This is a genomic window from Streptomyces sp. NRRL F-5755 (genome assembly GCF_001279365.1).
Classification (GTDB): Bacteria; Actinomycetota; Actinomycetes; order Streptomycetales; family Streptomycetaceae; genus Streptomyces; species Streptomyces rimosus.
The window spans coordinates 1-56,577 of the sequence record NZ_LGCW01000070.1 but is presented as its reverse complement, the minus strand read 5'-3'; the positions used below and the strand labels follow the sequence as shown (position 1 = coordinate 56,577).

Sequence of the window (56,577 nt, the reverse complement as noted above, 5' to 3'; positions counted from 1 at the left end):
CCGGGCGTACTCCGCCGCTGTTTCGGCGCTCTCGGCGATGTTCTGCATGAGCCATGTCGTCATCTTGAATTCCTGCAGGGCTCGCAGGGTGGGGAAGCCCGGCCAGCCGCGCAGGTCCCGGCCATATGCGCCGACGAAAGCACCGTACTGTTCCTTCGTCTGCCAGCCCAGGCTGTGATGCTCAGTGGCGGTGACCATCAGATCCCATTCGGGATGGTCGAAGCTGAATCGTTCGAGATCGATCAGGGTGACCCGGCCATGGCGATCCACCATCAGGTTCTGCACATGTGCGTCTCCGTGCACGGCGCATTTCCGGGATTCGAAGCGTAGGCCCGCGACGCGTTCCCGGAGTTCCCCGGCGCGCTTGCGCAGGAAGGCGCGGTCGTCCTCCGGTATGCCGGCTGCTGCTGCGATGCGCCGGTCGGTCCGGCCCAGGGCCGGGTACGGCGGTAAGGCCAGCGTGTCCGGGACGGTGAGCGAATGAAGGTCCCGTAGGACCGCGCCCAGTTCTCCGTACGTCGGCTTGCGGGGGCCTTCCTCGATCAAATGCCAGAACGTTACGGGGTGGCCGTCCACCACCACGGGCTGTTCCAGGTCGTCGACCACCCGCGTGACGGGGAATCCCGCACGCGACAGCCAGCGGGACACCCGCACCTCGCCTTGGACCGCATCCAGGTACTCCCGCGAGCGGGCGATCCGCACCACCACAGGGTGTGCCGCCAGCCGGAACAGCGCGTTCTCTCCTAAGCGGATCAGACGCGCCCCGTCACTGTCGAGGCCCGCCCGTCGGCAGGCCCCGGCCAGTACCCGGGCGGCGCCGCCCGACGTGAATGCGTGCCTTGTGCTCCGCTCGGCGTCGGACGGCATGCCCGTATCCACTCCTCAGCGCCGTTGGCCGATAGCCACACCGCCCGGATCAGATCCCCGAGTAGGAATGCAGTCCCGAGAAGAAGTAATTCACGACGTAGTAATTGAAGATGTACGTCAGGAACGCGAACAGGCCGAGGTAGGCGGCCTTGCGGCCCTTCCAGCCGACGGTGGCGCGGGCGTGGAGGTAGGCGGCGTAGGCGACCCAGGTGACGAAGGACCAGATTTCCTTGGAGTCCCAGCCCCAGTAGCGGCCCCATGCCTCGCCGGCCCAGATGGCGCCGGCGATGATCGTGAAGGTCCACAGGGGGAAGATCGTGGCGTTCACGCGGTAGGAGAACTTGTCCAGGCTGGCGGCGGCGGGCAGGCGCTCCATCACGGAGGTGGCGAAGGCGCCGGGCTGCTTGCCGTTCGGGTCGGCCAGCTTGCTCTCGTAGCGGTCGCGGAAGAGGTAGAGCAGCGTGGAGACGGCGCCGAGGTAGAGGAACGCGCCGGAGATGATCGCGCAGCTGACGTGGATCCACAGCCAGTACGAGTGGAGGGCCGGGACCAGCTGGGAGCTTTCGGTGTAGAGCCAGGTGACGGCCACGCCGAGGTCCAGCAGGACGGTGGCGGTCAGCAGCAGGCCGATCCAGCGGACGTTCTTCCGCAGGGCGAGGAGGATGAGGTACGCGGCCACCGCGACCATGCCGAAGGTCGTGGAGAACTCGTACATGTTGCCCCAGGGGGCACGCTGCACGGACAGGCCGCGGGTGAGGACGCCGCCGAAGTGGATCAGGAACGCGAGGGTGGTCAGCGAGATGGCGATCCGGCCGTAGAGGTCGCCCTTCTCGGTGCCGCCCGCGGCGCCCGGGCCGTCCGGGACGTCCCGCTTGCCGTTGGCCGCGCGGGTGACGACCTTGGGGCGCTCCAGTACGGCGGTGCCGCCGCCCTGCTCGGCCGTGCGGGCCGCCGCGGCCCTGGCGGGGGCCGGCGCGGTGGCGGTCAGGGCCGCTGCCGTGCGGCCGACCTTGCTGCGGCTGCCGAAGGCCCACTCGGCGAGGTGCGCGAGGAAGGCGAGGGTGTAGACGGCCATGGCCGAGTAGATCAGCATGTTGCTGATACTGGCCAGGCTCTCGTTGGTGGCTGCGGCAGCGATGTTCACGCGCGCGCTCCTTCGGAGGGGTCGGCAGGATCATCGGCGGAGTCGGTGGAATCGGCCGGACCGACGGAATCGGTGGAACCGGTGGACTTCGCCGTGTTTTCGGAGCCGGTGGGGGTGGGTTTCTTCTCGTCGGCGGCCGGGGACGGGGCGGGGACGGGCTTCGCGCTCGCGTCCGTAGCCGTGGCCTTATCGGTGGCCGTATCCGTACCCGCCTGCGCATCGGAGTCGGAGGCCGTCTCCGCCGCCAGCGGCGCGTCCGGTTCCAGGGCCGCGGCCAGGTCGGCCAGCTCCTCCGGAAGGCGTGCGGACTCGCTGCGGCCCAGGCCCGCCATCTCGACGACGGTCACGCCGTCGGCGCCGCGTACGGCCCGCACCCAGACCCGGCGGCGCTGGATGAACAGGGAGCCGGCCAGGCCGAGCAGGATGGCGATCGCGCCGATCAGGGCGAGGCCGTTGCCGGGCTGGTGGGAGACCTGGAAGGTGGCCCACTGCTTGACGCCGACGAACTTGATGCTGCCGTCGCCGCCGGGGAGCTTCATGGTCTCGCCGGGCTTCATCATCTGGGCGACGGCGCGGCCGTCCTGCTTGTACTGCTTGAGGTTCTTCTTCTCCAGCTGGTACACGCTCTGCGGCAGTCCGGAGTCCACGCCGAGGTCGCCGTGGTACGCGGTCAGCGTCAGCCGCGGGTTGTCCAGCGCGGGGAACGTGGAGAACATCGAGCCGGAGCCCTTGCCGCCGTACGTCGGCACGAAGAAGCCCGAGAAGCCGAGCTGATTGCGCTTGCCTGCGGCGGTCTGCGCGTTGGGCACCTTGACCACGCCGGTGGAGGTGTAGTTCTGCATGTCCTGCGGCAGGAACGGCACGGCGCCGCTGTAGACCTGCTTGCCGCGGCCGTCGGTGACCTCGACGACCGGCGCGTAGCCGTGCGAGAGCAGGAAGATCTTGGAGTCCGCGATCTCCAGCGGGTGGTTGACCTCGATCTTGCCCTGGTGCTCCTGGCCGTCCGCGCCCTGGAAGTACGAGATGTTGGCGCGGAACTCGCGCGGGGTGCCCTTCTGGGGGCCGGTGCGCTCGTAGGACGCGTCGAAGCTCTTGAGGGAGAAGCCGAACGGTTCGAGGTCGTCGGTGTCGTAGAAGGCACCGGACTTGAAGTTGTCGTACTGGGTGAGGCTGTTGGCGAAGCCGTCGCCCTCGACGACCAGCTTGCCGCCCTCGGACTTCCACAGGCTGCCGACGGCGACCGCGACCAGGATCACGATCAGCGAGACGTGGAATATCAGGTTGCCCGCCTCGCGCAGGTAACCCTTCTCGGCGGCGACCGCGTCATCGACGGTGTGGGCGCGGAAGCGGCGCTTCTTCAGCAGGCGCTGGGCGGCGCCGAGCACCTCGTCGGGCGCCCGGTCCGTACGCCACGTCGTGTACGCGGGCAGCCGGGTCAGCCGGCGCGGGGCGCGCGGCGGGCGGCCGCGCAGCTGGCCGACGAACTGCCACGAGCGCGGCACGATGCAGCCGATCAGCGAGATGAACAGCAGCAGGTAGATCGCGGAGAACCACACCGAGCTGTAGACGTGGAACAGGCCCAGCTTGTCGTACAGCGGCGCCAGCGTCGGGTGGTCGGTGCGGAACTGCTCGACCTTGGTCGGGTCGATGCTGGTCTGCGGGACCAGCGAGCCGGGGATGGCGCCCAGCGAGAGCAGGAACAGCAGGATCAGCGCGACCCGCATCGATGTCAGCTGCCGCCAGAACCACCGGGCCCAGCCGATCGGCCCGAGGGACGGCAGGGAGACCTCTCCGGCCGCCTCCTCCTCGGGGGCGGTGGACAGCTGCGAGCCCGCGGCGCCGACCTCGGCGTCGTCGGCGTCGCGGGGGGTATCGGTCTTGGAGGCCATCAATCAGATCCCTGGGGTGAAGCTGCTGGTCCAGCTCTGCAGGCCGGACATCATGTCGGCCCATACGCCGGTGAGGAGCAGGACGCCGAGCACGACCATCATGCCGCCGCCGAGCCGCATCACCCACACGTAGTGGCGCTTGACCCAGCCGAAGGCACCCAGCGCCTTGCGGAAGGCGAGGGCGACGAAGACGAAGGGCAGGCCCAGTCCCAGACAGTAGGCCACGGTCAGCAGGGCGCCGCGCCCGGCACTGGCCTGGTTGAGGGCGAGCGAGCTGACCGCGGTGAGCGTCGGCCCCAGGCACGGCGTCCAGCCGACGCCGAAGAGCACACCGAGCACCGGCGCGCCGGCCAGACCCATGGCGGGCTTCTTGTGGAAGCGCAGCTCGCGCTGTCCGAAGTTCTTCAGTACGCCGGCGAAGGCCAGGCCGAGCAGGATCATCAGGACGCCGAGGACCTTGTTGATCGGGTCCTGGTAGTCCTGGAGCTCCTGGCCGAAGTAGCCGAAGAGGGCGCCGCCGGAGACGAAGACGGCGGTGAAGCCGAGGACGAAGAGGGAGGCGCCGGCCAGCATCCGGCCGCGCTTGGCCTCGGCGAGGTCCGTACCGGTCACGCCCGTGACGTAGGACATGTAGCCGGGTACGAGCGGCAGCACGCAGGGCGAGAAGAAGGAGACCAGGCCGCCGAGGAGGGCGACGGGCACGGCGAGCAGCAGCGCGCCCGAGGTGATGGTGGCGGCGGGGCCGGTGGCGGCGGCGAGCGTGATCACGTGATCACTTCTCGTCGATCAGCGGCTTGAGCATCTTGCGCAGCTCGTCCTCGCCGAGCGGCCCGATGGACCGCGCGGCGATCTTCCCCTGCCGGTCGACGGCGATGGTGGAGGGGATGGCCTGCGGGTTGAGGCTGCCCTTGGGGAAGCGCAGCATCAGCTTGCCGGTCGGGTCGAACAGGCTCGGATACGGCACCTTGTGCTGTTCCTCGAAGCTGACCGCCTGGGACTTCTGCGAGTCGCGGGTGTTGATGCCGACGAACTGGACGCCCTTGTCCTTGGTCTCGTTCGCGACCTTGGCGAAGTTGGGGGCCTCGGCGATGCAGGGGGCGCACCACGATCCCCAGACGTTCAGGACGACGACCTTGCCCTTGTAATCCGCGATGTCCAGCTTGGCACCCTGGGTGGTCTCGCCGGAGATCTCGGGTACGGGCTTGCGGTCCGCCTTAGCGACCCGCTCGACGCCGTCCTTGCCCTCGACGAACTGGGTCTGCTCCGAGCCGCCCGAGCGGCCCTCGCCGCAGGCGGCCAGCGTCAGCGCCGCGAGCGCGGCACCCGTGGCGAACAGGGCGGTGCGGCGATGACTGGCGAGTCGTCGGGGGACGCGGCAGGCACTCATGTGAAAAGTTTCGCATGGGGCGGTTACGGATCTTCCGCACCCCCCTCGCCGGGGCCGTGTCCGCCGTGTCCCAGCACGTCAGCGGGTTCTCACGGGGAGGGGCCGGAGCGCCGCGCTCCGGCCCGTACCCGTACACCTCTCAGGCCCCCGACAGGAATGCCTTCCAGCCGCCGGCCGGCTTCTGGCCCACGCCCAGGCCCTGGAGCTTGGCGACGACCTTGGGGTCCTGTGCGTCCAGCCAGTCGGTGAACTGGCGGAAGGAGACCAGCCGCACGTCCTTGCGCTTCTCGTCGGCGATGTGCTTCAGCGCCTCCTCGACGGCGTCCATGTAGATGCCGCCGTTCCACTGCTCGAAGTGGTTGCCGACGAACAGCGGCGCGCGGTTGGTCTCGTAGGCCCGCTCGAAGCCCTTGATGTAGGCGCCGGTGGCCTCCTTGCGCCAGCCCGGGTAGTTGGCGGGCGGGCCCTTGGTGGAGTTCTTCGACTGGTTGGCGAGGATGTTGTAGTCCATCGAGAGGACCTCGAAGCGGTGCCCGGGGAAAGGTATCTGCTGGAGCGGGTAGTCCCACAGGCCCATCTTCTTCTTCGGCCAGCGCTGCACGCCGCCCGGCGAGCTGGCGTCGTAGCGCCAGCCCAGCTTCTTGGCGGTGGGCAGCAGATTGTCCTGGCCGAGCAGGCACGGCGTACGGCCGCCGACCAGCTCCTTCTTGTAGTCGAACGGCAGCGGCTCCAGATCGGTGAAGCCGGTGTTCGTACGCCACTTCGTGACGAAGTCCATCGCCTGGTCGATCTCGGACTGCCACTGGGCCGGGGTCCAGTGCTTGACCGAGGTGCGGGCCTCGCCGCAGAAGTGCCCGTTGAAGTGGGTGCCGATCTCGTGGCCCTCCAGCCACGCCTCCCGCACGTTCTGCAGCGTCGCCTTGATGTGCTCGTCGGAGAGGTAGCCGATGTCGGAGGCGCCGACCTTGTTGTTCGGCGGGCGGTAGAGGTGCTTCTTGGACTCCGGGAGGCAGTACAGCCCGGAGAGGAAGAAGGTCATCGCCGCGTTGTGGTCCTTGGCGAGCTTGCGGAAGCGCGGGAAGAGGCCGTTGCCGACCTCTCCCGCGCCGTCCCACGAGAAGATCACGAACTGCGGCGGGGTCTCCCCCGGCTCCAGCCGGCGCGGCTTGTCCGGCTGGTGGGGCTGCGGTCCGGCGTCGGCCGTCGAGCCGTCACCGATCGGCTTGGCCTTCGCCTGGACGTCGTTCTTGCCGTTGCCGGACCCGGAACCGGAGCCGGAGTCGGAGGAGCAGCCCGCGACGCCGAGCGCCGCGGCCGCACCCACTCCCATGCCCAGCAGGTTCCGCCGACTGATCGCGCGCATACCGTCGTCCCCATCCGTACTCGTCACACTCAATATCCGTATAAACGGACATGGAGTAAGAGGTTCTGGCGAACACGGAGGTTCCGGACTAATAGCGCAATATTATTATTTTACTTTTTGTCGACCCTGCGTCACATAGCCAACACGGCATCACACCGGCCCCTCGCGCCCCTCATGCAACAGGATGCGGGAAACCGGCCGGAGGTTACGCTCCGAACGCCTTGGATTTGCCCGCCTGCGGCTTGGCGCCCGCCCGCAGGTGCGCCGGCACCAGATCGAGCGCCGGTTCGGTGTATCCCACCGAAATAATCTTGTCGCCGCGGAAGGTGAACGACGTCAGCGAGGCGAGCGTGCACTGCCGCTTGCGCGGGTCGTGCCACAGCCGCCGCCGCTCAGCGAAGCTGCGCACCACCCAGATCGGCAGCTGGTGGCTGACCGCCACCGCCTCGTGCCCGCGGGCCGCGTCGCGCGCCGCGCCGAGCGCCGCAATCATCCGTACGACCTGCTCCAGATACGGCTCGCCCCACGACGGCCGGAACGGGTTGGTCAGGTACTTCCAGTTCCCCGGCTTCTTCAGCGCGCCGTCACCGACCCCGAAGGTCTTGCCCTCGAAGACGTTGGCCGCCTCTATCAGACGCTCGTCGGTGGCCAGGTCGAGGCCGTGCGCCTTGGCGATCGGCGTCGCGGTCTCCTGCGCCCGCTCCAGCGGGGACGCCACGACATGCGTGACGTCCCGCCCCGCCAGGTGCTCGGCCACCCGGTCGGCCATCCGCCGGCCCAGCTCGGAGAGGTGGTAGCCGGGCCGCCGCCCGTACAGCACGCCCTCGGGGTTGTGCACCTCGCCGTGCCGCATCAGGTGGACGACGGTGGTCTCATCGCTGTTCATGTCACCCATCTTCCGGTCCGGCCCGCCGTACGCCCCGCTCACGCGGTCGCTTCGGCGGCGGCCCGCGCGGCCGAGGGCAGCGCCGCAGCGATCCGCTCGATGGCCCGCTGGTCGTGCGCGGTCGAGACGAACCACGACTCGAACGCGGACGGCGGCAGGTACACGCCCTGGGAGAGCATCGAGTGGAAGAAGGCGGTGAAGCGGAACGCCTCCTGCGCCTTGGATCCGTCGTAGTCGGTCACGTCCCGGTCGGTGAAGAAGACCGAGAACATGTTGCCCGCGACCTGGAGGCGGTGCGCGACGCCCGCCTTGGTCAGCGCGTCGGTGACCAGCGAGCGCACCTCGGCCGAGACCGCGTCGACCTTGTCGTACGCCGCCTGGTCCAGCAGCTTGAGCTGGGCGACGCCGGCGGCCGTGGCGACCGGGTTACCGGACAGGGTGCCCGCCTGGTAGACCGGGCCGGCCGGGGCGAGGTGGGCCATCACGTCGGCGCGCCCGCCGAAGGCCGCGGCCGGGAAGCCGCCGCCCATGACCTTGCCGAAGGTCATCAGGTCGGGCCGGACGCCGTCGATGCCGTACCAGCCGGTGCGGCTGACCCGGAAGCCGGTCATGACCTCGTCGGAGATGTAGAGCGCGCCGTTCTCGGCGCACAGGTCCTTCAGGCCCTGGTTGAAGCCGGGCAGCGGCGGGACGACACCCATGTTGCCGGGCGACGCCTCGGTGATCACGCAGGCGATCTCGCCGGGGTGGGCTGCGAAGGCGGCCCGTACGGCCTCGATGTCGTTGTACGGCAGCACGATCGTGTCCCCGGCCTGGGCGCCCGTGACGCCGGGGGTGTCCGGCAGCCCGAAGGTCGCGACGCCGGAGCCGGCCGCGGCCAGCAGCGCGTCGACGTGCCCGTGGTAGCAGCCGGCGAACTTCACGACCTTGGCGCGGCCGGTATAGCCGCGCGCCAGGCGGATGGCGGACATGGTGGCCTCGGTGCCGGAGGAGACCAGGCGCACCTGCTCGACCGGGTCGATCCGGTCCACGATCTGCTCGGCCAGCTCGACCTCGCCCTCGCCGGGCGTGCCGAAGGAGGTGCCGCGGGCGACGGCCTCCTGGACGGCGGCGGTGACCTCGGGGTGGGCATGCCCGAGGATCATCGGGCCCCACGAGCACACGAGGTCGACATACTCGCGGCCGTCGGCGTCGGTGAGGTACGGACCGGTACCGGACACCATGAACCGGGGCGAACCGCCCACCGCGCGGAACGCGCGCACGGGGGAGTTCACCCCGCCCGGCGTCACAACGGCCGCGCGGTCGAAGAGCGTCTGCGAAACTGGGGCTTCATAGGGAAAAGGCACTGTGATCCTGACCTGCACAAACGTAGGAAGGGGCGACGGCTTGCGGCGGCACCCGGACTGACAACGAAGCGGGATTCCCCTCGCTCTCGACCAGGTGTCAGACCCCGCGAGTCTGCAAAACTGGGACAACGTACGAGTAAGTCACGCAAGCAATGGTCTCAGAGGCGCACGGGGGCGCGCGGCGGGGCGTTTCACGCGCCGGTGACGGGGGAGGTCTCTGAGACGATGATCGGGTTGCGCGGCTGGGGCTGCGAGTGGTCGGGTGGAGATATGCATCGCGGTGGCGGACTGGGCGAGGGCACCGATGACCGGGGACCTGAGCGCGCCCAGCGGGGCCGCCACCGGCGCGAGGAGACCAAGGGCGGGGGAAGCAGAGGCGGCCGCATGGGGGTGACGTACAAGTACTTCGGCGCGCCGAACGGTGCCACGGCGGCGCGGGTGCCGATCTCGATGCGGCCCGAGGAGCTGGGCGGCGACGAGCTCGGCATGGGCGGCATGTTCACGAAGATCAAACCGGAGACGATGGCCGCGATGGTCCTCACCGGTATAGAAGGCATACCGCTGCACAAGGTCCCCCCGCTGGAACTGGTCGTCCTCCACCCCGACTACGCCGTCGTCAAACTCCCCATGACGGTCGTCGACCCGCTGCGCGGCGTCGGCGAGGAGTCGGTCGGCGCCGCGGCCTTCATCTGGTCCACGGTCCCCGACCGCGGCGGCCCCCGCGACGCCTTCACCGTCTACCAGCTGCTCCACGAGTGGCAGGACTTCTCCCACCGGCTGCACGAGGCGGGGCACCAGGCGTACTGCCTGGTGTGGCCGTGACGGGCGCGAACCACTGACGGAAGCGGCCGGGGCCGCATGGGTCCCGGCCGCGTACGGTGCGCCCATGGCCTTACGACGACGCACCCGCACCGCGGTCCTGACCTCCGCGGCCCCGCCCCGCCTGACCGGCGGACACCGTACGGACGCGTACGTGGAGATCGGCTCGCTGACCAAGGTGCTCACCGGGACGGCGCTGGACCGGCTCGCCGCCGACGGCGTGCTGACGCCCGACGACCCGGTGGACCGCTGGCTCGACGCGCCCCGCGGCACCGGCATCACCCTGCGCCACCTGGCGGAGCACACCTCCGGCCTGCCGCGGCTGCCTCCGCTGCGCGGGCCGCGCCGCGACCCGTACCTCCGCTTCGACGCGGCCGCGCTGCGCTCCCTCGTCGGCCGCCTCGACACGCTGATCACCACGGCTCCCGGCACGGTCGAGGAGTACTCCAACTTCGGATACGCCGTGCTGGGCGCGGCGCTGGCCGCTGCCGCAGGCGAGCCGTACGAGCAGGTCGTACAGCGCTGCGTGCTCGATCCGCTGGGCATCGAGGAGATGACCGCCCGGCCGCCCGCCGACCGGCGGCTGACCGGCACCGGCCGGTGGGGCCGGCCGCGCGCCGCGTGGACGACGGACGGCGCGGTGCTGCCCGCCGGGGGCTACTGGGCCACGCTGCCGGCCGTCGCCGCGCTGGTCCGCGGGCTGCTGGTCGAGCAGGTGCCGGGACCGCCCGCGCTGACCTGGCGTCAGAACGGGCCGCTGACATGGCACAACGGCGGCACTCGTGACGCGCAGGTTTTCACCGGGCTGCACCGTGAGACTCGTACGTGGGTCGTCGTGCACTGCCTCGACGCCGGGCCGGACGAGGCCGACCGCACCGGAGTGCGGCTGCTGAGGGACGGAGGGCGGACGGCGGGCGGGGAGTGAGGGGGCGGCGGGACGGTGGCGACACCACCGTCCCGGGTGATGGGTCCTCACTTCGCGCCGGTAGCAGGGCCGTCGGCCGCGCGGGCCGCCCCGATCGGTCACGCCCGCTGTTCGGGCCACGCGCCCCGCACTACCCTTGAGGGGCAGCCCGAGTCCCCGGCAGCGTGGCAGTCCCGTCCGCACCGAGGAGGCGCGTGGTGATGGCAGACCCCGGAACATCCCTCGACTCCCCGCGCGCCGGCGCGGTGGGTTCGCGGGTGCCGCCACCCCGGTCCCGTGCCCGGTGCGGACCGCAGCGGCCACCCGTGGCGGACGGACAGCCGGAGCGCCTGCCGGAAGCGGCGCCCCCGGCCGGGGGTGCGGACCCGGACTTCGCGGTCCTCATCGTGCGCGGGCGGATGGATCTCGCCACCCTGCCCACCCTGCGCGAGAGACTGCGGCGCCTGCCGCGCGCCCCGGGCAGCCTGCTGATCGTCGACCTGTCCGAGGTCACCGACTGCTGCCCGCTCGCCCTCGGTCCGCTCGTCGCCGCGGCCCGGCGGGCCCGCTCCCAGGGCGGTGATCTTCGTCTGGTCCTGCCGAGTCCCGCCGCCCGCGCGGCGTTGCAGACCAGTGGGCTGAACCGGCTGCTGCCGGTCTTCCCCGGCCTGGACACCGCGACCGGGACCGCCGCCGCCGGCCCGCCGGGACCGCCCGAGGGGGCCGCGGCCTAGGAAGCGTTCCGGGCGGAGCGCTTTCGGCCCGTGCTGTTCAAGGGAGGTGCGCGGTGTTTCCGCTCCTTCTCGTCTCCATAGTGATCACAGCCCTCGCCGGCTGGTTCGCCAACCCGGTGTGGTGGGTGGCCGCCGCCGTGCTGGCCTATCTCGCCGTGCGCTACCGCCAGGGCTATCTGGGCTACGACGCGGAGTACCGCGCCTACCGGGAGCGCCGTATCCGCCAGGACCGCTGGGACAAGCGCTACCGCGCGGAACGCGGGAACCGGGCGTCCAAGAGCAAGTAGGCCGCCGGGGCCGGTGGACGGCGGTCACCAGGTCGGCCGGGCCGACACCCCGCCGTCCACCACCAGGTCGTGGCCGGTCACCCACGCGGCCATCGGCGAGGCGAGGAAGACGCACGCGTCGCCGATGTCCTCGGGGCGGCCCAGCCGTCCGGCCGGGGCGGCCTGCCGGTAGCGGGCCACGCCGTCGGGCCACGCCTCGGCCAGCCCCTCGCGGTCGATCAGGCCCGGCGAGACGCTGTTGACGCGGATGCCGTAGGGCCCGTACTCCAGCGCGGCCGAGCGGGCGTGCATCACGACGGCCGCCTTGGACGCGCAGTAGTGGGCGTGCGCCGGGGCGGGCCGGTGCGCCTGGATGGAGGCGATGTGGGTGATCGAGCCGCCGTCGCCGTCCCGCATCACCCCGGCCGCGGCCTGCGTACAGGCGAAGACGCTCAGCACGTTGGGGTCGTTGACGGCGCGCCAGTCGGCGACGGTCATGCCCGCGAGGCCCTGGTCGGGCTGTACGCCCGCGTTGTTGACCAGGGCGGTGAGCCGGCCGCGCCAGTCCGCCGCCGTACGCACCAGGCGGTGGCACTCCTCCTCCGCGGACAGGTCGGCGCGCACCGCCAGCGCGCTGCCGCCCTGCTCCTCGATGCGGGCCACGAGTGCCTGCGCGGCGGAGGCGTTCGTACGGTAGTGGGCGACGACGGCGGCGCCCGCGGCGGCGAAGCGCAGCGCGATGCCGGTGCCGAGGCCGCCGCCCGCGCCGGTCACCAGGGCGACCTGGCCCGCGAGGGACGGCAGCGCGGCGTTGCCCTGCGGCGCGCTCACGGGCGGCTCAGCGCGGTGATCCGCGCCGCCTCCTGGGGATAGCGCGCGGCCAGTTCGGCGGCGTCCCCGTGTTCGTAGTCCTCGAAGGTGAAGCCGGGCGCCATGGTGCAGCCGAAGAGCGACCAGGCGCCGCCGTCGGCGACCTCGGCGCCCATCCATGTGCCGGCCGGCACCGTGAACTGGACGTGCTGGCCGCCCAGGACGTCCGGGCCGAGGACGACCGTACGGGTGCCGCCGGACGGCTCCAGGAGGAGCAGCGTGAGCGGGTCGCCGAGGTAGAAGTGCCAGACCTCGTCGGTGGGCAGGCGGTGCAGGGCGCTGTAGTCGCCGGGTTCCGCGGTGAGCAGCACGATGATCGCGGAGCCCTCGGGGCGGCCGTCGGGGCGCTCGGGGCCCGCCCATGTGCGCCGGTAGCGCCCGCCTTCCCTGGGCAGCGGCTCAAGCCCGTAGAACTCGGCGAGCGCCTGCGGTGACGGCGGTACGGCGGGCGTGTGCCGGGCCATGCGTCTCCTTCCCGGTCCCCGCGGGAACGGCGGGTACGGCTGTGCGTACGGCTGGTACGGCCACCACCGTAGGCACGCCGGCGCCGCCGCGTCCGGAGATCGCGGAGTCCGGCGCCGCGCCCTACGGGTGCTCGGCGGTCAGATAGCGCTGGAGGGTGGGGGCCAGCCAGGCGACGATCTCCTCGCGGGTGAGGTGGACAGCGGGCGGCAGGAACAGCACGTAGCGCAGCATGCCGATGCCCACCAGCTGGGAGCCGACCAGGGCGGCGCGGGCCGAGACCTCCTCCGGGACCGGGCAGACGGTCGCGAGCATCGGTCTGATCTGCTCCGTGAAGACGCCGCGCAGCCGCTCGGCGCCCGCCTCGTTGGTGACCGCGACGCGCACCATCCCGGTCAGCGTCTCGTCGTTCTCCCAGCGGTCGAGGAAGTGCCGGATCATCCTGGCGCCGAGTTCGTCGCGCGGTACGGCGGTCAGGTCCGGCAGCCGCAGATCGATCTCGGAGGCCGCGGCGAACAGGCCCGCCTTGTTGCCGTAGTAGCGCATCACCATCGACGGGTCGATGCCCGCGTCCTTGGCGATGGCGCGGATGGTGGCGCGTTCGTAGCCGTCGGCGGCGAAGCGGTCGCGGGCGGCGGCCAGGATCGCGGCGCGGGTGGCGTCGGAGCGGCGGGGGCGGTCGGCGCCGGGGCGCTCCGCGGCGGCGCCGGGGGCCGGCGGTGCGGCAGGGGCGCCGGACGGCTCGGCGCCCGCGTCGGTGTCCGGTGCGGAGGGGACGGTATCGGCCATGCCCACGACTGTAGGCCAACGGCTGTTGACCCGCCACCGTGGCGGGTCTACCGTTGCCAACAAGCGTTGACCAACAAGCGTTGGCATTTGGAGGCGGCCATGCAGCACCGCACACCCGACACCACCGGCGACCACACCCCCGCACCCACCGACCGGACCGCCGACGTCATCGTCGTCGGCGCCGGCCCCACCGGACTGCTGCTCGCCGGCGACCTCGCCGTCGCCGGCCTGCGCGTCACCCTCCTGGAGCGCCGCGCCCCCGGGATCAGCAACCTCACCCGTGCGATGGCCGTGCACGCCCGCACCCTCGAACAGCTCGACGCCCGCGACCTCGCCGACGAGCTCGTCGCGACCGGCCACCCGCTGGCGAACCTCCAGCTCTTCGCCGCCGCCGAGATGAAGCCGTCCCGGCTGCCCTCCCGCTTCCCGTTCGTACTGATCACGCCGCAGTACGAAGTGGAACGGCTCCTGGAGCGGCGCGCGCAGAAGGCCGGCGTCACCTTCCGGCACGGGGCCCGCGTGACCGGCCTCGACCAGGACGCCGACGGTGTCGACGTCCACGTACAGGAGGAGGGCGGGACCGCCGTGACGTACCGCGCGGCCTACCTCGTCGGCACGGACGGCGTGCGCAGCACCGTCCGCCGGGCCCTCGGCCTGCCCTTCCCCGGGCGGACCGTGGTGGACTCCGTCGTGCTCGCCGACGTACGGCTCGACGAGCGGCCCACCGTCCCGCTCCTCGCCAACGCCACCGACGACGCCTTCGCGCTCATCGGCGCCTTCGGCGACGGCTGGTACCGCGTCATCGGCTGGGACCAGCACCGCCAGGTCCCCGAGGACACCCCCGTCGAGCCCGACGAGATCCGCGAGTACATGCGCCTCGCGCTCGGCAGCGACTACGGCATGCACGATGTCCGCTGGACATCCCGCTTCCACAGCGACGAGCGCCAGGTCCCCCGGTACCGCGTCGGCCGCGCCTTCGTCGCCGGCGACGCCGCGCACGTCCACTCCCCGGCCGGCGGCCAGGGCATGAACACCGGGCTCCAGGACGCCGCCAACCTCAGCTGGAAGCTCGCCGCCGTACTGCGCGGCGACGCGCCCGACAGCCTGCTGGACAGCTACCACGCCGAACGCCACCCGGTCGGCAAGATGGTGCTGCGCAGCAGCGGCGCCGTCATCCGGCTGGCGCAGCTGCGCAGCAGGCCGCAGCGGATGCTGCGGGCGACGCTCGCCCGGCTGCTGAACTCGGTGCCGCCGCTCGCGGACCGGGCGATGATGACGATCAGCGGCGTGGGCATCGCGTACCCGGCCGGGCGCGGCGCCCACCCGCTCGCGGGCAAGCGCGCCCCCGACCTCCGGCTCGCCGGCGGCACCCGGCTGCACGAGGCACTGCGGGGCGGGGCGTTCGTGCTGGTCACGCCGGAGGACGAGAAGGTGCCGGGGGACGAGGAGGCGCCCGAGGCCGTGGGAGCGGCAGGGGCGGCGGACGTGCCCGCTCCCGGCCCCCGTCTCGTACGCGCCGCCTGGGACAGCGACCGGCGCACCGCGCTGCTCGTCCGCCCCGACGGCTACATCGCCTGGGCCACCGACGCCACCGACCCGGATGTACGCGCCGAGTCCTTGCGCTGCGCCCTCGTCCGCTGGACCGGCGCCGGCCGGGCCGCGGCCCGCACCGCCGCCCGGCCGTGACCACCACGTCCCCGCGCACCCGGTGCGCCGGCCGCGCGGCCCGTCCCCCGGCCATGAACGGGGGACGGGTCCGCGCCGTCCGCCGCGCCCGGCCGTCCCCGGGCCGGGCGCGCCGGACGCCTGCCGGGCCTGGCGGCCGGACCGGATCCCGCAGCTGCCCGGTCGCGCCGCCCGCCACCGAAGTCCGGTGCGGATACCACGTGATGGGAGGTGAAACCGTGCCCCGGGGAACCGCGGGATGCGCCGGTGTTCCGGATACGCCGCGGAATTCGAGGTGGGCCACCTGTTGTGCACCGACCGGCGAAAGCCGCGTTTTCCCGCTGTCCTCGCCGCTCACCGATCGGTGTTGCGCCCCCCGGTAGAAGGGGAATCTAAGGACCCACATGTCGCATGACAAGGGGCCCCGCCAGGGGATGTGACGCACCGTACGGTTTTTGGCCAGTGGTTCGCCCTTCACGCAGCACCGGCCCGCGGAGCATTTCCCTTTCCCGTCAACGCCCGCTTTCGGACATTCACCGGCGGACAGCTTCGGCCATTTCGCAAAGGCCGCGCCCGGGCGGTGGCGCCGGATCAGCCGATGATGTGCCGCAGATAGGCGCGCGGGTCGGTGAGATAGCGGCGCCAGTGGTCGACGAGGCCCAGCTCCTCCCAGGCCACCGAGCGCATGCCGTGCTCACCGACCTCGACTATCTCCGCGCCGGGCAGGGCCGTCAGCACCGGCGAATGCGTGGCACAGATGATCTGGGCGCCGCCGCGGCTCAGCTCCGCCAGCACGCCGACCAGCTCCAGGCAGGAGGTGAACGACAGCGCGGCCTCGGGCTCGTCGAGCACATACAGCCCCGGCTGCCGGAACTTCTCCCGGAAAGCCATCAAAAAGCCCTCGCCGTGGCTCATCAGCTCGGGCGCGCCCGACAGCCGCTCGCGGGCGAGCGCGTCCCATGCAGTCTCCGCACGCAGGAAGAATCCGCGCCGGCGCGTGCGCGGACCGCGCACCATGCGGCGGCCCGCGGCCGTCGGATCGAAGCGGATGGCGCAGCCCAGCTCGGACGGCGTACGGGAACTGGCGTACTTGTAACCGGCCGAGCCGCCGTACGAATCGAGGCCGAAGCCCTCCGCCAGGGCCTCGGCCAGCGTCGATTTGCCGGAGCCGTTCTCGCCCACGAGGAAGGTGACCGGCGCGCCGAATTTCAGCCCGTCCTCGGCCAACCGGCGCACGCACGGAACCGTCCAGGGCCAGCGGTCCCCGGTCCTTGCCACCGCTTCCTCGGACCGATCCACGTATGCACGTTCGATGAGCATGTCTCGAAGCTCTCACACGCCACTGACAACGGCCCCGCACCGGCCGCCCGCCGCAGGGTCCCTTTCCCTGGCCGCCCCCTCCCTACCCTGTGCTCATGCTGATCGCCCGCTCCGCCGCCCTCTTCGTCCTCGCCGCCCTCTTCGAGATCGGCGGCGCCTGGCTCGTGTGGCAGGGCGTGCGCGAACACCGCGGCTGGCTGTGGATCGGCGCGGGCGTGCTCGCCCTCGGCGCGTACGGCTTCGTCGCCACGCTCCAGCCGGACGCCGACTTCGGCCGCATCCTCGCCGCGTACGGGGGCGTCTTCGTCGCCGGTTCGCTGGCCTGGGGCATGGTCGCGGACGGCTACCGCCCGGACCGCTGGGACGTGGCCGGCGCGCTGGTCTGCCTGGCCGGGATGGCCTTGATCATGTACGCGCCGCGGGGGCGCTGACCGGGCCTATTCTGCGTACGTAGCACAAATGCCGCCCGCCGCGCCCGAGGAGCCGCCGCATGACCGCCGCACCCGACGTGCCCGCCGCCCGCACCCGTACCGCCGTCGTCACCGGAGCCAGCAGCGGCATCGGCGCCGCGACCGCCCGCCGGCTGGCCGCGGACGGCTACCGCGTCGTCCTCGCCGCCCGCCGCAAGGACCGCATCGAGGCGCTGGCCGCCGAACTGCCGGACGCCGAGGCGTACCGGCTCGATGTCACCGACCGCGCCGCGGTGGACGCCTTCGCCGCCGAACTCGACGCGCGCCACGACTCGGTGGACGTGCTGGTCAACAACGCCGGCGGGGCGCTGGGCGCGGACCCCGTCGCCACCGGGGACCCGGCCGACTGGCGCACGATGTACGAGGTCAACGTCCTCGGCGTGCTGAACGTGACGCAGGCCCTGCTGCCCGCCCTGACCGCCTCCGGCGACGGCACGGTGGTCGTCGTCTCCTCGACGGCGGGCCACGGCACCTACGAGGGCGGCGGTGGCTATGTCGCCGCCAAGCACGGCGCGCACGTCATCGCCGAGACGCTCCGGCTGGAGCTGTGCGGCGAGCCCGTGCGCGTCATCGAGGTCGCCCCCGGCATGGTGAAGACGGACGAGTTCGCCACCACCCGCTTCCGCGGCGACGCCGCCAAGGCGGCGAAGGTCTATGAGGGCGTGGCCGAACCGCTGACCGCCGACGACGTCGCCGACACCATCGGCTGGGCCGTCACCCGCCCCGCCCACGTGAACATCGACCTCCTCGTCGTACGCCCCCGCGCCCAGGCGGCCAACCACAAGGTGCACCGGGTGACGTGAGGCGTCCGCCGCCCCCGCCCGTACCGTTTCCCACGTCACCGCACGTGCGGGCTCGCGCCGCACGTGACCCCTCACTCGGGCCCCGCCCTGGAAAGCAGTGTCTATGCCCCGGCCGGCGCTGAGCGCGCCTCACCACCGCGCGGACGCATTCCGCCGCTGACGTTCACCGTCTCCGGCCGTCGTCCGCCCTGCCGGCACGGCCCGGCCGCACCCGCCTCCGGGCGGTGCCGCCCGCTGCCCGTACGACCGAGGCCGCTCGGCCTGCTCCCGCTGCCATTCCCAGACACATTCCGGCAAGGAGTCCCCGAGTGCTGTCCAACAGCTCCCACGGTTCCAGCAGTTCCCACCCGTCCCGCGGTTCCCGTCCGCTGCCGCGTACCGACACCTTCACCTGCGTACGGTGCGACCTGACCGTCACCACGCTCGGCCCCGACGGCAACCGCCGCAACCACTGCCCCAGTTGTCTGCACTCCCGGCATGTGCACGACGCCGTCGAAGGCGGCCCGTCCGAGTGCCGGGGCCGGATGTCGCCCATCGCCATCGCGGTGCTGCGCACCGGCGACTGGATGGTCGTCCACCGCTGCACCCGCTGCGACGAGCTGACCTCCAACCCGGTCTCGCCGGACGACAACCAGCTGATTCTGATGCGGATGGCGGTCCGGCCGCTGGCCTCGCCGCCGTTCCCGCTCGAAGCGTTCGGCGACCTGTAGGGCGGGGGCGACGACATGCCACGACGCAGCAATCCCGCACAGCGGCGCCGCGCCCAGCGGCCCAAGGACGTCCTGCACGGCCCCGGCGGCGCACCCGGAGACGCGTTCCGCTGCCTGGACTGCCGCCTGGAAGTGCCCCTGGCCGCACCGGGCACCGCCCACCGCAACCACTGCCCGCACTGCCTCACCAGCCGCCACGTGGACCGCCGCGTCCCGGGCGACCGGGCCGCGGACTGCGGCGGCCGGATGCGGGCACTGTGCCTGACCACCCGGCAGGACGGCGAATGGCTGCTGGTCCACCAGTGCCTGGCCTGCGGCGGGCTGAGCACCAACCGCACCGCGGGCGACGACAACGCGCTGGCCCTCGTACGCCTGGCCGTCCGCCCTCTGGCGGACACCAGCAGACCCGTACGGGCACTGCTCACCCTGTGAAACGCCAGGGCCCCGGACCGGCCGGAACCGGCCCGGGGCCCTGGCCCGGGGTGCGCGCGATCACCCCTTCACACACACCACCTGCTTGAGCTTGGCCACCACCTCGACCAGGTCCCGCTGCTGGTCGATGACCTTCTCGATGGGCTTATAGGCGCCGGGGATCTCGTCGACGACGCCGGAGTCCTTGCGGCACTCCACGCCCCGGGTCTGCTCCTCCAGGTCCCGCGTCGAGAAGCGCTTCTTCGCGGCGTTGCGGCTCATCTTCCGGCCGGCGCCGTGCGAGGCGGAGTTGAAGGACGCCGGGTTGCCGAGGCCCTTGACGATGTAGGAGCCGGTGCCCATCGAGCCGGGGATGATGCCGTACTCGCCGCTCCCGGCGCGGATCGCGCCCTTGCGGGTGACCAGCAGGTCCATGCCGTCGTACCGCTCCTCCGCCACATAGTTGTGGTGGCAGGAGATCACCGGCTCGAACGTCGGCTTCGCCTTCCTGAACTCCTTGCGGACGACGTCCTGGAAGAGCGCCATCATGATCGCGCGGTTGTGCTTGGCGTACTCCTGCGCCCAGAAGAGGTCGTTGCGGTAGTCCGCCATCTGCGGGGTGTCCGCGATGAAGACGGCGAGGTCGCGGTCGACCAGGCCCTGGTTGTGCGGCAGGTCCCGGGCCCGGCCGATGTGGAAGTCGGCCAGCTCCTTGCCGATGTTGCGGGAGCCGGAGTGCAGCATCAGCCACACCGAGCCGGTCTCGTCGAGACAGAACTCGATGAAGTGGTTGCCGCCGCCGAGCGAACCCATCTGCTTGACGGCACGGTCCTGCCGGAACCTGACCGCTTCCGCGACCCCGTCGAAGCGGGCCCAGAAGTCGTCCCATCCGCTCGTCGCCAGGCCGTGCAGCCGGCCCGGGTCCACCGGGTCGTCGTGCATGGCCCGGCCGACCGGGATGGCCTCCTCGATCTTCGAGCGGAGGCGGGAGAGGTCGCCGGGAAGATCGTTGGCGGTGAGGGAGGTCTTCACGGCGCTCATGCCGCAGCCGATGTCCACGCCGACGGCGGCCGGGCAGACCGCTCCGTGCATGGCGATCACCGACCCGACCGTCGCACCCTTGCCGTAATGCACGTCCGGCATCACGGCCAGGCCCTTGATCCATGGCAGGGTGGCCACGTTGTGCAGCTGCTGCATGGCCACGCCCTCGACCGTGGACGGGTCCGTCCACATCCGGATCGGAACCTTGGCTCCGGGCACTTCGGTGTACGACATAACTTCCCCATTCCCCCGAAAAACAATAAATAGCAAAAGCCGGACAAGAAGCCTGATCAAGGACAGGGAACCGGCGTATGCGGCAGAACGTGCGGTAGACATTGTGTCCATCCGCCGTCGGGCCGAGGCAACCAGATTTCCTACGGAAGGAGCCGGTCAGGTGCAGCGAAGGTCGTTCGTACCGGGCGCCGCACTGGCGACCGCGGCAGCGCTGGCCGCCACGCTCACCTCCTGCACCGGCGGCTCCGGTTCCGGCGGCGGCGCCACCGACACCAAGGGCGGCGACACGGCCGCCACCACGCAGTCCGCCGAACCGGGCAAATACCGCACGCTCCCCGAACCCTGCGGCCTGCCGTCCAGGAACACACTGCGCCGGCTGCTGCCGCCCGGCGGCGAGGAGAGCCCGCAGGACGCCGAGAAGGTCTACGCGGGCACCGCCGACATCACGTACGACACGGACCGGCGCGTCGGCTGCCGCTGGAAGCGCGAGGCCCCGGACGGCACCCGCCACCTCAGCCTCGACTTCGAGCGGGTCGTCTCCTACGACCCCGCGGTCAGCGACGACGACAAGGCGCAGAACGTCTACGCGAAGAAGGAGCTGGCCGCCGAGCTGCCGGCCGGCACGGGCAGCGCGAAGCCCACCCCCACCCCCAGCGCCAAGGACAAGGGCGGGGACGGCAAGCCCGGCACCGACGGGGACGGCCAGGGCACCGGCAAGGTCACCGACGGCGGCAAGGCGTCCCCCGCCCCCACCGGCTCCCCGTCCGGCTCGCCGAGCACGGACCCGAGCGCGTCACCCGGCTCCCCCGTCGCCCCGCGCGTCCTGGACGGCCTCGCCGACGCCGCCTTCCTCAACGACAAGCTGATCACCGCGGACAGCGGTGTGCACCGCGATGTGTCGATCGTCTTCCGCTCCTCGAATGTGATCGTGACCATCACCTACGACCGGTGGTCGGCCGACAAGGCGGCGCTGCCGGACAGCAAGGACCTCCAGGACAAGGCCCAGGCGCTGGCCCAGGAGCTGGCGGACCGCTTCAACGATTAAGCGAATCGTCCGGTTTGTCCGGCGAGTAACGTCACGAATCGCCCTCCGGCCGTCCTGTGCCGCGTACCGTGTGCCCCCGAGCCCCCCGCGCGGCAACGCCGCCGCGCGCCCCGAAGGACGTACCGCACCCGGCCCGCGCCCGGACCGTGCGCGGTGCCCGACGGCGTCCCACCGACGCGCCGAACGACGACGAACAGCGAAGGAACCATGCACCGTTCAGCCAAGCGACTCGCCAGCCTCCTCGCCTGCGCAGCCGTACCGGTGATGCTCGTCGCCGGCTGCTCCTCCGACGACTCCGGCAAGAAGAAGGACGAAGGCGGCAGCACGGCGCCCAAGAGCTCCGCGCCGAGCAAGGGCGGCAGCGCCTCGCCCAGCGTCACGCCCGCCAAGATGAAGAAGCTGCCCAGCCCCTGCCAGTCCGTGTCCAAGGACACGCTCAAGAAGCTGGTGCCCAAGACCAAGAACGAGAACGGCGAGCAGGGCAAGTCCTCCGACGCCATGGCCCGCGGCTACTGCGCCTGGAAGAGCTCCGACGAGCAGGGCGTGGACGGCACCCAGTACCGCTGGCTGGACGTCGGCTTCCAGCGCTACGACTCCGACCCGACCCTGGGCAGCGGCGAGAAGCGCGCCACCGACTTCTACAAGAAGCAGACCGACGCGGCCAAGGCCACCCAGGGCGCCAAGAACGTGAAGTCCGGCGCGGTCGAGGGCACCGGCGACGAGTCGATGTGGGTCACCTACGACCTGAAGAAGGAGGACGACGACTTCAAGAACCAGACGCTGATCGCCCGCACCGCGAACGTCGTCGTCACCGTCAACTACAACGGCGCGGGCCTGGCCGGTGCCGACGCCCCCGACCCGAGCGACCTCCTCAAGCTCGCCAAGGGCGCCACCCAGGAGGCCGTCGCCTCGGTCGCCAAGGCCAACCAGTAGCGCGACGCCCCTCCCCGGTCCCGGCCGGACGGATGTGCCAGGCTGAGCCGCCACAGTCAGCCGACCGACCGGGGAGGGATCGCGGGTGCCCGCGACACACGCGACGCGATTGAGCCGTACCCACCGCATCCTGATCGGCGTGGTCGTCGCCGGCGCGGTCCTCATCGCGGCCATCGGCTTCGCCGGCTCCTACACGGCCGTCCGCGACCTCGCCGAACGCAAGGGCTTCGGCGCCTTCTCCGCCGTCTTCCCCATCGGCATCGACGCGGGGATCGTGGTGCTGCTGGCCCTGGACCTCCTGCTGACCTGGACCCGCATCCCGTTCCCGCTGCTGCGCCAGACCGCCTGGCTGCTGACCGCCGCCACCATCGCCTTCAACGGCGCCGCGGCCTGGCCGGACCCGCTGGGCGTCGGTATGCACGCGGTGATCCCGGTGCTGTTCGTGGTCGCCGTCGAGGCCGCCCGGCACGCCGTCGGCCGGATCGCGGACCTCACCGCCGACAAGCACATGGAAGGCGTCCGGCTCGCCCGCTGGCTGCTGGCGTTCCCGTCGACCTTCCGGCTCTGGCGCCGGATGAAGCTGTGGGAGCTGCGCTCGTACGACGAGGTGATCAAGCTGGAGCAGGACCGGCTGGTCTACCGGACGCGGCTGCGGGCCCGGTACGGGCGGGCCTGGCGGCGGCGGGCGCCGGTCGAGGCGCTGATGCCGCTGCGGCTGGCGCGGTACGGGGTGCCGCTGGCGGAGACGGGTGCGGCGGGACTGGCGGCGGCGGGGATATCGGTGCCTGCGCCGGCCGCCGCGGTGGGGGCGCGCGATGCGGGTACGCGCGCTTCCGCCGCCGTACGGGAAGGTACGCGAACTCCCACCGCCATTACGGAAGCGCCCGCCCCGGGAGCCCCGGCCGCACCCGGGCCGACCGTACTGGACCGGCCGCCGACGCCGGAGACGGCACCGGAACCCGCGCCAGGAGCCACGCCGGAACCGGAGGCAGCGCCGGCCCCGGAAACGGCCCGCACCCCGGCCCCGCAGCCCGCTCCCACGCCCGAAACCACCCCAGAAGAAGCCCCCACCGAGCACCCGCCCCACGACTCCCGCCTCACCGTCCCCGTCGGCCCCGGCCGTAAGCGGCCGCTGGGTGGGACCGCCGGGCCGCTGCCCGTTCCCGAACCGCGCAGCGCCCCGGCTGAGCCCGTACCCGAGCCCGAGCCGGAACCGGCGGAATTCGCGCCCGACGACCTCGGCCCCGGCCCCGCCCCCACCGCCCTCCCCGACGACATCCCGCGCGAAGAGGCGTATTACGGCGCCTTCCGCCAGTACGTCGCCGAGAAGAACGACTTCCCCGACCCCCGGCAGTTCGCCCGCTATCTCCAGAACATGTACGGCGTCACCGGACGCGAGGGCGGCCCGCTCAGCGAGAACTACCTGCGGTCGTTCGTGCGTGAATTCCGGCAGCGGTTCCGGGAGGAGATGGAGACCGCCGAGCACATTCCGTAGGAACGCGCGGACGGTGCCGGGTCAGGGGCGCCGCAGGGGCCGGCGGCCCGGGGGCTGGTCCGGTTCGGGGCGGGTGGCCAGTTCGGGGATGTCGCGTTTCTGGGGGCTCTTCTCGGAGACGGTGAGCGGTTCGCCGTAGTGCCTTATTTCCAGCGGCGCGCCTTCGGCCAGCGTGTACGTCGCGACCGTGCCGGTGATCTCCACGCGCAGCCGCCGCCCCAGCACCTGCACCGAGAACGCCATCCGGCTGAGCTTCTCGGGGAGGCGGGGCGCGAAGGACAGCGACCGGCCGGTGTGCCGCATGCCGCCGAACCCGGCGACGAGGGCGATCCACGTACCGGCGAGGGACGCGGTGTGCAGGCCGTCGCGGGTGTTGTTCTCCAGGTCCTGGAGGTCCATCAGCGCCGCTTCGCCCAAGTAGTCGTAGGCCAGGCGCAGATGGCCCACCTCGGCGGCCACGACGGCCTGGCAGCAGGCGGACAGGGACGAGTCCCGTACGGTCAGCGGCTCGTAGTACGCGAAGTTGCGCGCCTTGTGCTCCGCGTCGAAGCAGTCGTCGCGCTTGTACATGGCGAGCACGAGGTCGGCCTGTTTGACGACCTGTTTGCGGTAGAGGTCGAAGTAGGGGAAGTGCAGCATGAGGGGGTACTGGTCGGGGCGCGTGCCGGCGAAGTCCCAGACCTGGTGGGTGGTGAAGCCGGCCGACTGCTCGTGCACCCGCAGGTTCTTGTTGTACGGCACGGCCACCGCCTCGGCCGCGTCCCGCCACGACGCGCTCTCCTCGTCGTCCACGCCCAGCTCACGGGCTTCGCGCGGATGGCGTTCGACCACGTCGGCGGCGGCCCGCAGGTTCGCCTGGGCCATCAGGTTGGTGTAGACGTTGTCGTCCGCGACGGCGCTGTACTCGTCCGGCCCGGTGACGCCGTCGATGTGGAACGTGCCGTGGTGGTCGTGCTGGCCCAGCGAGTGCCACAGCCGGGCCGTCTGCACCAGGATCGGTACGGCGGTCTCCCGCTCGAACTCCTCGTCGCCGGTGGCGCACACGTAGCGCACGACCGCGTCCGCGATGTCGGCGTTGACGTGGAACGCGGCCGTACCGGCGGGCCAGTAGGCGGAGCACTCCGAGCCCTCGATCGTCCGCCAGGGGAACGCCGCGCCGCGCAGGCCGAGTTGGGCCGCCCGCTCGCAGGCGGCGGGCAGGGTGTCCTGCCGCCAGCGCAGCGCCTCGGCGACGGCCTCCGGTGAGGTGTACGTGAGCATCGGCAGGACGAAGGTCTCGCTGTCCCAGAACGTGTGGCCGTCGTATCCGGAGCCGGTCAGGCCCTTCGCCGGGATGGCGCGCTGCTCGGCCCGCGCGCCCGCCTGGAGGACGTGGAAGAGCGCGAAGCGCACCGCCTGCTGGATCTCCGCGTCGCCGTCGACCTCGACGTCCGCGCGGCTCCAGAAGTCGTCCAGGTACGCGCGCTGTTCGTCGACCAGCCCCTGCCAGCCGGTGCTGCGGGCCCCGGCGAGCGCCGCGTCCACCTGGTCGCGTACGGCGGGCAGCGACCGCGCGCCGGACCATCCGTACGCCACCGTCTTCTCCACGCGCAGCCGCTGGCCCTCCCGCAGCCGCGAGGTGACCGTGAAGCGGGCCACGTCGTCGCCGCTCTCACCGTCGGTGCGGGTGGCGCCCTCGGGCCCCTCCACGATGTGGTCGGCCGCTGCGGCGACCCGCAGGCCGCTGCGGCGGGTGCGGTGCACCAGCCGCAGGCGCGCGTCCCGGGCGAAGTGCTCCTCCGGCACCAGCGGGTTGTGCAGCGCCGAGGAGACCCGGGGGTCGCCGCCCGCCTCGGGCAGTTGCTCATTGGTGACGAGTTCGGACTGCACCACGACCCGGACCTCGGAGTCCAGCGGCTCGACCTCGTAGGCGACGGCGGCGATGGCCCGCTGCGCGAAGGAGACCAGACGGGTGGAGGTCACCCGTACGGTGCAGCCGGCCGGCGAGGTCCATTCGCAGGTGCGGCGCAGCACCCCGGCGCGCAGGTCCAGCACCCGCTCGTGGCAGCGCAGCCGCCCGTAGCGCAGGTCGAACGGCTCGTCGTTGACCAGCAGCCGGATCAGCTTGCCGTTGGTGACGTTGATGACGGTCTGGCCGGATTCGGGATAGCCGTAGCCGGCCTCGGCGTACGGCAGCGGGCGCAGCTCGTGGACGCCGTTGAGGTAGGTGCCGGGCAGGCCGTGCGGCTCGCCCTCGTCGAGGTTGCCGCGCCAGCCGATGTGCCCGTTGGACAGCGCGAAGACGGACTCGCTCTGCGGCAGCACGTCCAGGTTGAGGTCGGTTTCGCGCAGCAGCCAGGGTTCGCAGGAGTACGAGCGGTGGGTGATCATGCCTGACCGTCCTCCTTCAGCAGCTCGGCGAGGTCCTCGACGACGACGTCGGCTCCGTGCCGCCGCAGCGCCTCGGCCTGGCCGACCCGGTCGACGCCGATGACGTACCCGAAACGGCCGGCCCGCCCGGCGTCCATACCGGCCAGGGCGTCCTCGTAGACGGCCGCCTGCGTGGCGGGGACGCCCAGCTCCTTGGCCGCCTCCAGGAAGGTGTCCGGGTGCGGTTTGCCCGGCAGCTTACGCTCGGCGGCCACGTTCCCGTCGATCCGTACGTCGAAGAGGTCCGCCATGTGCACCGACTCCAGGACCTCGCGGCAGTTGGCGCTGGAGGAGACGACGGCGGTGGCCAGGCCCCGGTCGCGTACGGCGTCGACGTAGCGGCGGGAGCCCTCGTACGCCTCGGCGCCCACCTCGCGGAGCTTCTTCAGCAGCAGGTTGTTCTTGCGGTTGCCCAGCCCGTGCACGGTCTCGCGGTCCGGCGGATCGTCGGGCGCGCCCTCGGGGAGCTCGATGCCGCGGGAGGCCAGGAAGGTGCGGACGCCGTCGGCGCGCGGGCGGCCGTCCACGTACTCGTCGTAGTCGTCGACCGGGTCGAAGGGGGTGAACCCGGGGCCGTCCCGGTGGCGCAGGAAGTCGTCGAAGGTCTCCTTCCAGGCGGCCGTGTGGACGACGGCGGTCTTGGTCAGGACGCCGTCGAGGTCGAACAGACAGGCCCGGACCGTGTCCGGCAGGCCGAGTGGGGTCAGCGAATCCGTCATGGGGGACGAGTCCCCGCCCGGTGTTCTCCGTATGTCTGTTCCGGTCATTTCCCGCCCGGAACGCGGCGGGTAACGGTCGGGCGGTGGGGCCTACGCGTCCGAGTCCGCCCGCTTGCGGCGCTTCTTGTCCGCGTCCTCCCACCAGAGCAGGCCCAGCCCGGCCGCGGCCATGGCGACGTAGACCGGCGTCGGAAGATCGAACCAGTGCGGCAGGATGCCCCAGCCCCGGCCGTCCGTGAAGGTCCGGCCCAGCGCGCCCATCGCACCCTGGATCACGATGATGATGCCGATGATTCCTCGCATGGGACCACCCTCACGCGAGCGGCCCCGGGGATCGTCGTCCCCGGGGCCGAACCCGGTCTCCATCGAAAGTCGCAGCGGCGCGGGGCGCGCCTCATCCCCCTGCGCGCGCCTCCGAAGGACCGTACACGCCGGTGCCGGGCCTCACGCCCCCAGCAGCTTGCGCACCCGGTCCGCGCCGACCGCGAGCAGCAGGGTGGGCAGCCGCGGGCCGGTGTCACGGCCGACGAGGAGGTTGTACAGCAGCGCGAAGAACGCGCGCTGGGCGACCTTCAGCTCCGGCGTCGGCTTGGCCTCCGGCGTCAGGCCCGCCTGGATCTTCGGGACGCCGTAGACGAGCGTCGTCAGGCCGTCCAGCGACCAGTGCTCGTCCAGGCCGTCCAGCAGCAGGCGCAGCGACTCGCGGCCCTGCTCGTCCAGCGAGCCGAGCAGCTCGGTGTCCGGCTCCTCGCGCACGATGGTGCGCTGGTCGGCCGGGACCTGAGTGTTGATCCAGTACTCCGCGCGGTCCAGCCGGGGGCGGGTCTCGTCCAGGGACGTGACCGGGTTCGCCGGATCCAGCTCGCCGAGGATGCGCAGGGTCTGCTCGTCGTGCCCGCCGGTGATGTCGACCACCGAGGCGAGGGTGCGGTACGGCAGCGGGTGCGGGGTGCGGGGCAGCTCACCGGCGGCCGTGCGGACCGCGCGGGAGTGCGCGGCCGCGTCGGCGGGCAGCACCGAGCCGTCGGCGACCTTGGACTCCAGCTTGTCCCACTCGTCGTAGAGCCGCTGGATCTCCTGGTCGAAGGCGATCTTGAACGCCTGGTTGGGCTTGCGGCGGGCGTACAGCCAGCGCAGCAGCGGCGCCTCCATGATCTTCAGCGCGTCGCCCGGGGTGGGCACGCCGCCCTTGGAGGAGGACATCTTGGCCATGCCGCTGATGCCCACGAAGGCGTACATCGGGCCGATCGGCTGCGCGCCGCCGAAGACCTCGCGCACGATCTGCCCGCCGACCACGAAGGACGAGCCCGGCGAGGAGTGGTCCACACCGGACGGCTCGAAGATCACGCCTTCGTACGCCCAGCGCATCGGCCAGTCGACCTTCCAGACCAGCTTGCCGTGGTCGAACTCCTTCAGGAGCACGGTCTCGGCGTGGCCGCAGGCGGTGCAGGTGTAGGCCAGCTCGGTGGTCTCGTCGTCGTAGGACGTGACCTGGGTCAGGTCCTTGCCGCAGGCCGTGCAGTACGGCTTGTACGGGAAGTACTCGGCGCCGGCGGAGCTGCCGTCGTCCTCGCCGGCCGCGCCGGAGCCCTCCGCCGCCGCCAGCTCGGCCTCGTCGACCGGCTTCTGCTGCTTCTGGGGCTGCTTCTTCTTCGGCTCGCCGGTCGCCTTGTCCTTGGTGCGGTAGCGGTCCAGGACGGCGTCGATCTCGGTGCGGTGGCGCATCGCGTGCAGGATCTGCTCGCGGTACGCGCCGGAGGTGTACTGCTCGGTCTGGCTGATGCCGCGGTACTCCACGCCCAGCTCGGCGAGCGCCTCCTCCATGGCGGCCTTGAAGTGCGCGGCCCAGTTCGGGTACGCGGAGCCGGCCGGGGCCGGGACCGAGGTCAGCGGCTTGCCGATGTGCTCGGCCCAGGACTCGTCGATGCCCGGGACACCGGCCGGAACCTTGCGGTACCGGTCGTAGTCGTCCCAGGAGATGATGTGCACGCATTCATGACCGCGGCGGCGGATCTCGTCGGCGACCAGGTGCGGCGTCATGACCTCGCGCAGATTGCCGAGGTGGATCGGGCCGGAAGGGCTGAGGCCCGAGGCGCAGACGATCGGTTTGCCGGGGGCGCGGCGCTCCGCCTCGGCAATGACCTCGTCGGCGTACCTGGAGACCCAGTCGGTCTCGGTGCTCTGCTGAGCCACGATCGGCCCTTCCTCTTCTCACCACTCGACAGCCTGACGGCCCCATTCTCCCAGACGGAGCCGGAGCCGGATTCTCCCTGTGGAAAACCGATGGAACCGCCATGGGATACTCGGTGGCAAACCCTTTCCACTTCAACGGAACGGCCTTCATTCCATGACTTCGGTCCCTTCCCTCGCAGCCACGGTCAACCAGTGCGTCGCGGACGCCCTCTCGGCAGCCCTGCCGGAGGCCGGCGCCGCCGACCCGCTGCTGCGACGAAGCGACCGGGCCGACTTCCAGGCCAACGCGATGCTCGCGCTGGCCAAGAAGCTGGGGGGCAACCCGCGCGAGCTGGCCTCGAAGGTCGTCGCACAGCTCCCCACCGGTGATGTGATCAAGGAGATCGAGGTCTCCGGCCCCGGCTTCCTGAACATCACCCTCGCCGACGAGGCGATCGTGCGGACGCTGGCCGCCCGCGCCGCCGACGACCGCCTGGGCGTGCCGTACGCCGAGCGCGCCGGCACCACGGTCATCGACTACGCCCAGCCGAACGTCGCCAAGGAGATGCACGTCGGCCATCTGCGCTCCGCCGTGATCGGCGCCGCGATGGTCGAGATCCTGGAGTTCACCGGCGAGAAGGTGGTCCGCCGCCACCACATCGGCGACTGGGGCACCCAGTTCGGCATGCTCATCCAGTACCTGATCGAGCACCCGCACGAGCTCGACCACAAGAGCGACGACGCCTCCGCCGAGACCTCCGGCGAAGAGGCCATGTCCAACCTGAACCGCCTCTACAAGGCGTCCCGCGCCCTGTTCGACTCCGACCCGGAGTTCAAGGAGCGCGCGCGCCGCCGCGTGGTGGACCTCCAGGCCGGCGACGAGGAGACGCTCGCCCTGTGGCAGCGCTTCGTCGACGAGTCGAAGGTCTACTTCTACTCCGTCTTCGACAAGCTGGACATGGAGATCCGGGACGCGGACGTGGTCGGCGAGTCCGGCTACAACGCCATGCTGGAGGAGACCTGCCGGCTGCTGGAGGAATCCGGCGTCGCGGTCCGCTCCGACGGCGCGCTCTGCGTCTTCTTCGACGACGTCAAGGGCCCGGACGGCAACCCCACCCCGCTGATCGTCCAGAAGTCCGACGGCGGCTACGGCTACGCGGCCACCGACCTGTCCGCCATCCGCGACCGGGTCGGCAACCTCGGCGCGACCACCCTGCTGTACGTGGTCGACGCCCGCCAGTCGCTGCACTTCAAGATGGTCTTCGAGACCGCCCGCCGGGCCGGCTGGCTGGGCGAGGACGTCCAGCCCGTACAGCTCGCCTTCGGCACCGTGCTCGGCAAGGACGGCAAGCCGTTCAAGACCCGCGAGGGCGAGACGGTGCGGCTGGTGGACCTGCTCGACGAGGCCGTGGAGCGGGCGACCGCCGTGGTGCGGGAGAAGGGCGAGAACATCGGCCTGACCGAGCGGGAGATCGTCGAGAACGGTCAGCAGGTCGGCATCGGCGCGGTGAAGTACGCGGACCTGTCCACCTCGGCCGCCCGCGACTACAAGTTCGACCTGGACCAGATGGTCTCGCTCAACGGGGACACCAGCGTCTACATCCAGTACGCCTACGCCCGTATCCGGTCCATCTTCCGCAACGCCGGGGACGCCACGCCCAAGGCCCACCCGGAACTGGCGCTGGCCCCCGCCGAGCGCGCGCTGGGCCTGCACCTGGACCAGTTCGCGGAGACCGTGCACGAGGCCGCGGCCGGCCACGAGCCCCACAAGCTGGCCGCGTACCTGTACCACCTCGCCTCTCTCTACACGACCTTCTACGACCAGTGCCTGGTCCTGAAGGCCGAGGGCGGCCCCGACCAGGTCGAGAACCGCCTGTTCCTGTGCGAGCTGACGGCACGCACGCTGCACCGCGGCATGGCGCTGCTGGGCATCCGGACGCCCGAGCGGCTCTGAGGCCCGCCATACGCATACGGGAAGGCCCCGCCGGAACCGACCGTTCCGGTGGGGCCTTCCCCTTGCCCTTGCTCCTGCCCTTGGCCTTGCCCGCCCGTACTCAGTACTCGGCGGGCTCCCATACGTTCTGGTCGTGCCGGTAGTGGTAGGCCGCCCGCCCCTTCACCGCGCTCGCACGGAACGGCCTGCCGTGGTTGTCCAGACGCAGCGTGCCGCGCCGGCCGCCGCTGCTCCACTCCAGCTCCAGGTACCAGCTCACGTCGTTCGCCTCGGTGTGCGCGTCGACGTAGATCATCTGTGGGTCGGACACCGAGACCTTGAACGGGAAGTCGGTCGCCGGGATCTTCCGGTCCCCCTGCTCCCCGGCCACCGGCCGCATCAGCGGCTGCGGCGCGTCCAGCCCGACATCGAACGACGCCGGGGTGAGCCCGCCGCCGCAGCCGTTGCCCATGGAGAACGCGGAACCCGGCGCCGCGGGCATGCGCGCGGTGGTCCGTACGTTCAGCGAGTGCAGAACGACGGCCTCCTCCCCCATGCCCTGCACGGCCAGCGAAATCCGCAGGTGACCGCCGGGCACCGCGCCCAGCGCGTTCGCCCAGCCGCGCGAGCCCGGGTCGGCGGGCGGCGGGGGCACCTCGGCGGGCGGCTTGTCGAGCAGGTACCAGCGGTCGCAGGGGTAGTCCCAGTTGTTCATACGGACGTCGACGGTGAGCGGGGTGCCGTCGCTTCGCCTGCGTCCCTTGGCCGAGCCCTTGTCGCCGTCGGTACGGGCGCCGGAGGTGGCGGCGCTCGGGCTCGGGGTGGCCGAGGGGCTGCCCTGCGTCGGCTCGCCGCTCGTACGGGCGGAGGCGGTGGCGGAGGGCGAACCGGACGTGCCACCGCCGGTGGCCGGGCCGCGCCCGCCCTGGCCGGGGCGCTCGGCCACACGCGCGCGGGTCGTACCCGTACCGTCCGGGCCGGAGGAGGCCACGGCGACGGCTACGGGGACGGCTAGGGCGACCACGGCTGCGGCGGCTATGGCCAGGCGGAGTTTGGGGGTGGGTTTGGGGGTGGGTTCTTGGTTGGTGGGGGTCGGCTTTACGGGCGTCGGCTCCGGGAGCACCGGAACGGCGGGTTCCGGCGCAACGGCCCCCACCACGGAACCGGCCCCCGCCGTCCACCTCCCCCGCCCCGCATCCGCCAGAATCCACCGGCGGTGCAGCTCGACCAGTTCCTCCGGTTTCGCGCCGCACACCCGGGCCAGCCGCTCCACGGGCGCGTAATCCGTCGGCACCGCGTCGCCGTTGCAGTAGCGGTGCAGCGTGGACGTACTCATGTGCAGGCGTTTGGCCAGGGCCCCGTAGCTGAGCCCTGACCTCGTCTTCAGCGTGCGCAGCAGCGCCGCGAAGCCGTCCGTGTCCGATGCCCTTCCCACTGTTCCCCCCTCTTGCCCCATCCCACGACCGCGTTCCAGGGAACCCCCATTCCCCCTGGTCAGCGTACGCGCATTCGTTCCAGCGTCCCGGATATCCGGGTGGCCGTTGTGGCCGGGACGGACCGTCGCACAGGCTGTGACCACCGCAGACGCCCCGACCGGGGCCCTACCGGGGAGCAGCCGTGCGGACCCGTTTCCGCTGTCGTCCCGATCGCCGTCTCGACCCTGCCGACTTCGCGGCACTGAGCGTGCTCGCCCTCTGTGTCGTCGTCATCGCAGCGGTGCTGAACGGGACCTGACCCACCGCCACCACCACCGTCCACGCCCTTCCATTCCACGGGGAGACCCACCCATGCCCTCGCGCCTCTTCACCACCCGTACCGCCCGGTTCGCCGCCTCCGCCACTGCCGTCGCCGCCGCCTTCTCGCTGACCGCGTGCGGTGGCGGCGAGGACGGCAAGAAGGCGGCCGGGGCGGAGCAGCCCGCGGTCTCCGCCGCACCCGACGCCTCCGCCGGTTCCGCTCCTTCGCACGGCGCGGGTGGCTCCGGCGGTACGGGCCCGTCGGCCAAATCCCCCACGGGCGCGGGCTCGCAGGGTGGCCACGGATCGAACGCGACTGCGGCCAAGGCCGGCGCCGGAGGCAAGCGCGGCGCCGCGGCCGGCGGGAAGTCCACGGCCTGCACCGCGGCCAACACCAAGGTGACCGTCTCCAAGCTCAGCCGCCCCATCAACCACCTGCTGCTCACCCTCACCAACACCGGTTCGACCCGCTGCGACGCCTACCACTACCCGGCGCTCCGCTTCGACGACGCCCAGGCGCCCACCGCGGTACGGGAGGACAGCAAGCCGCAGGCCGTGGTGTCCGTCGAGCCGGGCCGGTCCGCGTACGCGGCCGTACGTACGTCGGACCCCACCGGGGAGGCCGAAGGCGGGAAGACGGTGCGCAGCCTGGAGGTGTTCTTCGCGAACCGGGACGGCGGCTACTTCGAACGCTCCTCCCGCCCCGCACTGCCGAAGGACACGTACATCGACAACTCCGCCCAGGTCACGTACTGGCAGAACGAACTGGACGACGCGCTTTAGACGCAACGGCATTGGCTCCAGACGCCTTCCAACAGCAGCCCCGCCGCCGTCGGGCTTGCCGCAACCATCCCCTCCACCCCAACGTCCCCACCAGCAACAGCCAATCGGGGGACCGGGGAAAGGACACACCATGCGCAAGCCCACGACGTCACTCACCCGACGGTCCGTGCTCGGCGTCGGCCTCGGCCTCGGCGGCGCGCTCGCTCTCGGCTCCACGACGGCGAGCGCGGCATCAGCCGGAGCGGTCCCGTCCGGAACCACCAGGCCCGGCACCACCTCGTCCGGAAGCCCCGCCGCCGTCCGCCGACTGCGCGCCCTGGAGCGGGAACACCAGGCCAGAATCGGCGTCTTCGCCCTCAACCTCGCCACCGGCGCGTCCCTGCTCCACCGCGCCCACGAGCTGTTCCCGATGTGCTCCGTCTTCAAGACGCTCGCCGCCGCGGCCGTACTGCGCGACCTCGACCACGACGGCTCCCAGCTGTCCCGCGTCATCCATTACACCGAGGCCGAGGTGACGAAGTCCGGCCACGCGCCCGTCACCAAGGACCACATCGACACGGGCATGACCATCCGGGACCTCTGCGACGCGACGATCCGCTACAGCGACAACTGCGCCGGCAACCTGCTCCTGCGCGAGCTGGGCGGCCCGACCGCCATCACCCGCTTCTGCCGCTCCCTCGGCGACCCGGTGACCCGCCTCGACCGCTGGGAGCCGGAGCTGAACTCCGCCGAGCCGGACCGCCGTACGGACACCACCAGCCCGTACGCCATCGCCCGCACCTACCAGCGGCTCGTCCTCGGCAACGCGCTGGACCGCCCGGACCGCGCGCTGCTGACCGACTGGCTGCTGCGCAACACCACCACCCTCACGACGTTCCGCACGGGCCTGCCGAAGGGCTGGACGGTGGCCGACAAGTCCGGCGGCGGTGACACGTACGGAACCCGCAACGAGGCGGCCATCGCCTGGACCCCCGACGGCGCCCCCGTCCTCCTGACCGCCCTCACCCACAAGCCGACCCTCCCCACCGCCCCGGGCGACACCCCCCTGATCATCAAGCTCGCCACCGTCCTGTCCGAAGCGGTCGCCCCGGCCTGAGCCGACGCCCCGCACCCCACACTGCCCCGGCCGTCGTCTGCGGCCGGGGCGGTTTGCGGCGGCACACGCCATACCGTAAATTCCTCTCCTTCCGCCCGAGGGCGGGCATTTACCTGCTCAGGAGAGTTACCGCGCCATGTCCCACATACCCGTCGTCCCCCCGTACGACGGATTCCCGCCCACCGGCGGCCCGGCGCTCCGCCCGACCAAGGGCCTGGCCACCGCCGTCACCGTGCTGCTGTACGCGGTCATCGCCACCGACCTCTTCGCACTCGGCGCCGACTTCAACATGCGAACGCTGCTGGGCGATCTGGCGACCGTGTCCAAGCAGGAGGCCGACCGGGCCGATGCCCTGTACGCGCTGGCCGCCGTCATCCAGGGCAGCGTCCTGCTCGCCACCGCCGTCGTCTTCATCGTCTGGTTCCACCGCTCCCGGGTGAACGCCGAGCACTACACCCGCGATGTGTGCACCCTGGGGCGCGGCTGGGCCATCGGCTCCTGGTTCGTCCCCATCGGCAATCTCTGGCTGCCGTACCGCGTCGCCAAGGAGACCTGGCAGGCCAGCGCCCAGTCGGCGCCCGACGGTTCCTGGCGTACGGTCTCGCTCGCCCCGGTACGGGCCTGGTGGACGCTGTGGGTCATGTCACTGGTTGTCGGCCGGATCGGCAACACCCTCTACGGCAAGGCGCAACTGCCGGACACCATCCGCCTGGCCGTGTCGGTGGTCGCGCTGTCCGACCTCCTGGACATCGCCGCGGCCGCCCTCGCCATCCTCTTCATCCGCAAACTGACCCGGATGCAGCAACTCCCCGCGCCGCCGTACACAGCGACCCACCCCGGCCCGCAGCCGTGGGGGAAGCCAGGCACTCCCGGCCCGCGCACCTGAGGCCAGGAACTCCCGGCCGCACACCTGAAGCCATGCCCTCCACCCCCTGACAGAAGTCGTCCTACTGCGCCGACTCCAGCAACACCCTCCCCCTCACCCCACCCCCTTGTAAAAGAACGTGCAATCCCGCAGCTCCCCGCCCGGATCCGCCGCATAACCGGGAACTGTCCCGTACGGCGTCCAGCCCGCGCGCCGGTACAGGCAATCCGCCGCGCTGTCCGTCTCCGTGTCGAGGAGCAGGAGGCGGAAGCCGGAGCGGGCAGCGGCCTGTTCGGCGGTGGTGAGGAGGGTGCGGCCGAGGCCCTGGCCTCGGGCCGCCGGGTGGACGAGGAGTTTGACGATCTCGGCGCGGTGGCGAGCGTTGGGTTTGTGGGGGTGGGCGAGGCTGATGGTGCCGATGACGCCTTCGGGGGCTTCGGCCACCCAGATGTCCAGGGTGCCGGACGCTACGGCGGGGCGTTGAGTCTGCCACCAGGCCGCCGCCGCTTCGTGGTCGAAGGGAGCCGTGAAGCCCAGGGAGGAGCCGCCCGCGACGGTGTCGGCGAGGAGGGCGGCCAGGCCCGGGACACTGCGGTCGAAGGCGGCGGGGGTGAGGCGGGTGATGGTGGACGTCGTGGCGCAGCTCATGGGAGGACCACCAGGAGGGCGTAGCGGGCCGGGGTCGGGCCTGGGCAGCGGAACCGGGTGGGGCCCCAGAGGCGGAAGCGGAGGCAGTCGCCCGTGTGGAGGGTGTGTGCCGTGCCGCCTGTGGTGATTTCCAGTTCGCCGGCCAGCAGCCAGATGTGCTGTTCCAGGCCGGGTACGGGTGGCGGGCTGTCGTAGGTGATGTCCGCGCCGGGACGGAGCGTGCCGTCGACGACCTCGCCCCGTAGGCCGGGGTGGGGCGGTGAGACCGAGCGGCGGGTGAAGCCGGAGGGGGCGTCCTGCCAGACGGACTGGTCGGCGGCGCGCACCAGTTGAGGGGGCTCCGCCTCGACTTCGGCCAGCAGGCGGGACATCGGGCGCTCGTATGCCGCGCACAGCCGGTTCAGCAGGGCCGCCGTGGGGCTGATTTCGGCCCGCTCCAGGCGCGAGAGGGTCGAGCGGCTCACGTCCGTACGCCGGGCCAGTTCGTCGAGCGACCAGCCGCGCTCCGTACGCAACTCGGCCAGCCGGGCGGCGAGTCGGGCATCGATCGGAGGGGGTGGAACGACGCCAGGGGCGCCGGACCGCGCTTCGCTTCCCATATTCGGGACACTATCCCGGATATGGGAAGCAGGGAAGAGGGAACGGCACGGCCCGGGCGCCCGCCGGCCGGCGGGCGCCCGGACGCGTCCGCTCAGCCCATCAGCTTGTTGGCGGCCTTCTCGATCTGCGCGGAGAAGGCGCTCACCTTCGTGTAGACGCCGGGCTTGCCCGGCCGCGCGCAGCCCTCGCCCCAGCTGGTGATGCCGACCTGGACCCAGTCGCCGTCCTCGTCGCGGCGGAACATCGGGCCGCCGGAGTCACCCTGGCAGGTGTCCACGCCGCCCTCCGCCATGAAGCCGGCGCAGATCTCCTCGCCCGGGGTCAGCAGGTCGCCGTACGCCTTCTTGCAGGCGGCCGTGTTCACGAACGGCACCTTGGCCTTGCGCAGGTAGCGCTGCTGGGCGCCGCCTTCCTTGTCGGCGCCCCAGCCGGTGATCGTGAACGTGCCGCGGTCGAAGTTGTCGTCCTCGGCGAGGTGCAGCGTCTCCTGGCCCTTGATCGGCGTGGCCAGCTTGATCAGGGCCCAGTCCTTGCCCTTGCCGTTGTAGCCGGGGGCCTGGGCGACCTCCTTGGACTTCACCTTGATCGCCTTGGGGTTCTGGAGATCCACGACGCCCGCGGTGACGGTGATGGAGGTGTTGGGGCCGCTGCCGTCCACGCAGTGCGCGGCGGTGAGCACGACGTCCTCACGGATGAGGGAGCCGCCGCAGCCCATGGACAGCCGCACCATGAACGGGAACTCGCCCTGCTTCGCGGGCGGCCCGCCGATGATCTGCTGGCCGGGGGTCGGCGTCGGGGCGGGCGCGGCGCTGGCGCCGCCGGTCGACTGGAGCGCGACGGCCGCCGCCACCACGGCGCCGACGGCTATGGATCTCTTGATACATCTCGCGGAGCGCTTCAAGGACTTCCCTCTCGCGTCGGAGGCATCGGTGTCCATCTCGTGCGCACAGCACACCGGGACACCACCGCAGCGCAGTACTGCGCCGGAAGTGCCACGACGTTGCTGGAGCGTTGTGATTATGTGGACGCGCACCAAAGACGCACAAGGTTCTGAAACCGGCCAACTTCCCGAGTACGGCGACGTATCCGCATCCGCGTGGTTCGGACCAATTGCCGTACGGATGCGGGCGGGTGGCACGATGCGGGCCGACGGGCGGTCCGCGGCGGACACCCGCCCGCCCGGGCGTCAGCGCGTCACAGCTGGTCCGCCGCCTTCGCGATGGCCTGCGAGAAGGCGCTCACCCGCGTGTAGACGCCGGGTTTGCCGGGCCGCGCGCAGCCCTCGCCCCAGCTGGTGATGCCGACCTGCACCCACGCGCCCGCGTCGTCCTTGCGGAACATCGGGCCGCCGGAGTCGCCCTGGCAGGTGTCCACGCCGCCGGTGCTCATGATTCCGGCACAGATCTCCTCGCCGGGGATGTACGTGCTCCCGTACGCCTGCCGGCAGGTCGGGGTGTCGACGAACGGCACCGTCGCCTTGCGCAGGTACCGCTGCTGGCCGCCGCCCTCCCGGGTCGCGCCCCACCCGGCGACGGTGAACTCGCCCTGGTCGTACCGGCCGTCCGTGGTCGTCCGCAGCGTGGGCAGGTTGATCGGGCGGGCGAGCTTGATCAGGGCCCAGTCCTTGCCGGAGCCGTCGTAGCCGGGCGCCTGGAGCACCTTGGTGGACCTGACCTTGATCGCGCTGGAGCTCTGGAGGTCGACGACGCCGGCCGTGGCGGTGATGGAGGTGTTATTGCCGCTGCCGCTCACGCAGTGCGCGGCGGTGAGCACGATGTCCTGGCGGTAGAGCGCGCCGCCGCAGCCCATGGACAGCCGCACCATGAACGGGAACTCGCCCTGCGCGGCGGGCACTCCGCCGACGACTCGCGTACCGGGGGTGCCGCCCGAGGGCGCCGGCTCGGTGGCGGCGCTCGCGGCGCCGGGCTGCAGCGACAGGGCCGCCAGGGCGATGGCGCCGAGTGCGACGGATCTCTTCAGGAATCTCGCGGAACGGGTCAACGGACTTCCTTTCCGAGGGGGTGGTTCGGGCCCGGCCACCGCCGGACCCCGCGTGACCTGCTCATGCCAAGCGCATGGGTACGAGGTGCCATCGGAACGGGACGTGCGTGGGGGAAGCGGCACCACAACGCGGCAGAGCGTTGCGATTATGTGGACACCACGAAGGGGGCACAAGTCACGGAACCGGCCAATCGCCTTGCGTGGTACGGGAGTTGGGCACCAAAGGCCGTAGGCAGCACAACGGCGGCGCCCCCTGCGGAGCGCCGCCGTCCGGGCCGAGCGGAAACTACAGCTTCCGCGCGACCTCCGTCGCCCAGTACGTCAGGATCATGTCGGCCCCCGCCCGCTTGAACCCGGTCAGGGACTCCAGGATCGCCGCGTCGCGGTCGATCCAGCCCTTCTCGGCGGCGGCCTCGATCATCGCGTACTCACCGGAGATCTGGTACGCGGCGACCGGCACGTCCACCGACTCCGCGATCTTCGCGAGCACGTCCAGGTACGGCATGCCCGGCTTGACCATGACCATGTCGGCGCCCTCCTGGAGGTCGAGCGCCAGCTCGCGCAGCGACTCGCGGGAGTTGCCGTAGTCCTGCTGATAGGTCTTGCGGTCGCCCTTGAGGGACGAGCCGACCGCCTCGCGGAAGGGGCCGTAGAACGCGGAGGCGTACTTCGCGGTGTACGCGAGGATCGAGACGTCCTCGTGGCCGGTCTGGTCCAGCGCGTCGCGGATGACGCCGACCTGGCCGTCCATCATGCCGCTCGGGCCCACCACGTGGACGCCCGCGTCCGCCTGGACCTGCGCCATCTCGGCGTAGCGCTCCAGCGTCGCGTCGTTGTCCACCCGGCCCTCGCCGTCCAGGACACCGCAGTGGCCGTGGTCGGTGAACTCGTCCAGGCACAGGTCCGACATGATCACCAGGTCGTCGCCGACCTCGCCGCGCACATCGCGGATGGCCTGCTGGAGGATGCCGTCCGGGTCCGTGCCGGCGGTGCCGGCCGCGTCCTTCTTCGCGTCCTCCGGCACGCCGAACAGCATGATCCCGGCGACGCCCGCCTCGACCGCCTCCACGGCGGCCTTCCGCAGGGTGTCACGGGTGTGCTGCACGACGCCCGGCATCGCGCCGATCGGCGCCGGTTCCGAGATCCCCTCCCGCACGAACGCGGGCAGGATCAGGTCCGCCGGGTGCAGGCGGTGTTCGGCGACCATCCGGCGCATGGCCGGCGTGGTGCGCAGCCGGCGCGGCCGCGCGCCGGGGAAGCTGCCGTACGTACTGCTGCTCAACTGCGAGCCCTCCTACGCGATCCGGGCCGGCGCTCGCTCGGGCGGGTGACCGGGTCCCCGGCCTCCAGCGCGGCATCGCGCCGCGCCGCGCCGAACTCCGCGAGCGCTTCGGCCAACTTGTGCACCGACGGCTCGGGCGACATGACGTCCACGCGCAGCCCGTGCTCCTCGGCGGTCTTGGCGGTGGCCGGGCCGATACAGGCGATCACGGTCACGTTGTGCGGCTTGCCGGCGATGCCGACCAGGTTGCGCACCGTGGAGGACGAGGTGAACAGCACGGCGTCGAACCCGCCGCCCTTGATCGCCTCGCGGGTCTCCTGCGGCGGCGGCGAGGCCCGTACGGTCCGGTAGGCCGTGACGTCGTCGACCTCCCAGCCCAGCTCGATCAGGCCCGCCACCAGCGTCTCGGTGGCGATGTCGGCGCGCGGCAGGAACACCCGGTCGATCGGGTCGAAGACCGGGTCGTACGGCGGCCAGTCCTCCAGCAGCCCGGCCGCGGACTGCTCGCCGGACGGTACGAGGTCGGGCTTCACGCCGAAGGCGATCAGCGCCTTGGCGGTCTGCTCGCCCACCGCGGCGACCTTGATCCCGGCGAACGCGCGGGCGTCGAGCCCGTACTCCTCGAACTTCTCCCGGACCGCCTTGACGGCGTTGACCGAGGTGAAGGCGATCCACTCGTAGCGGCCGGTGACCAGGCCCTTGACCGCGCGCTCCATCTGCTGCGGGGTGCGCGGCGGCTCCACGGCGATGGTGGGCACCTCGTGCGGCACCGCGCCGTACTCGACGAGCTGGTCGGAGAGCGAAGCGGCCTGCTCCTTGGTACGCGGCACGAGGACCCGCCAGCCGAACAGCGGCTTGTTCTCGAACCACGAGAGCTGGTCGCGCCGGGCCGCGGCACCGCGCTCACCGACCACGGCTATGACCGGCTGCCCGCCGTCCGCCGACGGCAGCACCTTCGCGGCCTTGAGCACCTGGGCCACCGAACCGAGGGTGGCGTTCCAGGTGCGCTGGCGCGTGGTCGTACCGGCGACGGTGACCGTCATCGGCGTGTCCGGCTTGCGGCCCGCGGAGACCAGCTCCGCGGCCGCGGCGGCCACCGAGTCCAGCGAGGTCGAGACCACGGCCGTGGCGTCGCTGCTGCCCACCTCCGACCAGCAGCGCTCGTCGGCGCTGCGCGCGTCGATGAACCGCACGTCCGTACCGTCCGCGTCGCGCAGCGGCACACCGGCGTACGCGGGCACACCGACCGCGGCGGCGATGCCCGGCACGACCTCGAAGACGACCCCCTCGGCGGCGCACGCCAGCATCTCCTCGGCGACATGCGCGTCCAGACCGGGGTCGCCGGACACCGCACGCACCACCCGCTTGCCGGTGCGCACAGCCGACATGACAAGATTGGTGGTGTCCCTAAGAGCAGGGACTCCGGCGGTGGTTGACGCCTCGTCAGCCGTCGGCTGCTGCGGCGTGTCCACCTGCGCCCGCGCATGCGCGCGGACGACGTCGAGCACCTGCGGGTCGGCGATCAGCACATCGGCGCGCGCCAGTGCCTCGACGGCACGCAGCGTCAGCAGGCCCGGATCTCCGGGACCGGCACCGATGAAGGTGACCTGACCGGCGGCAGGGTGGTTCGGGGCGGTGGGGTTCAAAGTGCTCGCTCCCCCATAAGACCGGCCGCACCCTTCGCGAGCATCTCGGCGGCGAGTTCGCGCCCCATGTTCAGGGGGGTCGCCGCGTCGCCGAGAGAGGCGGGTACGTGTCCGGTGGTGGACAGCTGCACCAGCGTCGAGCCGTCGGTCGTGCCGACGACACCACGCAGGCGCAATTCGGTGACAGCCTGCCCGTCGGCCTGAAGGTCGGCCAGCGCACCCACAGGTGCGGAGCAGCCGGCCTCCAGGGCGGCGAGCAGGGAACGCTCGGCCGTCACGGCGGCCCGGGTGAACGGGTCGTCGAGCTCGGCGAGCTGGGCGGCGAGCTGCGCGTTGTGCGCGGCGCACTCCACCGCCAGGGCCCCCTGGCCGGGGGCGGGCAAAACCATGTCGGGCGACAGGTGGTCGGTCGCCTCGTCGATCCGGCCGATCCGGGTCAGCCCGGCCGCGGCCAGCACGACCGCGTCCAGCTCGCCCTTCTCGACGTAGCCGATACGGGTGTCGATGTTCCCGCGGATCGGCACGGTCTCCACCTGCCGGCCCAGCGCACGCGCCCAGGCGTTCAGCTGCGCCATGCGGCGCGGCGAGCCCGTACCCACGCGGGCACCGTCCGGCAGCTCCTCGAAGGTCAGACCGTCGCGCGCCACCAGCACGTCGCGCGGGTCCTCGCGCTTGGGCACGGCGGCCAGCGCCAGCTCGGCGGGCTGCGCGGTGGGCAGGTCCTTCAGCGAGTGCACGGCGAAGTCGATCGTCCCGTCGAGCAGCGCGTCGCGCAGCGCCGAGACGAACACACCGGTCCCGCCGATCTGCGCCAGGTGCTCACGCGACGTGTCGCCGTACGTGGTGATCTCCACCAGCTCTACGGGACGGCCGGTGACCTCGCGCACCGCGTCGGCCACCATCCCGGACTGGGCCATGGCGAGCTTGCTGCGCCGCGTCCCCAGTCGCAGGGCCCGTGGATTGCTGTCAGTCATGCCCGCTCCCGTGCTGTGTGCGGGCCGTTGCCCGCGTGTCGGCCCGGCTGACGGCGGCCACCGTCTGCGGGTCGAGGTCGAAGAGTTCGCGCAGCGCGTCCGCGTAACCGGCGCCGCCGGGCTCGCTGGCCAGCTGCTTGACCCGCACGGTGGGCGCGTGCAGGAGTTTGTCGACGACCCGGCGCACGGTCTGCGTGATCTCCGCGCGCTGCTTGTCGTCGAGGCCGGGCAGCCGGCCGTCCAGCCGGGCGATCTCGCTCGCCACCACGTCCGCCGCCATGGTGCGCAGCGCGACCACGGTCGGCGTGATGTGCGCCGCCCGCTGCGCCGCGCCGAACGCGGCCACCTCGTCGGAGACGATGCCGCGCACCCGGTCCACGTCGGCCGCCATCGGCGCGTCGGCGGACGCGTCCGCGAGGGACTCGATGTCGACGAGGCGCACGCCCTCGGTCCGGTGGGCCGCGGCGTCGATGTCCCGCGGCATGGCGAGGTCGAGCAGCGCCAGCTCGGGGCCGGGCGCGACGGTGCTGCCGGTGCCCCCGGCGGTGCCGGTGAGGCCGTCGGCGGCCGCGGTACGGGCGGCGCGCGTCTCGGCGGCCGTCGCGATCGCCTCGCCGGTCAGGACCAGGCCGGTGGCGCCCGTGCAGGACACCACGACATCGGCCAGGGCCAGCTCGGACTGTACGGCGGTCATCGCGACGGCGCGGGCGGTCAGCCCGTTCAGCGCGCCCGCCGAACCCGGCTCGGTCAGGATCTGCGTCAGCCGCTCGGCGCGCTCCACCGTCCGGTTGGCCACCGCCAGTTCGCTGACACCCGCCCGTACGAGCGTGGTCGCGGCCAGCGACGACATCGAACCGGCGCCGATGACCAGGGCACGCTTGCCCCGGGCCCACTCGGCGACGTCGGTACCGCGCGCCAGCTGCTCCAGGCCGAAGGTGACCAGCGACTGGCCCGCCTTGTCGATGCCGGTCTCGCTGTGGGCGCGCTTGCCGACCCGCAGCGCCTGCTGGAAGAGGTCGTTCAGCAGCCGGCCCGCGGTGTGCTGTTCCTGCGCGACCGCGAGCGCGTCCTTGATCTGGCCGAGGATCTGGCCCTCGCCCACGACCATCGAGTCCAGGCCGCAGGCCACCGAGAAGAGGTGGTGGACGGCCCGGTCCTCGTAGTGCACGTACAGGTACGGAGTCAGCTCGTCCAGACCCGCGCCGCTGTGCCGGGCCAGCAGCGTGGACAGCTCGGCGACACCGGCGTGGAACTTGTCCACATCGGCGTACAGCTCGATGCGGTTGCAGGTCGAGAGCACCGCGGCCTCGGCGGCCGGCTCGGCCGACACCGTGTCCTGGAGCAGCTTGCCGCGCGCCTCGGGGGCGATGGCGGCGTGTTCCAGGACGCTGACGGGGGCACTGCGGTGACTGAGCCCAACTACCAGAAGGCTCATGCCGGCATCACGGCGGGTACATCCCCGTCGGGTCCCTTGCGGTCGGACGCACCGGTGGAGCCGTCCGCGGCCGGGGCCGCCTTGGCCGCGGCCTCGCGGACCTCGCGCACGGCCCGGCGGGCCTCGCGCGCGGCGACGGCACGGGCGTCGTCGGAGTCCTCGTCGTCGTGGCCCGCGTCCTCGCCCGCCTTGCGCTGCTCGTGGAAGGCCAGGATCTGCAGTTCTATCGACAGGTCGACCTTGCGCACGTCCACGCCGTCCGGAACGGTCAGCACGGTCGGCGCGAAGTTCAGGATGGAGGTGACACCGGCCGCCACGAGCCGGTCGCAGACCTGCTGCGCCGCGCCCGCCGGAGTCGCGATCACACCGATCGAGACGCCGTTGTCCGTGATGATCTTTTCCAGCTCGTCGGTGTGCTGGACGGCGATGCCCGCCACCGGCCTGCCCGCCATCGCCGGATCGGCGTCTATGAGCGCGGCGACGCGGAACCCGCGGGAGGCGAAGCCGCCGTAGTTGGCCAGGGCGGCGCCGAGGTTGCCGATACCGACGATCACAACCGGCCAGTCCTGCGTCAGGCCCAGCTCACGGGAGATCTGGTAGACGAGGTACTCCACGTCGTAGCCGACGCCCCGGGTGCCGTACGAGCCGAGGTAGGAGAAGTCCTTGCGCAGCTTCGCGGAGTTGACCCCCGCGGCGGCGGCGAGTTCCTCGGACGAGACCGTGGGGACCGAGCGCTCGGAGAGCGCGGTCAACGCGCGCAGATACAGCGGAAGCCGGGCGACGGTGGCCTCGGGAATCCCTCGGCTTCGGGTCGCCGGTCGGTGAGTTCGGCCAGTTGCCACGGTGCTCCTGCGGGTAGAGCGGGGCTGTGGACGGCCGTAGATGTCCCGACCGCCCCGTCGACAGCAGGCTATGTCTTTGTGAACGCGTGCACAAAGATGGTGTCCGCTTTGTCCGGCCAAAGTGACCGGGGTCACGCGGCTTTTGCACCGCTTCACGGAACCAACTCCCCCGGCACACCGTTCACACGTTTCGCGCCGGTAACAAAGGAGCGCCGACGGCAGCACGCGTCCTCACTCCTCACCGCTATGCCCCGGAAACCTACAAATCGCCCATCGATGGTAGTCGACTCAGGCGACTTTCCGTCCCGCCTTCCGGCCTGCCCGGACCCTCCCCGACCCGCCTCCCGGACGCCCGCCCGAGGCCGGGCCAACGGCACCGGACGCCCCGGGCAGAGGCACAATTACGGGCATGGCCTCCCTCTTCAGCCGCAACGCCCGCAAGAACCCGGCGGACAGCACGGTCACCCTCATCGGCAAGCCCGGCTGCCACCTGTGTGATGTCGCACAGGAAGTGATCGAGCGCGTCTGCGCCGAGACCGGCGCCTCCTGGGAGAAGAAGGACATCACCCAGGACGAGGAGCTGTACCGCAAGTACTGGGAACAGATTCCGGTCGTCCTCGTGGACGGCGCGCAGCACGATTTCTGGCGGGTCGACCCCCAGCGGCTGCGCAAGGCCCTGGGCGCCTGACGGCACGAGCCCCGGCCCGGGCACCGGTACGAGCGCTCCTACGCCCGGCGTGCCCCGGTGCGTACCGCATCGGAACCGCCCGGCGTACGCCCCCGCGGCGGCGCACCGCCGCGCCGCCCGGCACCGCCACCGGGATGGCCGTAACGCAACCGTCGGCCGAACCCTGGCCGGTGGACATCCGCCCGTAACCAGGCGCACCGAACAACCTGGCTACGCTAGCTACATGGCCCACCCGTCGCCCGCCCGCCGTCCCCGTAGGAAGCCCTACGGCGTGCACCTCCCCACGGGGTGGTTCAGCCGCCGTAGGCGCCCCGCCACCGCGCGCAGCGTGCTGGCCGGCGAAGCCGCGGCCGAGGCCGCGCGCAAATCCTCGCTGGAGGCCGCGGCGCAGGAAGCGGCCGCCCAGGCCGAGAGCGCCGAGGAGCCGGAGTTCCCGGTCGTCGGCGACACCTCCGCCGCCGCCTTCTTCGACCTCGACAACACCGTGATGCAGGGCGCGTCGCTCTTCCACTTCGGGCGCGGCCTGTACAAGCGCCGCTTCTTCCACAAGCGCGACCTGGTCCGCTTCGTCTGGCAGCAGATCTACTTCCGTTTCATCGGCTCGGAGAACCCCGAGCACATGGCGGACGCCCGCAACAGCGCGCTGTCCATCGTCCAGGGCCACCGCGTCTCCGAGCTGATGACCATCGGCGAGGAGATCTACGACGAGTACATGGCCGAGCGGATCTGGCCCGGCACCCGCGCCCTCGCCCAGGCCCACCTGGACGCGGGCCAGAAGGTGTGGCTGGTCACCGCGGCCCCCGTCGAGACCGCGACGATCATCGCCCGGCGGCTCGGCCTGACCGGGGCGCTCGGCACCGTCGCCGAGTCCGTCGGCGGCGTCTACACCGGCAAGCTGGTCGGCGAGCCGCTGCACGGCCCCGCCAAGGCCGAGGCCGTACGGGCCCTGGCCGCCGCCGAAGGACTCGACCTGGAGCGCTGCGCCGCCTACAGCGACTCCGCCAACGACATCCCGATGTTGTCCCTGGTCGGCCACCCGTACGCGGTCAACCCCGACGGCCGGCTGCGCAAGCACGCCCGCGAACAGGGCTGGCGCCTGCGCGACTACCGGACCGGCCGCAAGGCGGTCAAGATCGGCATCCCTGCGGCGGCGGGGGTGGGGGCGCTCGCGGGGGGTGCGGCTGCGGCGGTGGCGTTGCAGCGGCGGCGTCGCTGAGGCGGTTCCGCCCTGTGGCGGCGGACTCCGGCGGTACGGCGTCCTGGGACCTGGGCGCGGTCCGGTCCCGCGTGGCGGACTTGGCCCGCCGTGACCCCGGGCTCACCCGCACCGGCGCCGACCAGCACCGCTACCGGCTTGCACCACCACTGCCCGCCGCCGAACTGCACGCGTTCGAGGCACTGCACGGCGTCGAGCTGCCGCAGTCGTACCGCGACTTCCTCCTCCGGGTCGCCGGCGGCGGCGCCGGACCGCTCCACGGCCTCTTCCCCCTGACCGGGCCCACCGCCTACCCGGGCCCGCCGGACGACTGGGCGGCGGACGACATCCGCGAGCGCGACCGCAGGCCCGGCGCGCTCGCGACGCCCTTCCGGTTCACCGAGAGGTGGCACGCCCAACCCGGCCGGCGGTTCGACGCCGCCGGGATGGTGACCGGGACGCTCGCCCTGGCCGAGACGGGCTGCGGCGGATTCGCGCGTCTCGTCGTCACCGGGGAGCAGCGCGGGCGCATCTGGTACGACGATCTGGAGGTCTGGCCCAATCTGGCGCCGGGGCCGGAATTCCACGCGTGGTACACCGCCTGGCTGACAGCCGCACCCGACCGCGACTGAGGCCCGCCGCACCGGCCGGCGGCCGGTCACGGGCCGTGTCCGGTGCTCCCCGGGGCGCCCGGCCCGGCCAATCCCTGTTGCCTACCCCCAGCCCGTCCCCGGCAGTCACGTTGCCGTCGGTCCGCCACAAGACGCCCCGCAACCAGGCAGATCACGTTCCTTTCTGATCAATATTTGCTCAGGAATCGATACTTGAACGGGCATGAACTCGTAACGGACCAGAAGTAATCGATGATTTGAGCAACTGGGTGTAGCGCTGCCTGTACGAAGCGTTATTCTCCTCAGACGCAAACCGGTACCCACGCGTCCCTACGACGGGTGAACGGTCCCGCACTGCACGTGATGGAAGCTCTGCCTCTGGGAGTCCCGTGTACCCACACGTCGGGGTTGACGCCTCGGGCCTGGCTACGCTGCGTACGACGCTCGTCGACCACCTGCGCAGTTTTGTCCCCACCGCGATCGCCGTCCCCGCATTCGCCACAGCCACCCCCGCCGGACCCTGCTACGCCCTGGCCGACGGAAGCACCACCACGGTCGGCAAGACCGGCGGCAGAACCCGCCGCGGTGCCGCCACGCCCAGCGCCCGGCGTCCCGCCGACAGCGACAGCCGTCGCATGATGGACCTCGTCGAGCGCGCCCAGGCCGGCGAGGCCGAAGCCTTCGGCCGGCTCTACGACCAGTACGCCGACACGGTCTACCGCTACATCTACTACCGGGTGGGCGGACGGGCCACGGCCGAGGACCTGACCAGCGAGACGTTCCTGCGCGCCCTGCGCCGTATCGGCACCTTCACCTGGCAGGGCCGCGACTTCGGCGCCTGGCTGGTCACGATCGCCCGCAACCTGGTCGCCGACCACTTCAAGTCGTCGCGCTTCCGGCTGGAGGTGACCACCGGCGAGATGCTCGACGCCAACGAGGTCGAGCGCAGCCCCGAGGACTCGGTCCTGGAATCGCTGTCCAACGCGGCACTGCTGGAGGCGGTCCGCAAACTCAACCCGCAGCAGCAGGAGTGTGTGACGCTGCGCTTCCTCCAGGGCCTGTCGGTCGCCGAGACCGCGCGCGTCATGGGGAAGAACGAGGGCGCGATCAAGACGCTGCAGTACCGCGCCGTACGGACCCTGGCGCGACTGCTCCCGGACGACGCCCGCTGACCGCCGCGGCACCGCACCGGGCGGCCGCGGGCGCCACCCGCCGCACCCCGGTCCCTTCTCGCCGCCGTACCCGCTCCCACCTGCGTCTTCGCCTGCCTCGCCGTCCCGGGCCGTCCACTCCGTCCCACGCCAGGACTAACGCGTGGGGCGCCGCCCCGATCGCCTGAATCTCCTGGATCGATATTGACGCCCGGACTTCTCCGGCAATCCCCGCCCCGCCCGCTGACACGCCCGGTGCGGATGGCCGCGATTCTGACTGCCGGTGATCGTTCGTGACCGTTCGGTCAGATCATCGTGAGTGCGTAACCCAAGTGCCGCGGCGCTCGTTGTGCGGAATGCAGACTCCCTGCGGTGCACGTCATGCCCGCGCCCTCTCACTCGATCGGGTGGACGCGAGCCTGTCGTGCAACCTTCCGGCCAGTCTGGATAGTCAAGCCAGTCCGGGGAGTCGAGCGGGATGACGAGAGGAGGTGCCGCCCGTGATCGCGAACGTATCGGTGCACCGGCGGGCCAACGCCTTCGCCCAAGCCCTGGAGGAGCAGGTCCTCCCGGGCGAGGCGGCCGAGGACGAGGCCGGCACACCGGCGGAAGCGTGCGGAGAAGCAAGGCTGCTGGCGGTCGCCGGCACCCTCGGCGAACTCCCCAGGCCCGAGATGGACCCCGAGGTCAAGACCGTTCACCGGGCCCAGCTCATCGCGGCCATGGAGGCGGCCTTCGCCGAGGACGACGGCCGGGTGCCCCAGCAGCGCGCCCGCGGCGCACACCGCGCGGCCAAGTCCCTGGGCAGGCTGCGCCCGCGCTCCCGGCTGTCCAAGGGACTCGCCGCGGGCGGCCTGACGGTGGGCGTCGCCGCCGGCGCCTTCAGCGGCGTCGCCGCCGCCAGCTCCGACGCCCTCCCGGGCGACTCCCTCTACGGCCTCAAGCGCGGCATGGAGGACCTGAAACTGGGCATGGCGGACGACGAGTCCGAGCGCGGCCGCCTCTTCCTCGACCAGGCGTCCACCCGCATGTTCGAGGCCCACCGCCTCCTGGAGCGCGACCGCATCGGCGACCTCGACCACGAGGCCCTGGCCGAGGTGCGCAAGGCCCTCTCGGGCGTCACCCAGGACGCCGGCGAAGGCCACCGCCTTCTCCACGAGGCGTACGAACGCGACGGCTCCCTCGGCCCGATCCAGACGCTCAACTCCTTCACCAAGACGCACCGCGACAGCTGGAGCCGGCTGCGCGACCGCCTCCCGGCCCAGCTGATGGACGTGCGCGACGAGGTCAGCTCGGTCTTCGACGCCATAGACGAAGAGGTCGGGCCGCTGCGCTCGCTGCTGCCCAAGCACCCGGGCGGCGAGAGCCACCGCGAGAACGCCCCCCAGGCCCCCGCGCGCGGCGGCGCCTCCCAGAGCCGTACGGACCGCCCGTCGCCGCCCGGGGAGAGTTCCACCTCGTCCGGCCGGGCCGACGGCTCGCAGGCCCCGCGGCACCGTCCGTCCTCGTCCCCGTCCCGCAAGGACGACGGACTGCTCGGCGGCAGCACGGGCGGCCTGCTCGACCCGCCCGCCGACACCGGCACCCCCGCCCCGGACGGCAAGGGCGACGGCAAGGAGACGCCGCAGGAGCCCGACGTCACGATCCCGCCGCTGCTCCCCGGCCTGCTGCCGGACATCGGCCTGGACGGCAAGAACCCGCTGGGCTGACCCCGCCCGCTGCGGTCCGCCGCGCGACGCCCCGGTGCCACCACACGGCGCCGGGGCGTCGCGCGTACCGACAGGCCCTTCCGTACCGCCGGGCCTCGGCAAGAAGCGTCAGGTCAGAAGAACACCGACCGCCGCTGCACCAGCAGCTTGTAGAGCGTGTGCTGGATCGTCTCCCGTACCTGGTCCGTCAGGTTGAACATCAGCATCGGGTCGTCCGCCGCCTCCGCCGGATACCCGTCCGTCGGGATCGGCTCCCCGAACTGGATCGTCCACTTCGTCGGCAGCGGCACCAGCCCCAGCGGACCGAACCACGGGAAGGTCGGCGTCAGCGGGAAGTACGGGAAGCCCAGCAGCCGCGCCACCGTCTTGGCGTCCCCGATCTTCGGGTAGATCTCCTCGGCGCCCACGATCGAGCACGGCACGATCGGCACCCCGGCCCGCAGCGCGGTGGACACGAACCCGCCGCGTCCGAACCGCTGGAGCTTGTAGCGGTCCCCGAACGGCTTGCCGATGCCCTTGAAGCCCTCCGGCATCACCCCGACGACCTCGCCGCGCTCCAGCAGCCGCTGCGCGTCCTCCGCGCAGGCGAGCGTGTGCCCGGCCTTGCGCGCCAGCTCGTTGATCACCGGCAGGACGAAGACCAGGTCGGCCGCGAGCAGCCGCAGATGCCGGTCGGCCGGGTGGTGGTCGTGCACCGCGACCTGGAGCATCAGCCCGTCCAGCGGCAGCGTCCCGGAGTGGTTGGCGACGATCAGCGCGCCGCCGTCGGCGGGGATGTTCTCGATCCCCTTCACCTCGACCCGGAAGTACTTCTCGTACAGCGGCCGCAGCACCGACATCAGAACCTGGTCGGTGAGCTCCTCGTCGTACCCGAAGTCGTCGACCTCGTACTCACCGGTGAGCCGCCGGCGCAGGAAGCGCAGCCCCCCGGCGATGCGCTGCTCCAGGGACGCCCCCGCCGCCCCGGCCGGCTGCTCCGGCGTCTCCTGCCGCCGCGGTTCCGGTACGGGCGCCAGCGCCGTACGGCGGCCTCCACGGCCCGGCCGCTTGATCTTTCTGCGCGACCGGGGCTCCTCGCCGAAGGGAATGACCTTGGCGTCCGCCATCGTGGGTGAACTCCTCACAGGGTCGGGCCGCTGCGTGCGGGCAGCACGGCGGCGAGCCGGTCGACGGTACGGGCGAGGACCTCGGGCGGCAGCAGCCCGGGCCCACGACTGCGGGCGAATTCCGCGAAGGTCTCCGCCGTCGTGTATTTCGGGTGAAACCCCAGTGTCTCGCGCATCTGGGTCGTCTGGACGACCCGGCCGTGTGTGAGCATCCGGATCTGCTCCGGCGAGAAGTCGGTGATGCCGAGGGAGCGCAGCGCGGTGCCGGCCCAGGTGACGGTCGGCAGGAACAGCGGCAGCGTGGGGCGGCCGAGCCGCCGGGAGCACTGGGAGAGCAGCAGCGCGCCGTCTCCCGCGATGTTGAAGGTGCCGCTGTTGAGCGTGCCGCGGCGGGGCTTGCCGGAGGCCATGCGCAGCGCCTCGATCGCGTCGTCCTCGTGGACGAACTGCAGCCGCGGGTCATAGCCCAGGACGGTGGGGAGCACCGGCAGCGAGAAGTACTCGGCGAGCGGCGAGTCGGCGCACGCCCCGAGGATGTTGGCGAAGCGCAGCACGCACACCGCGACGTCCGGGCGGCGCCGGGCGAAGCCGCGTACATAGCCCTCGACCTCGACGGCGTCCTTGGCGAAGCCGCCGCTGGGCAGCGACTTCGGCGGCGTGGTCTCGGTGAAGACGGCCGGGTCGCGGGGCGCGGAGCCGTACACGCTGCTGCTGGACTTCACCACCAGCCGTTTGACGTGCGGCGCCTTCTGACAGGCGCCGAGCAGCTGCATGGTGCCGATGACGTTGGTCTCCTTGACCATCGCCCGGCTGCCGCGGCCGCCGCGCCCGCCGAGCGGCGTGCCGTTGATGTCCATGTGGACCACAGTGTCCACATTGGTCTCCGCCAGCACTTTGGCAATGGCCGGATGCCTGATGTCGGCCTTGAGGAAATCTGCCCCGCCCAAATGGTGCTCGGGCGCTACGGCGTCGACTCCGATCACCCGGTCGACGTCGGGGTCGCGCTGAATGCGTCGTACGAACCGGCCCCCCAGCTGCCGTGCGACTCCAGTGACGAGCACGACCTTTCCCAAGATCAGCCCTTCCTTCCCGCCCTTTGTCCCTCGCGTGAGCCGAGCTGTGACGCCACGCTATCGGGTCGTTGTTGCGCTGTGATGACCGCGGGTTGCCGCTGGCTCCATTTCAAGCCTTGGCCCGAGCTTTGCCGGTCCCGTCGGCCGGTTTTCCGCCCCGGCCCGGCCCTTGTGCCCGCACGCTCCCCCGCTCTGTGCGTTCTGCCGCTCCGCGCGCTTTATCCGGAGCCCTCGTAACGCCCGTACGGCTATCCGTACGGCTATCCCCGGGGCGGCCGGCAATCCGCGCCCCACCGAGTGCACCGCAAAGCCGCCCCCGAAACGCACCGCAGCCCCCCACCGCGTGGTGCGGTGAGGGGCTGCGGAATCGCGATCAGGGTCGCTTACTTCTTGTTGCGACGCTGAACACGGGTGCGCTTGAGCAGCTTGCGGTGCTTCTTCTTGGCCATCCGCTTGCGCCGCTTCTTGATAACAGAGCCCACGACTACCCTCGCTCACTTCGTATCACTCGGTGCGGGGCGTCCGAGCCCACACTACCTACATCGGGCCAGCCTACCCGGCGTCGAGCCTACGGCGTAATCCGAGGGTCCCCTTGAGCCCCTCAGGCCGATTCCACCCCCACATAGGACTCACGGAGGTAGTCGTGGACCGCTTGCTCCGGGACCCGGAACGACCTCCCCACTCGGATCGCGGGCAGATGACCGCTGTGCACCAAGCGGTACACGGTCATCTTCGACACTCGCATCACCGTGGCGACTTCCGCCACGGTCAGGAACACGACCTCATTCAGAGGCCTTTGGTCTGCAGCCATGACACACCTGAACCTTCCGCACATGACGGGCACCGGCTTCCCCTCCGGTGACTCCCCGTCGCTGTGCGCTCACTCCCCAGGTTAGGGGCGGGTGATGCGAGTGGGGAAGAGGAGCAGCGATCGGCCGCCTACTGTGACAGACACGCTCGATTGAGTACATAGCGAGTAAGCGGTCGGTAGTAATCAGACCGCACAGCGTCATCAAGCGGAACTACGGCGGACACCCGCCCCTCCGCCTGTCCGACGAACAGCGCGGGATCGTCCGTATCCGCCAGTCCGATGGCCTCAAAGCCCAGCTGACCTGCTCCGCAGACCCATCCGTGGTCACCGATCACCAGCTCGGGAAGCGGCCCGCCGGCGTCTGCCACGGCGTCGAGGGCGGTACGAACCGGGAGGGGGGAGTGGGTGTGTACGCCCGGCTCACCGGGCTCGCGCCGCACGCCCGGTTCGCGCATCAGCGCGACTCCCCGTACGTAGTCAAGGTTGTACGTGCGTACCCCGAATCGGGTCGCTATGTCGACACAGTGGCCATACGCCGGGGTGAGAACGGTGCACCCCGCCGCCGACAGAGCGTCTGCCAGGCCGCCGTAGAAGCCCAGCAGCCGGTGCGGGTGGCCGGTGCCGATCAGTACCGCAGCGTGCCGGGCGGCCACCGCGGCGAGCCGGTCCGCGAAGGCATCCAGCCCCGCGAGCGTACAGTCCGGATCGATCGAATCGAGGCCGGAAGTGTGCCTGGGATCGGCCGAAACTCCACACTGCTCAGCCATCACTCGGAGCACTTCATTCACGGACCAGTCAGCCGCGGGCTCCAGACCGATGAGCGCGCGCGGGTCACCGGCCGCGAAGAGGCGGTAGCGCGTCAGGCTCTTCTCCCGGGATGTCGCGATCGTCCCCGCGAGCCGCACCCTGACCACATACGCCTTCAGCGCGTCGGCATCCGCCGCCGCGTCCGCGTCCGTACCGGAGCCCCACACGAAAGCCCATGCTGACGCCCTGGTTCCCGCCCCATGCCCGAACCGCCCAGTAGTCACACATCCGGGCGCATCGTCCCGAAGTGACGCCCCTTCGGGATGAACGCGTGGCTATGGCGGCGGCTCGTGTGCGGGGGTGCTGGTGCTGCGACAGCAGCGCGTACGCGGAAAAGTCGTTGGTCCTACGGGAGCAGCCCGTACGCGAGGAAGCCGTTGGCCTTTACGGCAGCAGCCCGTGCGCGGGGAACACCGCGCGCCGCGTCGCCAGTACCGCCTGGTCCAGGCGGTCGGCCGGGTCGTACCCCTCGCCGTGGAAGTCGCGCCAGCCGGTGCCGCGTCCGTCCGTCATCCGCGGCGGCGCCCCCTGCCGGGTACGCCGGTAGACCTCGTGCCGCCACTCCTCCGGCACCGGGGTCGTGGGCTCGATCGGCCGCCCCGCCGCGATCGCCACCAGGTGCGTCCAGCTGCGCGGTACGACGTCCACCACCGCGTATCCGCCGCCGCCCAGCGCGACCCAGCGCCCCCCGGCCGTCTCGTGCGCGAGATCGTGGCAGGCGGCCGCCACCGCGCGCTGTGCGTCCAGGCTCACCGCCAGGTGGGCGAGCGGGTCCTCGAAGTGGGTGTCCGCGCCGTGCTGCGTCACCAGGACGTCGGGCCGGAACGCGGTCAGCAGCTCCGGCACCACCGCGTGGAAGGCCCGCAGCCAGCCCTCGTCACCGGTGCCGGCCGGCAGCGCCACGTTCACCGCGCTGCCCTCGGCCGCCGCGCCGCCGGTCTCCTCGGGCCAACCGGTCTGCGGGAACAGCGTCCTGGGGTGTTCGTGCAGCGAGATCGTCAGGACCCGTGGATCGTCCCAGAAGGCGGCCTGGACGCCGTCCCCGTGGTGCACGTCCACATCCACGTACGCGACGCGCTCGGCCCCCAGCTCCAGCAGCCGCGCGACGGCCAGCGCCGCGTCGTTGTAGATGCAGAAGCCCGCGGCGCCGCCCGGCATCGCGTGGTGCAGGCCGCCCGCGAAGTTCACCGCGTGCAGGGCCTCGCCGCGCCACACCGCCTCCGCGGCGCCCACGGACTGCCCCGCGATCAGGGCCGACGCCTCGTGCATCCCGGCGAACGCCGGATCATCCTCGGTGCCGATGCCGTACGCCGGGTCGGCGGCCTTCGGATCGGCCGACGCCTTGCGTACGGCGTCGATGTAGTCCTCGCGGTGCACGAGCCGCAGTGTGGAGATCCCGGCGGCCCTGGCGGCCACCACCTGGACCGCGTCGGGCCCGCGGTCGAGTCCGTACGCCTCCACCAACCGCATGGTCAGCGCGAGCCGGACCGGGTCCATCGGGTGCCCCGGCCCGAAGTCGTAGCCCGTTACTGCCTCGTCCCACATCAGCTGTGCACGGCCGCTCATGCCCGTCACCGTATCGGTAGGGCCGGACGGGCCCTACGGGGTGTGCGGGTGGGGCCCGGGGAGCCGGATGGCTAGGTGAGCAGTCCCGGAAGCTCTTCCATACGTGCGAAGAGGCCGGTCACCGGGCCCGCCGCGGTCAGTTTGGCGGCCGGCGTCATGGCGGTGAAGCCGTACACGTCCATACCGGCGGCGACGGCGGCCCGGACGCCGAGCGGGCTGTCCTCGATCACCGCGCAGCGCTCCGGCGCCACACCCATCTCGCGCGCCGCGTGAAGGAAGAGGTCCGGGGCCGGCTTGCCCTTGCCGACGTCCTGCGAGCTGAAGATCCGCTCGTCGTCGAACCACTGGTCGAGCCCGGTTCTGCGGTGCCCGACCCGGATCCGCTCATGGCTGCCGGAGGAGGCCACGCAGTACGGGGTTCCGTCGGCCACCAGCTTCCCCAGCACCTCGGGCACGCCGGCGACCGGCTCCAGCTCCCGCTCGAAGGCCGCGAAGACGCGTGCGTGCAGTGTGGTCTCGAAATCCTCGGGGAGAGAGCGCCCGGTCCGCTCTCTGATCAAGTCGTGCACCCGGTGCGTCGCGGCGCCCATGTAGTCGTGGATCGATTCCTCGTACGTGGTGGGGTGGCCGAGTTCGGTGAGGTAAGCGGCGAGGATCGTATTGGAGATCGGCTCGCTGTCGACGAGAACACCGTCGTTGTCAAAAATGATCAGGTCATAGCGCATGACACCGACCCTAAACGCAGAAAAGCCCCGCACCATACGGTGCGGGGCTTCCCCACAACAATTGTTCGGCGGCGTCCTACTCTCCCACAGGGTCCCCCCTGCAGTACCATCGGCGCTGAAAGGCTTAGCTTCCGGGTTCGA

At 71.6% G+C, this 56,577-nt stretch carries 55 protein-coding genes and 1 rRNA gene (1 of these 56 only partly in view); 21 read left to right on the top strand and 35 right to left on the bottom strand.

From position 1 onward, the window contains the following. The 8 genes from ADK86_RS10375 to hemL form a co-directional block, all read right to left on the bottom strand. Positions 1-867: the 5' portion of a phosphotransferase enzyme family protein gene (locus tag ADK86_RS10375; RefSeq protein WP_053696299.1), read on the bottom strand. Its footprint begins 54 nt before the window's first position; the window shows 867 of its 921 coding nt (coding positions 1-867); its start codon is at positions 865-867; its stop codon lies off the left edge, out of view. 49 nt (positions 868-916) lie between these two features. Next, positions 917-2,011 carry a c-type cytochrome biogenesis protein CcsB gene (ccsB, locus tag ADK86_RS10370; RefSeq protein WP_053696298.1) on the bottom strand — a complete coding sequence of 365 codons (1,095 nt, stop codon included), beginning with the start codon at positions 2,009-2,011 and terminating at the stop codon, positions 917-919. Continuing rightward, positions 2,008-3,900, bottom strand: a complete 1,893-nt coding sequence (locus ADK86_RS10365) for a cytochrome c biogenesis protein ResB (protein WP_053696297.1) — start codon at positions 3,898-3,900, stop codon at positions 2,008-2,010. Before ADK86_RS10365 ends, ccsB begins: the two co-directional genes overlap by 4 nt. Positions 3,901-3,903: 3 nt before the next feature. Further along, a complete protein-coding gene (locus ADK86_RS10360; RefSeq protein ID WP_053696328.1) occupies positions 3,904-4,665 on the bottom strand; it encodes a cytochrome c biogenesis CcdA family protein in 762 nt (253 codons plus the stop codon). Positions 4,666-4,672: 7 nt separating this feature from the next. Continuing rightward, entirely contained in the window at positions 4,673-5,287 is a 615-nt protein-coding gene (locus ADK86_RS10355; RefSeq protein ID WP_003980987.1) for a TlpA family protein disulfide reductase, read from the bottom strand. A 139-nt stretch (positions 5,288-5,426) separates the two neighbouring features. After that, a complete protein-coding gene (locus ADK86_RS10350) occupies positions 5,427-6,650 on the bottom strand; it encodes a hypothetical protein (protein ID WP_053696296.1) in 1,224 nt (407 codons plus the stop codon). 205 nt (positions 6,651-6,855) lie between these two features. Next, entirely contained in the window at positions 6,856-7,536 is a 681-nt protein-coding gene (locus ADK86_RS10345) for a histidine phosphatase family protein (RefSeq protein WP_078951978.1), read from the bottom strand. Positions 7,537-7,574: 38 nt separating this feature from the next. After that, positions 7,575-8,882 carry a glutamate-1-semialdehyde 2,1-aminomutase gene (gene hemL, locus ADK86_RS10340; protein ID WP_078951972.1) on the bottom strand — a complete coding sequence of 436 codons (1,308 nt, stop codon included), beginning with the start codon at positions 8,880-8,882 and terminating at the stop codon, positions 7,575-7,577. A 270-nt stretch (positions 8,883-9,152) separates the two neighbouring features. On the opposite strand from hemL, the gene ADK86_RS10335 reads away from it, so the two are divergent. The 4 genes from ADK86_RS10335 to ADK86_RS10320 all read left to right on the top strand — a co-directional run bounded on the left by ADK86_RS10335 (position 9,153) and on the right by ADK86_RS10320 (position 11,626). Then, entirely contained in the window at positions 9,153-9,704 is a 552-nt protein-coding gene (locus ADK86_RS10335) for a hypothetical protein (protein ID WP_078575525.1), read from the top strand. A gap of 64 nt (positions 9,705-9,768) precedes the next feature. Next, positions 9,769-10,626, top strand: coding sequence for a serine hydrolase domain-containing protein (locus tag ADK86_RS10330; protein WP_053696294.1), 858 nt, complete (start codon positions 9,769-9,771; stop codon positions 10,624-10,626). Between the two features lie 200 nt (positions 10,627-10,826). Further along, on the top strand, positions 10,827-11,339 hold the full coding sequence (locus tag ADK86_RS10325) for an STAS domain-containing protein (RefSeq protein WP_107088446.1): 513 nt from the start codon (positions 10,827-10,829) through the stop codon (positions 11,337-11,339). 53 nt (positions 11,340-11,392) lie between these two features. Beyond that, complete coding sequence (locus ADK86_RS10320; protein WP_053696292.1) at positions 11,393-11,626, top strand: hypothetical protein; 234 nt, start codon at positions 11,393-11,395, stop codon at positions 11,624-11,626. Between the two features lie 24 nt (positions 11,627-11,650). Here ADK86_RS10320 and ADK86_RS10315 read toward each other — a convergent pair whose 3' ends face one another. From ADK86_RS10315 to ADK86_RS10305, 3 genes are all read right to left on the bottom strand, one after another. Further along, positions 11,651-12,436: an SDR family NAD(P)-dependent oxidoreductase gene (locus ADK86_RS10315; protein ID WP_053696291.1), complete on the bottom strand. Its 786-nt coding sequence runs from the start codon at positions 12,434-12,436 to the stop codon at positions 11,651-11,653. After that, positions 12,433-12,939 (bottom strand): cupin domain-containing protein, encoded by a 507-nt coding sequence (locus ADK86_RS10310; protein ID WP_053696290.1) that lies wholly within the window; start codon positions 12,937-12,939, stop codon positions 12,433-12,435. Before ADK86_RS10310 ends, ADK86_RS10315 begins: the two co-directional genes overlap by 4 nt. A gap of 121 nt (positions 12,940-13,060) precedes the next feature. Then, positions 13,061-13,726, bottom strand: a complete 666-nt coding sequence (locus ADK86_RS10305) for a TetR family transcriptional regulator (protein ID WP_420718834.1) — start codon at positions 13,724-13,726, stop codon at positions 13,061-13,063. 99 nt (positions 13,727-13,825) lie between these two features. Here ADK86_RS10305 and ADK86_RS10300 point away from each other — a divergent pair, with 99 nt between their 5' ends. Then, a complete protein-coding gene (locus tag ADK86_RS10300) occupies positions 13,826-15,412 on the top strand; it encodes an FAD-dependent monooxygenase (protein WP_053696289.1) in 1,587 nt (528 codons plus the stop codon). A 570-nt stretch (positions 15,413-15,982) separates the two neighbouring features. On the opposite strand, the gene ADK86_RS10295 is transcribed toward ADK86_RS10300, so the two are convergent. Then, on the bottom strand, positions 15,983-16,711 hold the full coding sequence (locus ADK86_RS10295; protein WP_053696288.1) for an AAA family ATPase: 729 nt from the start codon (positions 16,709-16,711) through the stop codon (positions 15,983-15,985). A gap of 95 nt (positions 16,712-16,806) precedes the next feature. On the opposite strand from ADK86_RS10295, the gene ADK86_RS10290 reads away from it, so the two are divergent. From ADK86_RS10290 to ADK86_RS10275, 4 genes are all read left to right on the top strand, one after another. Then, positions 16,807-17,142, top strand: coding sequence for a YnfA family protein (locus tag ADK86_RS10290; protein ID WP_030636364.1), 336 nt, complete (start codon positions 16,807-16,809; stop codon positions 17,140-17,142). A 59-nt stretch (positions 17,143-17,201) separates the two neighbouring features. Beyond that, positions 17,202-17,984, top strand: a complete 783-nt coding sequence (locus tag ADK86_RS10285; protein WP_053696287.1) for an SDR family NAD(P)-dependent oxidoreductase — start codon at positions 17,202-17,204, stop codon at positions 17,982-17,984. Between the two features lie 368 nt (positions 17,985-18,352). Beyond that, complete coding sequence (locus tag ADK86_RS10280; RefSeq protein ID WP_078951977.1) at positions 18,353-18,694, top strand: RNHCP domain-containing protein; 342 nt, start codon at positions 18,353-18,355, stop codon at positions 18,692-18,694. A 15-nt stretch (positions 18,695-18,709) separates the two neighbouring features. Next, the gene (locus tag ADK86_RS10275) at positions 18,710-19,126 is read left to right on the top strand and encodes an RNHCP domain-containing protein (protein ID WP_053696286.1); all 417 of its coding nucleotides are present in this window, start codon (positions 18,710-18,712) and stop codon (positions 19,124-19,126) included. A gap of 60 nt (positions 19,127-19,186) precedes the next feature. Here ADK86_RS10275 and ADK86_RS10270 read toward each other — a convergent pair whose 3' ends face one another. Beyond that, positions 19,187-20,380, bottom strand: a complete 1,194-nt coding sequence (locus ADK86_RS10270) for an RtcB family protein (protein ID WP_053696285.1) — start codon at positions 20,378-20,380, stop codon at positions 19,187-19,189. Between the two features lie 160 nt (positions 20,381-20,540). On the opposite strand from ADK86_RS10270, the gene ADK86_RS10265 reads away from it, so the two are divergent. From ADK86_RS10265 to ADK86_RS10255, 3 genes are all read left to right on the top strand, one after another. Then, positions 20,541-21,425, top strand: coding sequence for a hypothetical protein (locus ADK86_RS10265; protein ID WP_053696284.1), 885 nt, complete (start codon positions 20,541-20,543; stop codon positions 21,423-21,425). Between the two features lie 207 nt (positions 21,426-21,632). Next, positions 21,633-22,358, top strand: a complete 726-nt coding sequence (locus tag ADK86_RS10260) for a DUF3558 domain-containing protein (RefSeq protein WP_053696283.1) — start codon at positions 21,633-21,635, stop codon at positions 22,356-22,358. A gap of 85 nt (positions 22,359-22,443) precedes the next feature. Beyond that, positions 22,444-23,853, top strand: coding sequence for a DUF2637 domain-containing protein (locus ADK86_RS10255; protein ID WP_234345792.1), 1,410 nt, complete (start codon positions 22,444-22,446; stop codon positions 23,851-23,853). Between the two features lie 21 nt (positions 23,854-23,874). Here the strand turns inward: ADK86_RS10255 and ADK86_RS10250 are convergent, their stop codons facing one another. The 4 genes from ADK86_RS10250 to lysS form a co-directional block, all read right to left on the bottom strand. After that, positions 23,875-26,223, bottom strand: a complete 2,349-nt coding sequence (locus tag ADK86_RS10250) for a glycoside hydrolase family 65 protein (protein WP_053696281.1) — start codon at positions 26,221-26,223, stop codon at positions 23,875-23,877. Beyond that, on the bottom strand, positions 26,220-26,981 hold the full coding sequence (locus tag ADK86_RS10245) for an HAD family hydrolase (protein ID WP_078951971.1): 762 nt from the start codon (positions 26,979-26,981) through the stop codon (positions 26,220-26,222). Before ADK86_RS10245 ends, ADK86_RS10250 begins: the two co-directional genes overlap by 4 nt. 90 nt (positions 26,982-27,071) lie before the next feature. Continuing rightward, positions 27,072-27,284 carry a hypothetical protein gene (locus ADK86_RS10240; RefSeq protein WP_053696324.1) on the bottom strand — a complete coding sequence of 71 codons (213 nt, stop codon included), beginning with the start codon at positions 27,282-27,284 and terminating at the stop codon, positions 27,072-27,074. A 141-nt stretch (positions 27,285-27,425) separates the two neighbouring features. Further along, positions 27,426-29,174 carry a lysine--tRNA ligase gene (lysS, locus tag ADK86_RS10235; RefSeq protein WP_053696280.1) on the bottom strand — a complete coding sequence of 583 codons (1,749 nt, stop codon included), beginning with the start codon at positions 29,172-29,174 and terminating at the stop codon, positions 27,426-27,428. 154 nt (positions 29,175-29,328) lie between these two features. On the opposite strand from lysS, the gene argS reads away from it, so the two are divergent. Next, positions 29,329-31,107 carry an arginine--tRNA ligase gene (gene argS, locus ADK86_RS10230; RefSeq protein WP_053696279.1) on the top strand — a complete coding sequence of 593 codons (1,779 nt, stop codon included), beginning with the start codon at positions 29,329-29,331 and terminating at the stop codon, positions 31,105-31,107. Positions 31,108-31,207: 100 nt separating this feature from the next. Here the strand turns inward: argS and ADK86_RS10225 are convergent, their stop codons facing one another. Next, entirely contained in the window at positions 31,208-32,521 is a 1,314-nt protein-coding gene (locus ADK86_RS10225) for a helix-turn-helix transcriptional regulator (protein ID WP_324611380.1), read from the bottom strand. Positions 32,522-32,873: 352 nt separating this feature from the next. Between ADK86_RS10225 and ADK86_RS42155 the strand changes: the two genes are divergently transcribed. The 3 genes from ADK86_RS42155 to ADK86_RS10210 all read left to right on the top strand — a co-directional run bounded on the left by ADK86_RS42155 (position 32,874) and on the right by ADK86_RS10210 (position 35,587). Beyond that, a complete protein-coding gene (locus tag ADK86_RS42155) occupies positions 32,874-33,605 on the top strand; it encodes a DUF4232 domain-containing protein (RefSeq protein ID WP_053696277.1) in 732 nt (243 codons plus the stop codon). A gap of 130 nt (positions 33,606-33,735) precedes the next feature. Continuing rightward, positions 33,736-34,701 carry a class A beta-lactamase gene (gene bla, locus ADK86_RS10215; RefSeq protein ID WP_053696276.1) on the top strand — a complete coding sequence of 322 codons (966 nt, stop codon included), beginning with the start codon at positions 33,736-33,738 and terminating at the stop codon, positions 34,699-34,701. A gap of 136 nt (positions 34,702-34,837) precedes the next feature. Beyond that, a complete protein-coding gene (locus tag ADK86_RS10210; protein WP_234345791.1) occupies positions 34,838-35,587 on the top strand; it encodes a DUF4328 domain-containing protein in 750 nt (249 codons plus the stop codon). A 93-nt stretch (positions 35,588-35,680) separates the two neighbouring features. Here ADK86_RS10210 and ADK86_RS10205 read toward each other — a convergent pair whose 3' ends face one another. The 9 genes from ADK86_RS10205 to ADK86_RS10165 form a co-directional block, all read right to left on the bottom strand. Beyond that, the gene (locus ADK86_RS10205; protein ID WP_053696275.1) at positions 35,681-36,214 is read right to left on the bottom strand and encodes a GNAT family N-acetyltransferase; all 534 of its coding nucleotides are present in this window, start codon (positions 36,212-36,214) and stop codon (positions 35,681-35,683) included. Further along, positions 36,211-36,813, bottom strand: a complete 603-nt coding sequence (locus tag ADK86_RS10200) for a helix-turn-helix domain-containing protein (RefSeq protein WP_053696274.1) — start codon at positions 36,811-36,813, stop codon at positions 36,211-36,213. Before ADK86_RS10200 ends, ADK86_RS10205 begins: the two co-directional genes overlap by 4 nt. Positions 36,814-36,905: 92 nt before the next feature. Beyond that, positions 36,906-37,715, bottom strand: coding sequence for a S1 family peptidase (locus ADK86_RS10195; RefSeq protein WP_053696273.1), 810 nt, complete (start codon positions 37,713-37,715; stop codon positions 36,906-36,908). A 293-nt stretch (positions 37,716-38,008) separates the two neighbouring features. Continuing rightward, the gene (locus ADK86_RS10190) at positions 38,009-38,815 is read right to left on the bottom strand and encodes a serine protease (RefSeq protein WP_053696272.1); all 807 of its coding nucleotides are present in this window, start codon (positions 38,813-38,815) and stop codon (positions 38,009-38,011) included. Positions 38,816-39,101: 286 nt separating this feature from the next. After that, positions 39,102-40,097, bottom strand: a complete 996-nt coding sequence (gene hemB, locus ADK86_RS10185; protein ID WP_078951968.1) for a porphobilinogen synthase — start codon at positions 40,095-40,097, stop codon at positions 39,102-39,104. Continuing rightward, on the bottom strand, positions 40,094-41,743 hold the full coding sequence (locus tag ADK86_RS10180) for a uroporphyrinogen-III synthase (RefSeq protein ID WP_053696271.1): 1,650 nt from the start codon (positions 41,741-41,743) through the stop codon (positions 40,094-40,096). The genes hemB and ADK86_RS10180 overlap by 4 nt, the downstream gene beginning before the upstream one ends. After that, positions 41,740-42,717, bottom strand: coding sequence for a hydroxymethylbilane synthase (gene hemC / locus ADK86_RS10175; RefSeq protein ID WP_053696270.1), 978 nt, complete (start codon positions 42,715-42,717; stop codon positions 41,740-41,742). Before hemC ends, ADK86_RS10180 begins: the two co-directional genes overlap by 4 nt. Beyond that, on the bottom strand, positions 42,710-44,152 hold the full coding sequence (locus ADK86_RS10170) for a glutamyl-tRNA reductase (protein WP_053696269.1): 1,443 nt from the start codon (positions 44,150-44,152) through the stop codon (positions 42,710-42,712). The genes hemC and ADK86_RS10170 overlap by 8 nt, the downstream gene beginning before the upstream one ends. Continuing rightward, positions 44,149-44,994: a redox-sensing transcriptional repressor Rex gene (locus ADK86_RS10165; RefSeq protein ID WP_053696268.1), complete on the bottom strand. Its 846-nt coding sequence runs from the start codon at positions 44,992-44,994 to the stop codon at positions 44,149-44,151. Before ADK86_RS10165 ends, ADK86_RS10170 begins: the two co-directional genes overlap by 4 nt. 409 nt (positions 44,995-45,403) lie before the next feature. Between ADK86_RS10165 and ADK86_RS10160 the strand changes: the two genes are divergently transcribed. From ADK86_RS10160 to ADK86_RS10140, 5 genes are all read left to right on the top strand, one after another. After that, complete coding sequence (locus tag ADK86_RS10160) at positions 45,404-45,682, top strand: glutaredoxin family protein (protein ID WP_030374073.1); 279 nt, start codon at positions 45,404-45,406, stop codon at positions 45,680-45,682. 328 nt (positions 45,683-46,010) lie between these two features. Further along, positions 46,011-46,898, top strand: a complete 888-nt coding sequence (locus tag ADK86_RS10155; protein WP_234317961.1) for an HAD family hydrolase — start codon at positions 46,011-46,013, stop codon at positions 46,896-46,898. Positions 46,899-46,912: 14 nt separating this feature from the next. After that, positions 46,913-47,509 carry an SMI1/KNR4 family protein gene (locus tag ADK86_RS10150; RefSeq protein ID WP_053696267.1) on the top strand — a complete coding sequence of 199 codons (597 nt, stop codon included), beginning with the start codon at positions 46,913-46,915 and terminating at the stop codon, positions 47,507-47,509. Between the two features lie 368 nt (positions 47,510-47,877). After that, complete coding sequence (locus ADK86_RS10145) at positions 47,878-48,660, top strand: ECF subfamily RNA polymerase sigma factor, BldN family (protein WP_003980936.1); 783 nt, start codon at positions 47,878-47,880, stop codon at positions 48,658-48,660. Positions 48,661-49,139: 479 nt separating this feature from the next. After that, positions 49,140-50,348: a DUF5667 domain-containing protein gene (locus tag ADK86_RS10140; RefSeq protein ID WP_053696266.1), complete on the top strand. Its 1,209-nt coding sequence runs from the start codon at positions 49,140-49,142 to the stop codon at positions 50,346-50,348. Positions 50,349-50,461: 113 nt separating this feature from the next. On the opposite strand, the gene ADK86_RS10135 is transcribed toward ADK86_RS10140, so the two are convergent. The 8 genes from ADK86_RS10135 to rrf all read right to left on the bottom strand — a co-directional run. Continuing rightward, a complete protein-coding gene (locus ADK86_RS10135) occupies positions 50,462-51,454 on the bottom strand; it encodes a lysophospholipid acyltransferase family protein (protein ID WP_053696265.1) in 993 nt (330 codons plus the stop codon). Positions 51,455-51,468: 14 nt separating this feature from the next. Beyond that, a complete protein-coding gene (locus ADK86_RS10130) occupies positions 51,469-52,527 on the bottom strand; it encodes an NAD-dependent epimerase/dehydratase family protein (RefSeq protein WP_030374077.1) in 1,059 nt (352 codons plus the stop codon). Positions 52,528-52,910: 383 nt separating this feature from the next. Further along, the gene (locus ADK86_RS40650) at positions 52,911-53,009 is read right to left on the bottom strand and encodes a 30S ribosomal protein bS22 (protein WP_003948845.1); all 99 of its coding nucleotides are present in this window, start codon (positions 53,007-53,009) and stop codon (positions 52,911-52,913) included. 119 nt (positions 53,010-53,128) lie between these two features. Beyond that, positions 53,129-53,338: a helix-turn-helix domain-containing protein gene (locus ADK86_RS10125; RefSeq protein ID WP_014144137.1), complete on the bottom strand. Its 210-nt coding sequence runs from the start codon at positions 53,336-53,338 to the stop codon at positions 53,129-53,131. Between the two features lie 128 nt (positions 53,339-53,466). Next, positions 53,467-54,264 (bottom strand): phosphatase, encoded by a 798-nt coding sequence (locus ADK86_RS10120; RefSeq protein ID WP_420718836.1) that lies wholly within the window; start codon positions 54,262-54,264, stop codon positions 53,467-53,469. 265 nt (positions 54,265-54,529) lie between these two features. Then, positions 54,530-55,711 (bottom strand): acetoin utilization protein AcuC, encoded by a 1,182-nt coding sequence (locus ADK86_RS10115; RefSeq protein ID WP_053696263.1) that lies wholly within the window; start codon positions 55,709-55,711, stop codon positions 54,530-54,532. A gap of 71 nt (positions 55,712-55,782) precedes the next feature. Continuing rightward, positions 55,783-56,436: an HAD family hydrolase gene (locus ADK86_RS10110; RefSeq protein WP_053696262.1), complete on the bottom strand. Its 654-nt coding sequence runs from the start codon at positions 56,434-56,436 to the stop codon at positions 55,783-55,785. Between the two features lie 63 nt (positions 56,437-56,499). Continuing rightward, positions 56,500-56,577, bottom strand: a 5S ribosomal RNA gene (gene rrf / locus ADK86_RS10105); the annotation flags it as partial.

Coding starts and splice junctions, on each gene's coding strand:
- ADK86_RS10365 (WP_053696297.1), bottom strand. CDS start 3,900: ATGGCCTCCAAGACCGATACCCCCCGCGACGCCGACGACGCCGAGGTC.
- ADK86_RS10355 (WP_003980987.1), bottom strand. CDS start 5,287: ATGAGTGCCTGCCGCGTCCCCCGACGACTCGCCAGTCATCGCCGCACC.
- ADK86_RS10350 (WP_053696296.1), bottom strand. CDS start 6,650: ATGCGCGCGATCAGTCGGCGGAACCTGCTGGGCATGGGAGTGGGTGCG.
- ADK86_RS10345 (WP_078951978.1), bottom strand. CDS start 7,536: ATGAACAGCGATGAGACCACCGTCGTCCACCTGATGCGGCACGGCGAG.
- ADK86_RS10335 (WP_078575525.1), top strand. CDS start 9,153: ATGCATCGCGGTGGCGGACTGGGCGAGGGCACCGATGACCGGGGACCT.
- ADK86_RS10330 (WP_053696294.1), top strand. CDS start 9,769: ATGGCCTTACGACGACGCACCCGCACCGCGGTCCTGACCTCCGCGGCC.
- ADK86_RS10325 (WP_107088446.1), top strand. CDS start 10,827: ATGGCAGACCCCGGAACATCCCTCGACTCCCCGCGCGCCGGCGCGGTG.
- ADK86_RS10310 (WP_053696290.1), bottom strand. CDS start 12,939: ATGGCCCGGCACACGCCCGCCGTACCGCCGTCACCGCAGGCGCTCGCC.
- ADK86_RS10305 (WP_420718834.1), bottom strand. CDS start 13,726: ATGGCCGATACCGTCCCCTCCGCACCGGACACCGACGCGGGCGCCGAG.
- ADK86_RS10300 (WP_053696289.1), top strand. CDS start 13,826: ATGCAGCACCGCACACCCGACACCACCGGCGACCACACCCCCGCACCC.
- ADK86_RS10295 (WP_053696288.1), bottom strand. CDS start 16,711: ATGCTCATCGAACGTGCATACGTGGATCGGTCCGAGGAAGCGGTGGCA.
- ADK86_RS10290 (WP_030636364.1), top strand. CDS start 16,807: ATGCTGATCGCCCGCTCCGCCGCCCTCTTCGTCCTCGCCGCCCTCTTC.
- ADK86_RS10285 (WP_053696287.1), top strand. CDS start 17,202: ATGACCGCCGCACCCGACGTGCCCGCCGCCCGCACCCGTACCGCCGTC.
- ADK86_RS10275 (WP_053696286.1), top strand. CDS start 18,710: ATGCCACGACGCAGCAATCCCGCACAGCGGCGCCGCGCCCAGCGGCCC.
- ADK86_RS10270 (WP_053696285.1), bottom strand. CDS start 20,380: ATGTCGTACACCGAAGTGCCCGGAGCCAAGGTTCCGATCCGGATGTGG.
- ADK86_RS10260 (WP_053696283.1), top strand. CDS start 21,633: ATGCACCGTTCAGCCAAGCGACTCGCCAGCCTCCTCGCCTGCGCAGCC.
- ADK86_RS10250 (WP_053696281.1), bottom strand. CDS start 26,223: ATGATCACCCACCGCTCGTACTCCTGCGAACCCTGGCTGCTGCGCGAA.
- ADK86_RS10245 (WP_078951971.1), bottom strand. CDS start 26,981: ATGACGGATTCGCTGACCCCACTCGGCCTGCCGGACACGGTCCGGGCC.
- ADK86_RS10240 (WP_053696324.1), bottom strand. CDS start 27,284: ATGCGAGGAATCATCGGCATCATCATCGTGATCCAGGGTGCGATGGGC.
- argS (WP_053696279.1), top strand. CDS start 29,329: ATGACTTCGGTCCCTTCCCTCGCAGCCACGGTCAACCAGTGCGTCGCG.
- ADK86_RS42155 (WP_053696277.1), top strand. CDS start 32,874: ATGCCCTCGCGCCTCTTCACCACCCGTACCGCCCGGTTCGCCGCCTCC.
- bla (WP_053696276.1), top strand. CDS start 33,736: ATGCGCAAGCCCACGACGTCACTCACCCGACGGTCCGTGCTCGGCGTC.
- ADK86_RS10210 (WP_234345791.1), top strand. CDS start 34,838: ATGTCCCACATACCCGTCGTCCCCCCGTACGACGGATTCCCGCCCACC.
- ADK86_RS10205 (WP_053696275.1), bottom strand. CDS start 36,214: ATGAGCTGCGCCACGACGTCCACCATCACCCGCCTCACCCCCGCCGCC.
- ADK86_RS10200 (WP_053696274.1), bottom strand. CDS start 36,813: ATGGGAAGCGAAGCGCGGTCCGGCGCCCCTGGCGTCGTTCCACCCCCT.
- hemC (WP_053696270.1), bottom strand. CDS start 42,717: ATGACTGACAGCAATCCACGGGCCCTGCGACTGGGGACGCGGCGCAGC.
- ADK86_RS10170 (WP_053696269.1), bottom strand. CDS start 44,152: ATGAGCCTTCTGGTAGTTGGGCTCAGTCACCGCAGTGCCCCCGTCAGC.
- ADK86_RS10160 (WP_030374073.1), top strand. CDS start 45,404: ATGGCCTCCCTCTTCAGCCGCAACGCCCGCAAGAACCCGGCGGACAGC.
- ADK86_RS10135 (WP_053696265.1), bottom strand. CDS start 51,454: ATGGCGGACGCCAAGGTCATTCCCTTCGGCGAGGAGCCCCGGTCGCGC.
- ADK86_RS10125 (WP_014144137.1), bottom strand. CDS start 53,338: ATGGCTGCAGACCAAAGGCCTCTGAATGAGGTCGTGTTCCTGACCGTG.
- ADK86_RS10115 (WP_053696263.1), bottom strand. CDS start 55,711: ATGAGCGGCCGTGCACAGCTGATGTGGGACGAGGCAGTAACGGGCTAC.
- ADK86_RS10110 (WP_053696262.1), bottom strand. CDS start 56,436: ATGCGCTATGACCTGATCATTTTTGACAACGACGGTGTTCTCGTCGAC.